General features: G+C 65.3%; 52 protein-coding genes (2 of these 52 running past the window's edge). 31 read left to right on the forward strand and 21 right to left on the reverse strand.

What is annotated here, in order from left to right; genetic code table 11:
* The 4 genes in view from crtA to bchO are tightly spaced (at most 3 nt apart) and all read left to right on the forward strand, a layout consistent with a single transcriptional unit that may run on beyond the window.
* Positions 1-25, forward strand: partial view of a spheroidene monooxygenase gene (gene crtA / locus Q7J44_RS18160; protein ID WP_304882333.1) — the end only. It extends 749 nt beyond the left edge of the window; only the last 25 of its 774 coding nucleotides appear in the window; its start codon lies beyond the left edge, outside the window; the stop codon is at positions 23-25.
* Positions 25-1,095: a magnesium chelatase ATPase subunit I gene (gene bchI, locus Q7J44_RS18165; protein ID WP_304882335.1), complete on the forward strand. Its 1,071-nt coding sequence runs from the start codon at positions 25-27 to the stop codon at positions 1,093-1,095. Before crtA ends, bchI begins: the two co-directional genes overlap by 1 nt.
* 3 nt (positions 1,096-1,098) lie before the next feature.
* A complete protein-coding gene (locus Q7J44_RS18170; RefSeq protein ID WP_304882336.1) occupies positions 1,099-2,775 on the forward strand; it encodes a magnesium chelatase subunit D in 1,677 nt (558 codons plus the stop codon).
* A gap of 1 nt (position 2,776) precedes the next feature.
* Positions 2,777-3,640: an alpha/beta fold hydrolase BchO gene (bchO, locus tag Q7J44_RS18175; RefSeq protein WP_304882338.1), complete on the forward strand. Its 864-nt coding sequence runs from the start codon at positions 2,777-2,779 to the stop codon at positions 3,638-3,640.
* 100 nt (positions 3,641-3,740) lie between these two features.
* Here the strand turns inward: bchO and idi are convergent, their stop codons facing one another.
* The 6 genes from idi to Q7J44_RS18205 all read right to left on the reverse strand — a co-directional run bounded on the left by idi (position 3,741) and on the right by Q7J44_RS18205 (position 10,130).
* A complete protein-coding gene (gene idi / locus Q7J44_RS18180) occupies positions 3,741-4,289 on the reverse strand; it encodes an isopentenyl-diphosphate Delta-isomerase (protein WP_304882340.1) in 549 nt (182 codons plus the stop codon).
* Positions 4,286-5,479: a geranylgeranyl diphosphate reductase gene (locus tag Q7J44_RS18185; protein ID WP_304882341.1), complete on the reverse strand. Its 1,194-nt coding sequence runs from the start codon at positions 5,477-5,479 to the stop codon at positions 4,286-4,288. The genes idi and Q7J44_RS18185 overlap by 4 nt, the downstream gene beginning before the upstream one ends.
* A gap of 2 nt (positions 5,480-5,481) precedes the next feature.
* Positions 5,482-6,777: a BCD family MFS transporter gene (locus Q7J44_RS18190; RefSeq protein WP_304882343.1), complete on the reverse strand. Its 1,296-nt coding sequence runs from the start codon at positions 6,775-6,777 to the stop codon at positions 5,482-5,484.
* A complete protein-coding gene (chlG, locus tag Q7J44_RS18195; RefSeq protein ID WP_304882345.1) occupies positions 6,774-7,682 on the reverse strand; it encodes a chlorophyll synthase ChlG in 909 nt (302 codons plus the stop codon). Before chlG ends, Q7J44_RS18190 begins: the two co-directional genes overlap by 4 nt.
* Before the next feature lie 202 nt (positions 7,683-7,884).
* Entirely contained in the window at positions 7,885-9,273 is a 1,389-nt protein-coding gene (gene ppsR, locus Q7J44_RS18200) for a transcriptional regulator PpsR (RefSeq protein ID WP_304882346.1), read from the reverse strand.
* Between the two features lie 68 nt (positions 9,274-9,341).
* On the reverse strand, positions 9,342-10,130 hold the full coding sequence (locus Q7J44_RS18205) for a cobalamin-dependent protein (protein WP_304882348.1): 789 nt from the start codon (positions 10,128-10,130) through the stop codon (positions 9,342-9,344).
* A 328-nt stretch (positions 10,131-10,458) separates the two neighbouring features.
* Here Q7J44_RS18205 and bchF point away from each other — a divergent pair, with 328 nt between their 5' ends.
* From bchF to Q7J44_RS18280, 15 genes are all read left to right on the forward strand, one after another.
* Positions 10,459-10,962, forward strand: coding sequence for a 2-vinyl bacteriochlorophyllide hydratase (gene bchF / locus Q7J44_RS18210; protein WP_304882350.1), 504 nt, complete (start codon positions 10,459-10,461; stop codon positions 10,960-10,962).
* The gene (locus Q7J44_RS18215; RefSeq protein WP_304882352.1) at positions 10,959-12,293 is read left to right on the forward strand and encodes a ferredoxin:protochlorophyllide reductase (ATP-dependent) subunit N; all 1,335 of its coding nucleotides are present in this window, start codon (positions 10,959-10,961) and stop codon (positions 12,291-12,293) included. The genes bchF and Q7J44_RS18215 overlap by 4 nt, the downstream gene beginning before the upstream one ends.
* Positions 12,290-13,861, forward strand: a complete 1,572-nt coding sequence (gene bchB, locus Q7J44_RS18220) for a ferredoxin:protochlorophyllide reductase (ATP-dependent) subunit B (RefSeq protein ID WP_304882354.1) — start codon at positions 12,290-12,292, stop codon at positions 13,859-13,861. The genes Q7J44_RS18215 and bchB overlap by 4 nt, the downstream gene beginning before the upstream one ends.
* 19 nt (positions 13,862-13,880) lie before the next feature.
* Positions 13,881-17,447: a magnesium chelatase subunit H gene (locus Q7J44_RS18225; RefSeq protein WP_304882356.1), complete on the forward strand. Its 3,567-nt coding sequence runs from the start codon at positions 13,881-13,883 to the stop codon at positions 17,445-17,447.
* Positions 17,448-17,592: 145 nt separating this feature from the next.
* Complete coding sequence (gene bchL / locus Q7J44_RS18230; RefSeq protein WP_304882358.1) at positions 17,593-18,495, forward strand: ferredoxin:protochlorophyllide reductase (ATP-dependent) iron-sulfur ATP-binding protein; 903 nt, start codon at positions 17,593-17,595, stop codon at positions 18,493-18,495.
* Positions 18,496-18,497: 2 nt separating this feature from the next.
* The gene (bchM, locus tag Q7J44_RS18235) at positions 18,498-19,166 is read left to right on the forward strand and encodes a magnesium protoporphyrin IX methyltransferase (protein ID WP_304882360.1); all 669 of its coding nucleotides are present in this window, start codon (positions 18,498-18,500) and stop codon (positions 19,164-19,166) included.
* Positions 19,163-20,602, forward strand: a complete 1,440-nt coding sequence (locus Q7J44_RS18240; RefSeq protein WP_304882361.1) for a PucC family protein — start codon at positions 19,163-19,165, stop codon at positions 20,600-20,602. Before bchM ends, Q7J44_RS18240 begins: the two co-directional genes overlap by 4 nt.
* A gap of 19 nt (positions 20,603-20,621) precedes the next feature.
* Complete coding sequence (puhA, locus tag Q7J44_RS18245) at positions 20,622-21,389, forward strand: photosynthetic reaction center subunit H (protein WP_304882363.1); 768 nt, start codon at positions 20,622-20,624, stop codon at positions 21,387-21,389.
* Between the two features lie 66 nt (positions 21,390-21,455).
* Positions 21,456-22,094: a photosynthetic complex putative assembly protein PuhB gene (gene puhB / locus Q7J44_RS18250; RefSeq protein WP_304882365.1), complete on the forward strand. Its 639-nt coding sequence runs from the start codon at positions 21,456-21,458 to the stop codon at positions 22,092-22,094.
* Between the two features lie 10 nt (positions 22,095-22,104).
* Positions 22,105-22,572, forward strand: a complete 468-nt coding sequence (puhC, locus tag Q7J44_RS18255) for a photosynthetic complex assembly protein PuhC (RefSeq protein WP_304882366.1) — start codon at positions 22,105-22,107, stop codon at positions 22,570-22,572.
* A 13-nt stretch (positions 22,573-22,585) separates the two neighbouring features.
* Complete coding sequence (locus tag Q7J44_RS18260; protein ID WP_304882369.1) at positions 22,586-22,882, forward strand: hypothetical protein; 297 nt, start codon at positions 22,586-22,588, stop codon at positions 22,880-22,882.
* A complete protein-coding gene (acsF, locus tag Q7J44_RS18265) occupies positions 22,879-23,991 on the forward strand; it encodes a magnesium-protoporphyrin IX monomethyl ester (oxidative) cyclase (RefSeq protein WP_370693037.1) in 1,113 nt (370 codons plus the stop codon). Before Q7J44_RS18260 ends, acsF begins: the two co-directional genes overlap by 4 nt.
* Before the next feature lie 99 nt (positions 23,992-24,090).
* Complete coding sequence (puhE, locus tag Q7J44_RS18270; protein ID WP_304882371.1) at positions 24,091-24,939, forward strand: putative photosynthetic complex assembly protein PuhE; 849 nt, start codon at positions 24,091-24,093, stop codon at positions 24,937-24,939.
* Positions 24,929-26,140, forward strand: a complete 1,212-nt coding sequence (hemA, locus tag Q7J44_RS18275) for a 5-aminolevulinate synthase (RefSeq protein ID WP_304882373.1) — start codon at positions 24,929-24,931, stop codon at positions 26,138-26,140. Before puhE ends, hemA begins: the two co-directional genes overlap by 11 nt.
* A gap of 144 nt (positions 26,141-26,284) precedes the next feature.
* Complete coding sequence (locus Q7J44_RS18280) at positions 26,285-26,770, forward strand: cytochrome c family protein (protein WP_304882375.1); 486 nt, start codon at positions 26,285-26,287, stop codon at positions 26,768-26,770.
* Positions 26,771-26,893: 123 nt separating this feature from the next.
* Here Q7J44_RS18280 and Q7J44_RS18285 read toward each other — a convergent pair whose 3' ends face one another.
* Positions 26,894-28,102 carry a PLP-dependent aminotransferase family protein gene (locus Q7J44_RS18285; RefSeq protein ID WP_304882377.1) on the reverse strand — a complete coding sequence of 403 codons (1,209 nt, stop codon included), beginning with the start codon at positions 28,100-28,102 and terminating at the stop codon, positions 26,894-26,896.
* Positions 28,103-28,297: 195 nt separating this feature from the next.
* Here Q7J44_RS18285 and Q7J44_RS18290 point away from each other — a divergent pair, with 195 nt between their 5' ends.
* The 4 genes from Q7J44_RS18290 to Q7J44_RS18305 all read left to right on the forward strand — a co-directional run bounded on the left by Q7J44_RS18290 (position 28,298) and on the right by Q7J44_RS18305 (position 31,729).
* Positions 28,298-28,699, forward strand: coding sequence for a cytochrome c family protein (locus Q7J44_RS18290; protein ID WP_304882378.1), 402 nt, complete (start codon positions 28,298-28,300; stop codon positions 28,697-28,699).
* A 172-nt stretch (positions 28,700-28,871) separates the two neighbouring features.
* Entirely contained in the window at positions 28,872-30,542 is a 1,671-nt protein-coding gene (gene ctaD, locus Q7J44_RS18295; RefSeq protein WP_304882379.1) for a cytochrome c oxidase subunit I, read from the forward strand.
* Positions 30,543-30,818: 276 nt separating this feature from the next.
* Complete coding sequence (locus tag Q7J44_RS18300) at positions 30,819-31,145, forward strand: hypothetical protein (protein ID WP_304882381.1); 327 nt, start codon at positions 30,819-30,821, stop codon at positions 31,143-31,145.
* A 74-nt stretch (positions 31,146-31,219) separates the two neighbouring features.
* Positions 31,220-31,729, forward strand: a complete 510-nt coding sequence (locus Q7J44_RS18305) for a DUF2244 domain-containing protein (RefSeq protein WP_304882383.1) — start codon at positions 31,220-31,222, stop codon at positions 31,727-31,729.
* 58 nt (positions 31,730-31,787) lie between these two features.
* On the opposite strand, the gene Q7J44_RS18310 is transcribed toward Q7J44_RS18305, so the two are convergent.
* Positions 31,788-32,246 carry a GatB/YqeY domain-containing protein gene (locus Q7J44_RS18310; RefSeq protein ID WP_304882573.1) on the reverse strand — a complete coding sequence of 153 codons (459 nt, stop codon included), beginning with the start codon at positions 32,244-32,246 and terminating at the stop codon, positions 31,788-31,790.
* A gap of 192 nt (positions 32,247-32,438) precedes the next feature.
* On the opposite strand from Q7J44_RS18310, the gene carA reads away from it, so the two are divergent.
* A complete protein-coding gene (gene carA / locus Q7J44_RS18315) occupies positions 32,439-33,593 on the forward strand; it encodes a glutamine-hydrolyzing carbamoyl-phosphate synthase small subunit (protein ID WP_304882385.1) in 1,155 nt (384 codons plus the stop codon).
* A 129-nt stretch (positions 33,594-33,722) separates the two neighbouring features.
* Positions 33,723-35,591, forward strand: coding sequence for a glycosyltransferase (locus Q7J44_RS18320; RefSeq protein WP_304882387.1), 1,869 nt, complete (start codon positions 33,723-33,725; stop codon positions 35,589-35,591).
* A gap of 89 nt (positions 35,592-35,680) precedes the next feature.
* Here Q7J44_RS18320 and Q7J44_RS18325 read toward each other — a convergent pair whose 3' ends face one another.
* Positions 35,681-36,319, reverse strand: a complete 639-nt coding sequence (locus Q7J44_RS18325) for a GntR family transcriptional regulator (RefSeq protein ID WP_304882575.1) — start codon at positions 36,317-36,319, stop codon at positions 35,681-35,683.
* Between the two features lie 190 nt (positions 36,320-36,509).
* Between Q7J44_RS18325 and Q7J44_RS18330 the strand changes: the two genes are divergently transcribed.
* The 3 genes from Q7J44_RS18330 (at position 36,510) to Q7J44_RS18340 (ending at position 38,909) form a co-directional block, all read left to right on the forward strand.
* Positions 36,510-37,160 (forward strand): pyrimidine 5'-nucleotidase, encoded by a 651-nt coding sequence (locus Q7J44_RS18330; RefSeq protein ID WP_304882389.1) that lies wholly within the window; start codon positions 36,510-36,512, stop codon positions 37,158-37,160.
* A gap of 174 nt (positions 37,161-37,334) precedes the next feature.
* Positions 37,335-37,604: a hypothetical protein gene (locus Q7J44_RS18335; RefSeq protein ID WP_304882391.1), complete on the forward strand. Its 270-nt coding sequence runs from the start codon at positions 37,335-37,337 to the stop codon at positions 37,602-37,604.
* A 105-nt stretch (positions 37,605-37,709) separates the two neighbouring features.
* A complete protein-coding gene (locus Q7J44_RS18340; RefSeq protein WP_304882393.1) occupies positions 37,710-38,909 on the forward strand; it encodes a UbiH/UbiF family hydroxylase in 1,200 nt (399 codons plus the stop codon).
* A 75-nt stretch (positions 38,910-38,984) separates the two neighbouring features.
* Here the strand turns inward: Q7J44_RS18340 and Q7J44_RS18345 are convergent, their stop codons facing one another.
* The 3 genes from Q7J44_RS18345 to Q7J44_RS18355 all read right to left on the reverse strand — a co-directional run bounded on the left by Q7J44_RS18345 (position 38,985) and on the right by Q7J44_RS18355 (position 41,182).
* Positions 38,985-40,109 (reverse strand): aminotransferase class V-fold PLP-dependent enzyme, encoded by a 1,125-nt coding sequence (locus Q7J44_RS18345; protein ID WP_304882395.1) that lies wholly within the window; start codon positions 40,107-40,109, stop codon positions 38,985-38,987.
* 159 nt (positions 40,110-40,268) lie between these two features.
* Positions 40,269-40,727, reverse strand: a complete 459-nt coding sequence (locus tag Q7J44_RS18350) for an Lrp/AsnC family transcriptional regulator (RefSeq protein WP_304882397.1) — start codon at positions 40,725-40,727, stop codon at positions 40,269-40,271.
* Entirely contained in the window at positions 40,724-41,182 is a 459-nt protein-coding gene (locus tag Q7J44_RS18355) for an Lrp/AsnC family transcriptional regulator (protein WP_304882399.1), read from the reverse strand. The genes Q7J44_RS18350 and Q7J44_RS18355 overlap by 4 nt, the downstream gene beginning before the upstream one ends.
* Before the next feature lie 124 nt (positions 41,183-41,306).
* Between Q7J44_RS18355 and ilvC the strand changes: the two genes are divergently transcribed.
* Positions 41,307-42,329, forward strand: coding sequence for a ketol-acid reductoisomerase (gene ilvC / locus Q7J44_RS18360; RefSeq protein WP_304882401.1), 1,023 nt, complete (start codon positions 41,307-41,309; stop codon positions 42,327-42,329).
* Positions 42,330-42,438: 109 nt separating this feature from the next.
* Here the strand turns inward: ilvC and Q7J44_RS18365 are convergent, their stop codons facing one another.
* Positions 42,439-42,693, reverse strand: a complete 255-nt coding sequence (locus Q7J44_RS18365; RefSeq protein WP_304882403.1) for a hypothetical protein — start codon at positions 42,691-42,693, stop codon at positions 42,439-42,441.
* Positions 42,694-42,884: 191 nt separating this feature from the next.
* Here Q7J44_RS18365 and Q7J44_RS18370 point away from each other — a divergent pair, with 191 nt between their 5' ends.
* On the forward strand, positions 42,885-43,781 hold the full coding sequence (locus Q7J44_RS18370; protein WP_304882405.1) for a DMT family transporter: 897 nt from the start codon (positions 42,885-42,887) through the stop codon (positions 43,779-43,781).
* Positions 43,782-43,857: 76 nt separating this feature from the next.
* Here the strand turns inward: Q7J44_RS18370 and glmM are convergent, their stop codons facing one another.
* From glmM to Q7J44_RS18410, 8 genes are all read right to left on the reverse strand, one after another.
* Complete coding sequence (gene glmM, locus Q7J44_RS18375) at positions 43,858-45,201, reverse strand: phosphoglucosamine mutase (RefSeq protein ID WP_304882407.1); 1,344 nt, start codon at positions 45,199-45,201, stop codon at positions 43,858-43,860.
* Positions 45,198-46,220 carry a dihydropteroate synthase gene (folP, locus tag Q7J44_RS18380; RefSeq protein ID WP_304882408.1) on the reverse strand — a complete coding sequence of 341 codons (1,023 nt, stop codon included), beginning with the start codon at positions 46,218-46,220 and terminating at the stop codon, positions 45,198-45,200. Before folP ends, glmM begins: the two co-directional genes overlap by 4 nt.
* A gap of 45 nt (positions 46,221-46,265) precedes the next feature.
* Complete coding sequence (locus tag Q7J44_RS18385) at positions 46,266-47,174, reverse strand: dihydroneopterin aldolase (protein ID WP_304882409.1); 909 nt, start codon at positions 47,172-47,174, stop codon at positions 46,266-46,268.
* Positions 47,175-47,278: 104 nt separating this feature from the next.
* Positions 47,279-47,992: a cell wall hydrolase gene (locus tag Q7J44_RS18390; protein ID WP_304882410.1), complete on the reverse strand. Its 714-nt coding sequence runs from the start codon at positions 47,990-47,992 to the stop codon at positions 47,279-47,281.
* 214 nt (positions 47,993-48,206) lie between these two features.
* Positions 48,207-50,729: a putative PEP-binding protein gene (locus Q7J44_RS18395; protein ID WP_370693039.1), complete on the reverse strand. Its 2,523-nt coding sequence runs from the start codon at positions 50,727-50,729 to the stop codon at positions 48,207-48,209.
* Between the two features lie 217 nt (positions 50,730-50,946).
* The gene (gene glyS / locus Q7J44_RS18400; protein WP_304882412.1) at positions 50,947-53,070 is read right to left on the reverse strand and encodes a glycine--tRNA ligase subunit beta; all 2,124 of its coding nucleotides are present in this window, start codon (positions 53,068-53,070) and stop codon (positions 50,947-50,949) included.
* A gap of 4 nt (positions 53,071-53,074) precedes the next feature.
* Positions 53,075-53,548, reverse strand: a complete 474-nt coding sequence (locus Q7J44_RS18405) for a DUF6446 family protein (protein WP_304882415.1) — start codon at positions 53,546-53,548, stop codon at positions 53,075-53,077.
* A complete protein-coding gene (locus tag Q7J44_RS18410; RefSeq protein WP_304882417.1) occupies positions 53,545-54,510 on the reverse strand; it encodes a glycine--tRNA ligase subunit alpha in 966 nt (321 codons plus the stop codon). The genes Q7J44_RS18405 and Q7J44_RS18410 overlap by 4 nt, the downstream gene beginning before the upstream one ends.
* A 200-nt stretch (positions 54,511-54,710) precedes the next feature.
* Here Q7J44_RS18410 and Q7J44_RS18415 point away from each other — a divergent pair, with 200 nt between their 5' ends.
* On the forward strand, positions 54,711-56,294 hold the 5' portion of the coding sequence (locus Q7J44_RS18415) for a serine protease (protein ID WP_304882419.1). Its footprint extends 183 nt past the window's final position; only the first 1,584 of its 1,767 coding nucleotides appear in the window; the start codon lies at positions 54,711-54,713; its stop codon lies beyond the right edge, outside the window.

Genomic DNA, 56,294 nt, shown 5'->3' on the forward strand with positions numbered 1-56,294 from the left:
TGGAACACAGAAGGACGCCGCCTGATGCCCGCTGATACCGCCCCCAAAGCGACCGACCCGAAAATCCACGCCCTGCCCAAACGCGCCCCCGCGCACCAGCCGTTCCCGTTCTCGGCCATCGTGGGCCAGGAGGCGATGAAGCAGGCGATGGTGCTGACCGCCATCGACCCCGCCATCGGCGGCGTGCTGGTGTTCGGCGACAGGGGCACCGGCAAATCCACCGCCGTGCGCGCGCTGGCCGCTTTGCTGCCCGAGATTGACGCGGTGGAGGGGTGCCCCGTCAATTCCGCCCGCTCCGACCAGTGCCCCGACTGGGCGCAGGTCACTGCCACGCACATCATCCGCAAGCCGACGCCGGTGGTCGATCTGCCGCTGGGGGTGACCGAAGACCGCGTGGTCGGCGCGCTGGACATCGAACGTGCGCTCACGCGCGGGGAAAAGGCGTTTGAACCGGGGCTTCTGGCCCGCGCCAACCGGGGGTATCTGTATATTGACGAGGTCAACCTGCTGGAGGACCATATCGTTGACCTGCTGCTCGACGTGGCGCAATCGGGCGAGAACGTGGTGGAACGCGAGGGCCTGTCGATCCGCCACGCCGCGCGCTTTGTGCTGGTCGGATCGGGCAACCCCGAGGAGGGCGAGCTGCGCCCGCAGCTTCTGGACCGCTTTGGCCTGTCGGTTGAGGTAACCAGCCCGCGCGACGTGGAAACGCGGGTCGAGGTGATCCTGCGCCGTGATGCCTATGAGACGGGGTATGACAGCTTCATGCCCGGTTGGCAGGCGGCAGACGCGGCCTTGCGCGACCGTATTCTGGCCGCCCGCGCGGCGCTGCCGGGGCTGACGACGCCGAACATTGTGCTGCATGACTGTGCGGCGCTGTGCATCGCGCTTGGCTCTGACGGGTTGCGCGGCGAGCTGACCCTGCTGCGCGCCGCCCGCGCGCAGGCGGCGTTTGATGGCGATGGCACCGTGACCCGGCACCACCTGAAGGCCGTGGCCGCCATGGCCCTGTCGCACCGCCTGCGCCGTGACCCGCTGGATGAGGCGGGGTCGGGCGCGCGGGTGGCGCGCATGGTGGCCGAGGTGCTGCCGTAAGTCATGGACTGGGACCGCATCAATCTTGCGCTGCAGCTGCTGGCCATTGATCCGCAAGGCATCAAGGGCCTGTGGCTGCGCGCGCGCAGCGGGGCGGTGCGCGACCGGGTGACCGCGGCTTTGGATGCCCTGCCCTTGCCGCTGGTGCGGCTGCACCCCGGCATTGCCGATGATGCGCTTTATGGCGGGCTGGACCTGTCGGCCACGCTGGCCACGGGGCGCCCGGTGACCGCGCGCGGCGTGCTCAGCCAGCCCGCAGCACTTGTGCTGACCATGGCCGAACGGGTGCCGCCGGGTCTGTCGGCGCGGCTGGCCCATGCGCTGGACACGCCCCGCCATTGCCTGATCGCGCTGGATGAGGCGGCAGAGGATGGTGAGGGCCTGCCCGCGAGCCTGAGTGACCGGCTGGGCCTGTTTCTGGATCTGGACGGCATCGCATGGTCCGATACTTCTGATGTTGTGATGGATACCAACACCTTGGAACGCGCCCGCGCCCTGCTGGCGCAAGTCACCCTGCCCCCCGATGCCGCAAGTGCCCTGACGCGCGCGGCGGCCGAACTCGGCATCGGCTCGCTGCGCGCGCCTTTGCTGGCACTGGCCGCCGCGCGGGCGCTGGCGGCCCTGTCGGGCCGCACTGGCGTGGAAGACGCCGATCTGCGGCAAGCGGCAGAGCTGGTCTATGGCCACCGTGCCCTGCCCCTGCCCGAGGCCGCGCCGCCGGACGAGGCCGAGCCACCGCCGCCCGACCCCGGCGATGACGCACCGACTGAGTCTGAAAGCGAAAGCCAGTCCATCCCCGAAGACATGCTGATTGAGGCCGCCCGCGCCGCCCTGCCCGCCGATCTGCTGGCGCAACTGACCGCAGGCCGCGCCGCGCGGGCTGCCAAAGGGGCCAGCGGCACCGGGGCGAAACGTGGCGGCAACCGGCGGGGACGCCCGCTGCCCTCGCGCCCCGGCAGGCTGGGGTCCGGCGCGCGGATCGATCTGGTGGCGACCTTACGCGCGGCGGCCCCCTGGCAACCGCTGCGCCGAAAGGCTGCACAGTCGGGAACCACCCAATCGGATGCCGTGCTGCTGGTGCGCACCTCCGACATCCGCATCAAACGCTTCGTCGAGACCTCAGACCGGGTGCTGATCTTTGCCGTCGATGCCTCCGGCTCGTCCGCCTTTGCCCGGCTGGCCGAGGCCAAGGGCGCGGTGGAACTGCTGCTGGCCGCCGCCTATGCCAGACGCGACCATGTGGCGCTGGTGGCGTTTCGCGGCACGACCGCCGAGGTGATTCTGCCCCCCACCCGCAGCCTTGTGCAGACCAAACGCCGCCTTGCCGGCCTGCCTGGGGGGGGCGGCACGCCGCTGGCGGCGGGCATGCGGCTGGCATTGGCCACCGCCACACAGGCCCGCGCGCATGGGCTGACCCCGACGATTGCCCTTCTGACCGACGGGCGCGGGAATATCGCGCTTGATGGCAGCGCCAACCGGGTGCAGGCCGAGGAAGACGCGGCCCGGCTGGCCCGTGCGATCCGCGCCACCGGCCTGCCCGCGATTGTGATTGATACCGCCAACCGCCCACAACCCGGCCTTGCCGCGATGGCACGACTGATGGATGCCCCCTACCTCGCCCTGCCCCGCGCCGATGCGCGGCGGCTGTCGGGCGTGCTTGCCGCCGCCTTGGGGGACTAGATTGGACAGCGCCCGCCTGCCCGCCGACTGGCCCTACCGCACAGCGGCCCGCCACATCCGTGTGACCCCGCATGACTGGTGGGTGATCGACACCGGGCCGCGTGAGGGGCCGGTCGTTCTGCTGCTGCATGGCGCTGGCGGGTCGGGCCACAGCTTCCGCGCGCTGATCCCATATCTCTCAGACCGTTACCGCGTGATCGTGCCTGACCTGCCCGGCCAAGGCTGCACCCGCGCGGGCGGGATGCGGCGTCTGGGGCTGGATGCGATGGCCGAAGACCTGACCCGGCTGTGCCTGAGCGCAGGCTTTGCCCCGCAGGCAGTGATCGGCCATTCGGCGGGGGCGGCGATTGCGCTGCGCATGGCCGATGTGACCCCGATCAAGGCCATTGCCGGCATCAACGCCGCCCTTGGCACCTTTGACGGTGCCGCAGGGGTGATGTTCCCGCTGATGGCCCGCGCGCTGGCTGCCACACCCTTTGTCGGGGCGGCGGTGGCAAAGCTCTGGGGCAATCCGGCCAGCGTGGCTAGGCTGCTGACCGGCACCGGATCGCCGCTGGATGCGGCCGGTCAGGCGCAATACGTGACTCTGGTGCGCGATGCGGCCCATGTCGGCGGCACATTGGGGATGATGGCGCAATGGCGGCTGGACGGGCTGATGGCGCGGCTGCCGTCATTGCAGGAGCCAGTGCTGCTGATCGCATCCGACCGCGACAACGCGGTGCCGCCAAAGGTCTCACGCGACGCGGTGCAGCACATGCCGAATGCGGCATATGCAGAGATCAAGGGCTTTGGCCATCTGGTGCATGAAGAGGCGGCGGACCGGGTGGCAGAGGCGCTGTTGCCCTGGCTGGAAGGGCGGCTCTGATCCGGCATCGGGCGGAGGGGGGCACTGCCCCCCGCGCGTGCCGCGCCCCCCCGGAGTATTTGGGAAAGCTGCAAATAAAGGGGTTACAGTGGCGGTGCGGTCAGCGGCCAACGCCGACAGTGGCCCCAAAGATCCGCGCCATATGCTCGGTCATGTAGATCCTGAGCCAGGGCGTGAACTGTGCCGGGGCGCGCAGCACCTGCGCCGACAGGTCATAGAGATCGACCCAGCGGGTTTCCATCACCTCATCGGGGTTGGGCGTGACCACCAGATCCGGCCCGGCCTCGGCCACGAAAATATCCACCAGCTCGTGTTCGGTCAGGCCACTGCCCACATCGGCACGGTATTCCACCCGGTCGGCAAAGGCCGGACACACCCCGGTGATGCCGAGCTCTTCGCGCAAGCGGCGCACGGCGCAGGTGGCGGGGTCTTCCTCCCAGCGGGGATGCGTGCAGCAGGTGTTCGCCCACAGCCCCGGCGTATGGTATTTCGACAGCGCGCGGCGCTGGATCAGCACGCGACCGGCGTCGATCACGAACACCGACACCGCCTTGTGCCGCAGCCCGCGCTGATGCACCGCCAGCTTGCCCACGGGGGCAAGCGTGCCGTCGACCCAAGCCGGGATCAGCTCTTCCGTGCTTTCGTTCATGACCACTTCGGCGATACCAACCCCAACAGATGCGCCATGTTCTTGATCCCGATCTTGATGTGGGCCATGGGCCGTGCCTTCACCAGAGATTTGTTCATATAGGCCTCAAACGTCAGCTTTTGAACATCAATGTCATGGCACAGGCTGACAAACCGCTCACGCCGGTCGTCGCTGCGGTAATAGGCATCCTGCATGGACCGCAACACCCGGAACACCGTGCCATGTTCACGCATGAACATCTTGCGCGCCAGCCGCAGGTCTTTCGCGCGCCCCGACAACAGTGCCGCCTGCGCCGCCGTGGCGGCCACGCGGCCCCCGGCCATGGCGTAGAAAATCCCCTCACCCGAGGACGGTGCCACCACCCCCGCCGCATCGCCCGCCAGCACCACGTCGCGCCCATTGTCCCAACGGTCCAGCGGTCTGAGCGGAATCGGCGCGCCCTCTTTGCGGATGGTCTCGCAGCCCGTCAGCCCCGCCATCGCCCGCAAGGCCGCTGTGGCAACCTTTAGATCGACGCCGTCGACTTCTGTGCCCATGCCTACGCTTGCATGCTTGCCATGCGGAAAGACCCAGCCGTAGAAATCGGGGCTGATCTTGCCGTCATAGATCACATCGCAGCGTTTCGGGTCATAATCGGCATTGGCGGCAAAGCCGCCTTCGGGGGCCTTGATGATCTCGTGGTACGCAATGACATAAGGGATCTTGTCGCCCCCCGGCACCTCGGCTCGCGCCACGGCAGAGCGGGCACCATCGGCCCCGATCACCAGCTTGGTGCGGCTGCGCTTTTCCGCCCCCGACGCTTTGTCGCGCCAGATCACATGGGTGCCTGCGGTATCCCGCTCGATGCGCAGAAAGGTGCCGGTCAGCCGGTCGGCCCCGTTCATTGCGGCGCGGTCGCGCAGGAATTCGTCGAACGCCTCGCGGTCGACCATGCCGACATAACCGCCCTCGATATGAATATCGACCGCGCGGCCCGTGGGGCTGATCATGCGGGCGGTCTGGATCTTGGCCACCAGCATCGCATCGGGAATGTCGAAATCGCGGATCGCGCGGGGTGGGATCGCGCCACCGCAGGGCTTGATCCGCCCCGCCCGGTCCAGCATCGCCACCCGGTAGCCGGCGCGGGCCAGATCCTCGGCGGCGGTCGCCCCCGATGGTCCGCCGCCCACGACAAAAACATCATACTGCATGGTCATTCTCCCGGAATGGCAATGGCTTGAGGGCGCGGATCACGCCCCCCGCGTGCGCCGTCGATCACCCGCAGGGCGATCAGCGCGGCAACAAGAAACAAAACGGCCTCGGCCAGAAACACGAGGCCAAAGGCGGTGTTGGCGGGCAGCCACAGCCGGAACAGATCCACACTGGCAGCCCCCAGCAACCCACCGAACCCGGCCGCCACCGCCTGCGCCGCCCCCCACAACCCCATGCGGGTGCCTTCGCGTGCGCCGCGCCCCTGCCCGGCCAGCGCCATCATCGACCCGATGGCGGCGACCGCGAACATGCCGTTGAAAAAACCAAGCGTGATGACTGCGGGCACCAGCAGGCCAAGGCCCAACTGCCCCAGCCCGGCAATCACACACAGCGCCATGGCCGAACCGACACAGCCCGCCACAACCCACTGTCGCAGAGTGCCGATGCGCAACCCGGTGGCGGCAATGCCCACCGCCAGCATACCCAGAAACACTCCGCCATTCTGCGCGCCAGAAAGCTGCGTGCTCTGGCCGACATCAAAGCCGAAGACCATGCCAGCATAGGGTTCAAGGATCAGTTCCTGCATGAAATACGCGCTCATCGACAGGAACACGAACAGCGTGAAGGCGCGCGACTGTGGTTCGGCCCAGATCTGCGCCAGACCTTGCCGGAACGGGGCCGGATCGGCCTCACGCTCGGCAATCACCCGGCGTTCAATGCCCCAGACGGCAAGGAGGGTCAGGCCCACCGCGCCCAGCGTCACAATCCCCACAATCTCCAGCAGCAGCAGCGGGGTATAGGGGTTCAGGAAATGCCCCACCGTGCCGGCGGTTACTGCGATGCCGAAGATCATCATAAGCCAGGTGATCGTCGCTGCCGCTGCCCTGCGCCGGGGTTCGGTCGCCGTGGCCAGCAGCGCCAGAAGCGAGGTGCCGGAGGCCCCCACCCCGACGCCGATCAGCGCATAGGCCAGACCCGAAAGCACCAGCCCCGCAACCGGCTGGGCCGGAATGATCACGACCCCAAAGGCCGCCAGAAAGGCCCCCGCCGACAGCGCCGCCATGCCCAGAATGATGAACATCGTCCGGTTGCCGCGTGTGTCGGACCGGAAGCCCCAGTTGGGCCGGGTGATCTGGATGCCGTAATGCAAAGCTACCAGCAGCCCCGGCACCAGCGCGGGCAAGGCCAGTTCGACCACCATCAGCCGGTTCAGCGTGCTGGTGGTCAGCACCACCACCGCGCCAAGGCACATCTGCACAAGGCCGAGGCGGATGATCTGAAGCCAGCTGAGCTTCATCCCGCACCCCCCAGATTGCGCAGGGCAAAAGCCGCGATCATCATGCCCGAGACGTAGAACACGATCCCGGTGCCGTTATACCATGGCGCGTATGTCTTCGGGTCGCGGAACAGCCGCCGCATCGCGAGGATCTGTGCCAGCAAAAGCACGATCACCGCCATCGCATGATACGGCGCGCCCCAGATGAACAGAAGCGCGATCACCACGGCCTGCGCCATGGCCATCGTGGTGCAGGCGATCCGCGCCGCCACCTCTGGCCCCAGCACCACCGGCAAGGATCGCACGCCGTGCTGGCGGTCGCCTTCCAGCGCCTTGAAATCGTTCAGCGTCATGATGCCATGGGCACCCAGCGCATAGAGCAGGGCGATGATCACCACCTCAAACCGTGGTGCCGCCGCCAGCAACACCGCTGCCCCGGTAAACCATGGCAGCCCCTCATAGGACAGGCCCACCAGCCCCGGCCCCCACCAGCCCGAGCGTTTCAGCCGCACGGGTTCTGCCGAATAGGCCCAGGCCGCAATCACGCCGACCACCGTGGCCCCGAACCCCCAAGGGCCCAGCAGCCAGCCGATGGCAAGGCTCAGCACCGTCATCGCCAGCGCAATATACAGCCCCCAGCGCCCCGGTATCCGGCCCGAGGGGATCGGGCGCCCGGGTTCGTTCACCGCATCGACATGGCGGTCGCACCAGTCATTCGCCGCCTGCGACATGCCGCAGACCACCGGCCCGGCCAGCACCATGCCAAGGATGACAATTCCCCAGTTTCCCGACAGCGCCACGCCAGACGACACCGCACCGCACAGATAGGCCCAGACCGGCGGGAACCAGGTAATGGGCTTGATCAGCTCCAGCATGGCGCGGGGCTGCGGGGTGGTACGGGGATGGGGCGCGATACTGACAGTCATCTGTCAACTACACATTACAATTAAGAGTCGGGCAAGGGGTTGGATGGCAAATAGTGTAAATTAATACTGACAGATTCTGCGGTAGGGGCGACAATCAGCGGTCATGCGGCGCATGGGCTGCCAGCCCCGGGGGCGCTTCGCCCCCCGGACCCCCCGAGAGTATTTTTATCAAGATGAATGGGGAGCGGCAGCGCTTGTGCGGTCAGTCGCCGTCCTTGTTGATCAGCCCGTATTTGCGCAGCTTCACATAGAGCGATTGCCGCGACAGGCTGAGCATATCCGCCGCCGCAACGCGGTTGTTGCGGGTGAGTTCCAGCGCGGTTTCAATGCACATCTTCTCGATCACATCGGTGGTTTCGGCCACAATCTCCTTGAGCGTGGACGACCCCACCAGCTCCATCACATTGCGCATCCCCTCTTCATTTGGCACGCCCGAGGGGCGGCGCAGAGAGTCGGCACGGCTGACATCGCGCACCACCAGCGCAAGCACCGGGGTCGGGCGGTCGTTCAGCCAGCTGGCCGAGACCTCTACCGCTGTCTGCCCGGAAAAGTCGGTGGTCAGCCGGGTCGCATACAGGCGCAGCTGGCCGGTGCGTTTGACATTGTCCATCAGGACCCGCAGATCAACTGCGCCGCGCACCAGATAATCAGCCAGCGACCGGCCCCGCACCGAGGCGGTATTGGCGCTGTCGGTCAGATTCAGAAACGCCTCATTGGCGGAAACGATCACGCCTTCGGCGTCGGTGAAGACAATGCCATCGACACCGTCCTGATACAGCCGCACAAGATGGTCGGTCAGGTCATCGCCCTGCGGTGCGACCGAATCGGCCAGGTCGATCTGGCACATCAGCAAACGCTCACCCGCAGCGCGGAACATGGTGGGCGTCACCAGCACCCGCTTTTGCGAGCGGCGCGCCGACAGCTCGATCGGGCCAGAGCTTTCCGCGACGGCCAGATTGGCCATGCTTTCCAGGAACTCGCCGCGCCTGCGGCCTTCGAATTCCTGCGCGATGGCCGCGCCGATCATCTCGGCCCGGCTGCCGCCCAGCAGGCCTGCCGCTGCCGGGTTCAGATCGGTGATCCGCCCGGTCGACATCGACACGATGACAATCGGGTCACGCCCGACCTCCATCAGCACGCGGTAGCGGGTGTCCGCCTCGCGCTGCGCCTCATAGTCGCGTTCCAGCGCCAGTTGCGCCGAAATCAGCTGCTGCTGCACTTCGGCAATCGGGCGCAGATCGCGGCCGACCATCAGCACCGAATCATCCGACCCGATGCGGTGCAGGCTGTAGCGCACGGGAAATTCCCAGGCGGTCCGGTCGGCATGGTTCAGCTCGATCACCGGGGCCACGCGGCGGTTGCCCAGATCGGCCAGCCGCGCCTCCAGCTTGCGCCAGCTTTCGCCGGCCAGAATGCTTTGCAGGCTGGCCCCTTCCCAGTCGGCGACCCGCGCCTGAATGCCATGCGCAGGGTTGACCAGAACCGAGACCACCCTATGTGTGGGCGAGACAAGCAAGGCAAGGTCACCGGCAGAGGCTATGATCTCGCCCAACAGCTCAGGCGAAATCAGCGGCAGCTTTCCACTGTTCAAAAGGTGCCGTCCATCCGTTGTCACCAGACTATCCGTTCTTTTGCTGCGCCCGACGAAGCCGGGCCGCTTTACGTTATCACGGTCATTGCAGGTCGTCGACAGGTCAGACCCAGCACGTCTACCGCTTTTGACAGATCGTTCGTCACGATATCCACCTGTGAGACAACCGCAAAGTCTTCGCTCTGTTCCAGAATCGCCCCCCCCAAGGCGATGCGCAACCCGTTCGATGTTTCCTGCCTGAGCGTTTTCACCAAGCCGGAGCAGATTTCAAGCATTTCATGGCAGGCCACGGAAATCATTGCCCCGTCAAACCGCCGCTCGGCCAGAATTGCCGCAAGTTCCGCCGCAGTCGGCGCAAACCGCAGGCAGACTGAAATTCCCTTGCGCCGCAGCCAGCCCGCCACCACCAGCGCGCCCAGCGTATGCTGCTCGTTCCCCGGCACGATCAGCAGGACCGTGGCCGCGCCGGTGGCCCCGGTGGCATCTGCCGACCAGCCCTTGCCGACATCGCGCAGCAGCGCCTGCAGCCGCGCCGACCCGATGCTGACCTGCGAAAAGGTGGACCGATCATCCTCCCACTCCCGCCCCAGCCGGCGCGCCAGTTCGGGAATGTAGTGATCGGCCAGCTGTTCATTGCTGATCCGCAGCCGCCTGAAATCTGGCCGCAGCCGGTCCAGCGCGCGCGGGTCGGGCGACCGGGCCGCCGCCAGCATCGCCGCCAGCACCGGCTCTTTCAACGCGGCGCGGGGGGTACCGTCACCCGCCGCCACCCGTGCCATCACATCCGCCGCAAATTGCGAAAAACCCAGCCCGCTCACCCCGCGCAACCCATCCACTGAAAAATTGCCATCCTGCATGCCGGACTCCGAGACCATTTTGCCGGTCGCGCGTCAACAGCAGAACTGCAAATACAGTCCGGGCCGGGAGGCGGCGGTGGACGGACTCTCCCAAAAGGCAGGTGAGTTGTCAAATCAAATTGACACTTTTCAGGTGCAGATTTTCGGGAGAGTCCCCGCCCACCCCCGATTAATCGCGTTATTACAGAATGATACCCTGAAAAACTGTCATCTTCCGCTTTCGGACCCGCCTGACAGGCCGTGCATCAATTGTGTAAGTTTATGTTGACACATTCTTCCCCAAGTCTAACCTGTAAGCAGCACAAGACCAAGGGAGGGGCCGCGGCACATGCAGTCAAAGCCAGCACAGACACCGCGCAAGCGACTCTACACCCCGGCAGAGCGGGCGCGCCGCGATGCGACGAAATGGACGCTGGTGCAGGGCATCCTTGCGCCGCTCCAGTTCCTCGCCTTCGGCCTGTCGCTGGTGCTGGTGCTGCGCTTTGTCTGGACCGGCGACGGCTATACCGCTGCAACCGTGTCGATCCTGATCAAGACCGCGTTTCTTTATGTGATCATGGTTACGGGGGCTGTCTGGGAAAAGGTGGTGTTTGGCCAGTATCTGTTTGCCCCGGCGTTCTTTTGGGAAGATGTGATCAGCTTTGTCGTCATCGCCCTGCACACATTTTATCTCTACGGGTTGATCACCGGCGCGCTGGACCCTGCCGCGCAAATGACCGTGGCCCTTGCCGCATATGCGGCCTACGTGCTCAACGCCGGGCAATTCCTGTGGAAACTGCGGATGGCGCGGCGTGATGCCGAATCCACCCCGATGACAGGGGTGGCGGCATGAGCTTTGATTCCCCCGTTCAGGCCCCGAACCGCGGCTGCCGCGACACCCCCGTCCTCAAGGAACGCGGCCAGCGTGAGGTGTTCTGCGGGCTGACCGGAATCATCTGGCTGCACCGCAAGATGCAGGATGCGTTCTTTCTGGTGGTCGGATCGCGCACCTGCGCGCATCTGCTGCAATCGGCGGCTGGCGTGATGATCTTTGCCGAACCGCGCTTCGGCACCGCGATTCTGGAGGAAAAAGACCTCGCCGGTCTGGCAGATGCCAATACAGAACTTGACCGTGAGGTCGCCCGCCTGCTGACCCGCCGCCCCGACATCAAGCAACTATTCCTGGTCGGCTCCTGCCCGTCAGAGGTGATCAAGCTGGATCTGGCCCGCGCCGCCGAACGGCTCTCGGGCCTGCACGCGCCGCATGTGCGGGTCTACAATTACTCCGGCTCCGGGATCGAGACGACCTTTACCCAAGGCGAGGATGCCTGCCTCGCCGCAATGGTGCCGACACTTGCCGCCACCAATGCGCGCGAGCTGCTGGTGGTCGGGGCGCTGCCCGATGTGGTCGAAGACCAGTGCCTGTCCCTGCTGGCGCAGCTGGGCATCGGCCCGGTGCGGATGCTGCCTGCGCGGCGCGCCACCGATCTGCCCGCCGTCGGGCCTGAAACCGTGTTTGCGCTGGTGCAGCCCTTCCTCGGCGATACCCATGCCGCGCTGATCCGGCGCGGGGCCACCCACCTGCCCGCCGCCTTCCCCTTTGGCGAAGAGGGCACCACGCTCTGGCTCTGGGCCATCGCCCGGGAATTCGGCGTGCCGCGCGCGCATTTCGACGCGGTCACCGCCGCCCCCCGCGCCCGTGCGGCCAAGGCCATCGCCGCCCATGCCGAAACGCTGAACGGCAAATCGGTGTTCTTCTTTCCCGACAGCCAGCTCGAAATCCCCCTCGCGCGCTTTCTCGCCCGCGAATGCGGCATGACCCCGCTGGAGATTGGCACCCCCTTCCTGCACGCCGCCATCACCGGCCCCGACCTTGACCTGCTGCCCGAAGGCCCGGTCATCTCGGAAGGTCAGGATGTGGACCGTCAACTCGACCGCCAGCACGCCGCAGCACCTGACCTCACCGTCTGCGGCTTGGGCCTCGCCAATCCGCTGGAGGCGAAGGGCCACACCACCAAATGGGCGATCGAGCTGGTCTTTACCCCGGTGCATTTCTACGAACAGGCTGGCGACCTCGCCGCCCTGTTCAGCCGCCCCCTGCGCCGCAAGGCCATGCTCTCTCCTCCCCTCATCTGTTCACAAATATCCCGGGGTCCGGGGCAGAGCCCCGGGGGCCAGCCATGAAGCTCACCCTCTGGACATATGAAGGCCCACCGCACGTCGGTGCGATGCGTGTGGCCACCGGGATGACCGGGCTGCATTACGTGCTGCATGCCCCGCAGGGCGACACTTACGCTGACCTTTTATTCACCATGATCGAACGGCGCAATCACCGCCCGCCAGTCACCTACACCACGTTTCAGGCCCGCGATCTGGGGGCCGATACCGCCAACCTGTTCAAGGATGCCGCGCGCGACGCTTATGCCCGCTTCAAGCCACAGGCGATGATCGTGGGGGCGTCGTGCACCGCCGAGTTGATCCAGGACGATCCGGGCGGTCTGGCGGGGGCGCTCGACCTGCCCTGCCCGGTCATTCCGCTGGATCTGCCCAGCTATCAGCGCAAGGAAAACTTCGGCGCGGATGAGACGTTTCATCAGCTGTGCCGCGCGCTGGCACGCCCGATGCCGCGCACGCAAACCATCACCTGCAACATCCTCGGGGCAACCGCGCTTGGCTTTCGCCACCGTGATGATGTGGCTGAAGTCACCAAGCTCTTGGGCCTGATGGGCATCACCGTCAATGTCGCGGCCCCGCTGGGATCGACCCCCGCCGACATCGCCCGCATGGGTCAGGCGCATTTCAACGTGCTGCTGTATCCCGAAACCGGCGAAGGGGCCGCCCGCTGGCTGGAACGCACCTGCGACCAGCCCTATACCAAGGTGGTCCCCTTGGGCGTCGGGGCCACCCGCGATTTCCTGCATGAAGTGGCAGCCCTCACCGGCCTGTCGCCACAGGTTGACGAATCCGCCCTGCGCCTGCCGTGGTGGTCGGCAAGCGTGGACAGCACGTATCTCACCGGCAAGCGCGTGTTCATCTTCGGCGATGCCACCCATGTCATCGCCGCCGCCCGCATCGCCGCCACCGAGATCGGGTTCGAGGTGGTCGGCATGGGCTGCTACAACCGCGAATTCGCGCGCCCCATGCGCGCCGCCGCCAAGGCCTATGGGCTGGAGGCTTTGATCACCGATGATTATCTGGAGGTCGAGGACGCCATCGCCGCCGCCGCCCCCGAGCTGATCCTCGGCACCCAGCAGGAACGCCATATCGGCAAACGCCTCGGTATTCCCTGCGCCGTAATCTCCAGCCCGGTGCATGTGCAGGACTTCCCCGCGCGCTACTCGCCCCAGATGGGGTTTGAGGGCGCGAATGTGATCTTTGATACCTGGATACACCCGCTGGTGATGGGGCTGGAAGAACACCTGCTGACCATGTTCCGCGAGGATTTCGAGTTCCACTCCGATGCCGGCCCAAGCCACCACGGGGCCAAGGCCGATCTGCGTGACGGGTCTGAACCGGAGGTCTTCGCTGAGCCCGCAGGTGCCTCCGGCGGGAGTATTTTGGTCAAGATGAATGCGGGAGGTGAGGCAGGTGCCCCGGTCTGGCTGGCTGCGGCCGAGCGCGAGCTGAAGAAGATCCCGTTCTTTGTGCGCGGCAAGGCCCGGCGCAACACCGAGGCTTACGCGGCTGAGCAGGGCGTGGCCGAGATTTCCGTTGAAACCCTGTATGAGGCAAAGGCCCATTATGCGCGATGACCGCTACACATCGCCGGTTATGACTGCGCCCACGGGCGACGGGGTTTACCGTTTCGTGATCGTCACGCTGGATGCCCATGCGGCAGGCCCGGCAGCACGCATCGCGCCACGGCTGGCACATGACTTTCCGGGGATCGAGGTTTCGGTTCATGCCGCCGCCGAATGGGCGGAAAATCCGGCCGCACTGGCGGCGGCCAAGGCGGCGGTGAACAGCGCGAATTTCGTCGTGGCGAACCTTTTGTTCATCGAAGAGCATATCACCGCCATCCTGCCCGAGCTGCAGGCCGCACGCGCGCGGTGCGATGCCTTTGTCGGGGTGATTGCCGACCCTGCGGTCGTAAAGCTGACCAAGATGGGCGATCTGGACATGAGCGTCGAGGCATCCGGCCCGATGGCGTTGCTGAAGAAATTGCGCGGGACCAAGGCACCTTCTGCCGGGTCGGGCGAAAAGCAGATGGCGATGCTGCGGCGGTTGCCGAAGATCCTGAAGTACTTCCCCGGCAAGGCGCAGGATCTGCGCGCCTGGTTCCTGTCGATGCAATACTGGCTGGGCGGGTCGGATGACAACCTTGAGGCGATGGTGCGCTTTCTGGTCAGCCGCTATTCCGGCAAGCGGGACTGGGCGCGGATCAAGGCCGCGGCCCCGATCGATTATGCCGATGTGGGGCTGTATCACCCCAGCCTTGCCACCCGCATCACCACCGATGCAAGCGTGATGCCCCGCCCCGAAGGCGCTGTGGCCACCGTCGGCATGCTGATGCTGCGCAGCTATATCCTTGCAGGCGATACCGCGCATTATGATGCGGTGATCGCGGCGTTTGAGGCCAAGGGCATCGCCGTGCTGCCCGCCTTTGCCGGCGGGCTTGATGGCCGCCCGGCGATGGAGGCGTTTTTCAGGGGTGCAGCGGGCGCAAAGATCGATGCGCTGGTCTCGCTTACCGGGTTCAGCCTTGTCGGCGGTCCGGCCTATAACGACAGCCCGGCGGCGGTTGCAGCGTTGCAGGCGCTGGATGTTCCTTATATCGCCGCGCACCCGCTGGAATTCCAGACGCTTGGCCAATGGGGTGCCAGCGGTGGCGGGCTTGGCCCGGTGGAAACCACCATGCTGATCGCCCTGCCCGAGATTGATGGCGCCACCAACCCGACCGTGTTTGCCGGGCGCCATGATGCGGCTGGCTGCACCGGCTGCGCGCAGAACTGCCAGCCGCAAAGCGCCGAGGCGCTGACCACCCGCGCCATGGCCCCTTGTTTTGAGCGCATCACCGCATTGGCCGACAAGGTGGCGCGTCTGGCCCATTTGCGCCGGTCGGATGTGGCGAACCGCAAGGTCGCCATTGTGCTGTATGGCTTTCCACCCAATGCCGGGGCCGCGGGCACCGCCGCCTATCTGTCGGTGTTCGAATCACTGCACAACATGCTGCACGCGATGCAGGCCGCGGGGTACCGTGTCGACCCGCCCGCATCCGTGGATGATCTGCGCGAGGCTGTGCTGGGCGGTTCGGCCCGGATGTATGGCCAGCCCGCCAATGTGGCGGCCATCGTTCCGGCCGCCGAAGTGGTCGCCAAAACCCGCTGGCTGCGCGATGTCGAATCCGCCTGGGGGCCCGCGCCGGGCCGCATCCAGACCGACGGGTGCGGTGTGTTCGTGCTGGGGCGCGAGATGGGGAATGTCTTCGTGGGCCTGCAGCCGGTGTTCGGCTATGAGGGCGACCCGATGCGGCTGCTGTTCGAGAAGGGCTTTGCGCCCACCCATGCCTTCACCACCTTTTACCGCTGGATGCGCGAAGATTTCCGCGCCGATGTGCTGCTGCATTTCGGCATGCATGGCGCGCTGGAGTTCATGCCGGGCAAACAGGCGGGCATGTCGGAAACCTGCTGGCCCGACCGGCTGATCGGCAACCTGCCCAATATCTACCTGTATGCCGCCAACAACCCGTCCGAGGCGACACTTGCCAAGCGTCGGTCCAACGCGATCACCGTCACCCATCTGACGCCACCTTTGGCGCAATCGGGGCTGTATAAGGGGCTGGCCGATGTGAAGGACACGCTGACCCGCCTGCGTGCCCTGCCACAGGATGCAGCGGAGCGGTCCGAACTGACCGATCTTTTGCGGGTGCAGGCAGCCGCTGTCGATCTGGACGCCAGCGACATTGATACGCTGTGGATCAAGCTGCTGGAAACCGAAGGCGCGCTGATCACCGATGGCTTCCACGTGCTGGGCCGGAAGATGAGCGATGCGAACCGCGCCGCCATGCTCGACCTGATGCCGGCCACTGCCGACAAGGTGGAAGCCGAGCGCCTGCTGTGCGAGGAGCACGAGATCCCCGCCCTGCTGCGCGCGCTGTCTGGCCGCTTCATCAGCCCGGTGCCGGGGGGTGACTTGATCCGCGCGCCCGAGATCCTGCCCACGGGCCGCAACATCCATGCCTTCGACCCGTTCCGCATGCCGACCGCCTTCGCCATGCAGGATGGGGCGGCACAGGCCGAACGGCTGCTGGCCGCCGCCGACCGCCTGCCACGCACTGTGGCGCTGGTGCTTTGGGGGTCTGACAACATCAAGTCCGATGGCGGGCCGATTGCGCAGGCGCTGGCCCTGATGGGCGCGCGGCCGCGCTTTGACCATTATGGCCGGCTGTGCGGGGCCGACCTGATCCCGCTGGCCGAGCTGGGCCGCCCGCGCATCGATGTGGTCATGACGCTGTCGGGCATCTTCCGCGACCTGCTGCCGTTGCAGACCCGGATGCTGGCCGAAGCGGCGTGGAAGGCCGCCACCGCCGATGAACCGGTATCGCAGAACTTTGTCCGCGCCCATGCGCTGACCTATGCAGCCGAGATGGGCGTCGAGATGGACGTGGCGGCGCTGCGGGTGTTTTCGAACGCCGAGGGTGCCTACGGGTCGAACGTCAACGTACTGGTCGGATCGTCGGCTTTCGGGGCCGAGGACGAGCTGGCCGATGCCTACGAGTCGCGCAAATCCTTTGCCTATGGCCGCTCTGGCAAGCCGGTGCAGAACGGCGCGCTGCTGCAAAAGGCGCTGAAAGATGTGGATCTGGCCTACCAGAACCTGGAATCGGTCGAGCTGGGCGTCACCACGGTGGACCATTACTTCGACACGCTGGGCGGCATTGCCCGCGCGGTGAAGCGCGCCCGTGGCGGACAGGAAACCCCGGTGTTCATCGGCGACCAGACCCGTGGCGCGGGTACGGTGCGCACGCTCAAAGACCAGATCGCGCTGGAAACCCGCGCGCGCAGCCTGAACCCAAAGTTCTACGAGGGATTGCTCAAGCACGGCGCCGAAGGCGTGCGCCAGATTGAGGCGCAGGTGTCCAACACCTTCGGCTGGTCGGCCACCACCGGGCACGTTGACCCTTGGGTCTATCAGCGCCTGTCGGAAACCTTTGTTCTGGACGAGGTGATGCGCAAGCGGCTGGCGGGGCTGAACCCCGAAGCCAGCAACAAGATGGCGCAGCGCCTGCTGGAAGCGTCGGACCGCAATTACTGGCAACCCGATGCCGAAACGCTGGCCGCCCTGCAGCGCGCAGCGGACGAGATGGAAGACCGGCTGGAAGGGATCGCGGCAGAATGACACCGCTGTTTCCAGACTTCGCCTTCGGACCGGGGCTCTGCCCCCAGCTCATTGGTTTCTCGAACCAATGGCAAAACCAACGAGCTACCCGGGATATTTATGAACAGATGATAGGGGCGCGCCCGCCTCTGGAAAGGAGGGCACAATGAGCCCGCGTGATGAGATACCAAACCTGAGAGGCCTTGACGGCGACGGGTCGGTGCAGGTGCATCAGGACAGCGATGTGAAGATCGAGGGGGCCAAGGTGTTCTCGGTCTATGGCAAGGGCGGGATCGGCAAATCGACCACCAGCTCGAACCTGTCGGCCGCGTTTTCCATGATGGGCAAGCGGGTGCTGCAGATCGGCTGCGACCCCAAGCATGACAGCACCTTTACCCTGACCGGCCGGCTGCAATCGACGGTGATCGACATTCTGAAGGAGGTGGATTTCCACGCCGAAGAATTGCGGCCCGAAGATTACGTCGCCATCGGGTTCAACGGCGTGAAATGTGTGGAGGCGGGCGGGCCGCCCGCTGGCACCGGCTGCGGCGGCTATGTCGTGGGGCAGACGGTGAAGCTTCTGAAGCAGCATCACCTGCTGGAAGACACCGATGTGGTGATCTTCGACGTGCTGGGCGATGTGGTGTGTGGTGGGTTTGCAGCGCCTTTGCAGCATGCCGACCGTGCGGTGATCATCACCGCCAATGACTTCGACAGCATCTATGCAATGAACCGCATCATCGCCGCCGTGCAAGCAAAATCCAGCAATTACAAGGTGCAGCTGGCCGGTTGCGTCGCGAACCGCTCACGCGAGACCGATGAGGTCGACCGCTACTGCGCCCGCGTGGGCTTCAACCGCTTGGCGCATATGCCTGACATCGACGCCATCCGCCGGTCGCGCCTGAAGAAAAAGACCCTGTTCGAGATGGATGATGCCGAAGACGTGGTGATGGCGCGGGCCGAGTACATGCGGCTGGCCGATACGCTGTGGCGGTCGGTGCAGGGCAAGGGATCAACCCCCGACCCGCTGCCTGACCGCGAGATTTTTGAATTGCTGGGATTCGATTGAGAATGACCGACTATTCCACCACCCGTGCCAGGGTCGAACACTATTTCGACCGCAGCGCCACCAAAGTGTGGGAGCGCCTGTGCTCTGACGCGCCGGTCAGCCGGATCCGGCAGACCGTGCGGGCGGGCCGTGATGCGATGCGCGCGACCATGCTGGCGCAGTTGCCCGCCGATCTGACGGGTGCGCGCATTCTGGACGCGGGCTGCGGCACCGGGCTGATGACGGCAGAGCTGGCGGCGCGCGGGGCGCAGGTGGTGGCGGTGGATATCTCGCCGCAGCTGATCGCCATTGCGCGCGACCGGCTGGAGCCGCGCTTTGCCGGGCAAGTGACGTTTGCAGCGGGGGATATGACGGATGAGGCGCATGGGCGCTTTGACCATGTGATCGCGATGGACAGCCTGATCTATTATTCCGGCCCCGATATCGCCCAGATCCTGCACCGGCTGGCGCAGCGCACGCGGGGCGCGATCGTGTTCACCGTGGCCCCGCGCACGCCGTTCCTGATGACCTTCTTTACGCTCGGCAAGCTGTTCCCGCGCGCCGACCGCTCGCCCACGATGATCCCGCATGCGTTTGATACGCTTGCGCAATCCACCGGGCCGGGGCTGGCGCGTGTGGGGCGGATCAGCCGCGGCTTCTACATCTCGGACTGTCTGGAGTACCGGCCATGATCCTGCGCAAGAAGGACATCGCGAAACTTGGGTCCGGCTGGATGCCCTTTGCCGATGCGGCCTCCGAAGGCCTGCCGATGGGGCAACTGCTGCGGCTGAGCCTGTTCCAGATCTCGGTCGGCATGGCGACGGTGCTGCTGCTGGGCACGCTGAACCGGGTGATGATTGTCGAGCTGTCGATCCCCGCCATGCTGGTCGCGCTGATGATCGCCATTCCGGTGCTGGTCGCCCCGTTCCGGGCGTTCCTGGGTCACCGCAGCGACACCCACCGATCGGCCATCGGCTGGAAGCGGGTGCCTTACCTGTGGTTCGGCAGCCTGTGGCAGATGGGTGGTCTGGCGGTGATGCCATTCGCGCTGATCGTGCTGTCGGGCGACCAGTACCTTGGCCCGCCTTGGGCCGGAGAGGTGCTGGCGGCACTCGCGTTTCTGATGACCGGCGTCGGCATGCACATGACCCAGACCGCCGGTCTGGCCCTTGCCGCCGACCGCGCGAGCGATGAGACGCGACCGCGCGTGGTGGCGCTTTTGTACATCATGTTCCTTGTCGGCATGGGGGTGTCGGCGGTGATCGTCGGCTACCTGCTGCGCGACTATGATCCGATCACGCTGGTGCGGGTGGTGCAGGGCTGTGGGGCTGCCACGCTGGTCCTGAACATCATCGCCCTGTGGAAACAGGAAAAGGTCAGCCCGATGACCAAGGCCGAGCGCGAAGAACCCCGTCCGCAGTTCCGCGACGCATGGCGAGATCTGATGGCGGGCGGCACCGCCGGTCGGCTGCTGGCGGTGGTGATGCTGGGCACATTGGCGTTCCAGATGCAGGATGTGCTGCTGGAACCCTACGGCGGCGAGATCCTTGGCCTGTCGGTCGGGGCCACCACGCTCTTGACCGCCGCTTGGGCGGCAGGCGCGCTGATCGGGTTCGTGATCGCGGCCCGCTGGCTGACGCGCGGGCTGGACCCGTACCGGATGGCCGCGCGCGGCATTCTGGCCGGGGTGGCCGCGTTTTCCTGCATCATCTTTGCGGCCCCGCTGGACAGCACCCTGATCTTCTACACCGGCGCCTTCGGCATCGGCTTTGGCGGCGGGTTGTTCGGCATTTCTACCCTCACCGCCGCCATGACCATGCCCGCCCGCGGGCTGGCGGGCGCGGGCATCGCCCTTGGCGCATGGGGGGCGGCGCAGGCCACGGCAGCGGGCCTTGCGATCCTGATCGGCGGCACCTTGCGTGATGTGGTCAGCCATCTGGCCACCAGCGGCAGACTGGGCGCGCTCACCGACCCCAGCATCGGCTATTCCGCCGTCTACCACCTTGAAATCGGACTGCTTTTTGCGACCCTTGTCGTGCTTGGGCCTTTGGTCAAGCTCGGCATCCTGACCTCACCGAAACCGGATGCCGATGCGGGCAAGCTTGCCCTCGCCGACTTCCCCACCTGACAACGCGGAGGACCATTCCATGGTTGGCGTCACCTTCTTTGGCAATTTCGATCTGGCAAGCCTGTCGATCTGGCTGTTCTGGGGCTTTTTCGCCCTGCTGATCTATTACCTGCAAACCGAAAACATGCGCGAAGGCTATCCGCTGGAAACCGAAGATGGTCTGCCCGCACCCAATCAGGGGCCGTTCCCGGTGCCCAAGCCGAAAACCTTCCTGCTGCCCAACGGCAAAGGCAGCGTGACCATGCCCTCGGCGGAAAACGAGATCGCGCACCGCCGCACCGATCTGGCCCTCGCGCGCACCGCCGTGTCGGAAGGCTTCCCCCATGCCCCCACCGGCAACCCGATGCTGGATGGCGTCGGCCCCGCCTCCTGGACCCCGCGCCGGGACGAGCCGGAACTGGATGGCCATGGCCATGCCAAGATCGTGCCGATGGCGCAGGCCAAGGGCTTTGCCGTCAGCGCCGGGCGCGACCCGCGCGGTCTGCCGGTGCAGGCCGCCGATCTGGAGGTTGTGGGCCGGGTCAGCGACCTGTGGGTCGATGCGCCCGAACAGATGGTCCGCTATCTGGAGGTGGAGCTCAACTCCGGCGAACGCCGCCTTATCCCGATGACTCTGGCCCGGATCTGGGCCGACCGGGTGCGCGTGCGCGCCATCACCTCGGACCATTTCGCAGACATCCCGGCAACCAAATCGCTGACCACGGTGACGAAATTGGAGGAGGACAAGATCTCGGCCTATGTCGCCTCGGGCTGGCTTTACGCCACGAACCGCAAGCACGGGTTCTGATCAAAAAGGGGGGCGGCGCGCGCCCGCGCCGCCCCGTCTTAACCCAGCAGATACGGAGGGTTCGAGATGTCGGACCACAATAAGGACTTTGATTTCGAGATAATGCCCGGCGTGCCCGCCGGTCTGCCAAAGGGTGAAGATATCCTGTGGCAGGGCAAGGCGGATGCCATGGCGCTTGCCCGCGAAGCCTACAAGATCAACTGGATCGCAGGCTACATGCTGATCGTCGTGCTCTGGCGCGCGGGCGGGGCCTATGCCGATGGTGGCACAGCCCTGATGCTGGCGACCGGCCTGCCCTATCTGGTGCTGGCAATCGCAGCTTACGGCGTGATCTACCTGCTGGCATGGGCGCAGGCGCGGGCGTCAATCTACACCATCACCACAGCCCGCGTGATCATGCGGATCGGGGCGGCGCTGCCGGTCACCTATACCATCCCCTTTGTCCGCATCGCCACCGCCCGGCTGGACCTGAAACCCGGCGGCACCGGCACCATCGCGATTGAAATCACCGATGGCGCGCGGCTGTCCTATGCGGTGCTGTGGCCGCACCTGCGCCCCGGCTTTGCCAAGGTCACGCAGCCCGCGTTCCGCTGTATTCCGGGTGCGCAGAATGTGGCCCGGCTCTTGGCCGATGCCGCACAGGCCAAGCTCAACGAACCCGTTGTCACCATGGCCCCTACGGGTGCCGTGATGGCCGCCGAATAAGGGGGCGCAGATGGCACAATTCCGTACCCTCGCCGACCGCCCCTCGCCCGAGCGGGAAATGATCCCGCGCGTGCTTTTGTGGGCGATGTTCGCGCTTGCCATGGTCACGTTGACCATCGTCAGCCTGTCGGTCCTGACCAACCACCCGCGCGTGGGTGTTCCGCCAGCCGCTACCGTCGTGCAAGAGCGGTGGCTGGTTCTTGAAGGCAAGTCAGCACAGGCGGTTGTGGTCCGCGATGCTGACGGCACCCTGCTGTTGGATCTGCCGCATGGCGGGTTCATCACCGTGATCCAGTCGGCCATGGCGCGCGCGCGTCTGGTTGCCAAGGTTCAGGGCAATCCGCCGATGCGGGTTGTGCGCTATGACAACGGCCGCCTTGTGGCCGAAGACCCGGCCACGGGGTGGAGCGCAGAGCTCTATGCCTTTGGCGGCGACAACAAAGCCGCGTTCGAACGGCTGCTTGATCAGACACAATAAGGGAACCCGAAAAATGGCATTCTTCAGCAAAACAAAGGAGCAGGTGCCCTGCACCGTCGAGGTCAGTCACCGCTTTGAGGCCCTGCACGCCCATGTCAAATTCAACAACGGCGCCGTGGTCCATCCGGGCGACGAGGTGCTGGTGCATGGCGCGCCGGTGCTGGCCGCTTATGGCGAGCTGATCATCGAGGACCGCATCGCCACCATCACCCGCGCCACATGGCTTGAGCGCCAATGGGTCAAGCTGACCGGCGATCTGGACTTCATGGAGTTGTGCGAGTTTTCCTTCAGCGAGGAGTTGACGGTATGAAAGACGCAAGCATTGAGGCCCGCCACGACTCCACGCACGGCGAATTGCACGCCGAACTGGCCGGCACCTTCGACACCACCGCGATGGCGACCGACGCCACGCTGCTGAACCCGCGCTTCTACACCACCGATTTCGACGAGATGGACCGGATTGATGTCACCCCGGTCCGCGCGGAATGGGATGTGCTGATCGCGCAGATGAAGTCAGACCCGAACAAGGGCCATTTCAAGAAAAACGCCGACTGGGATCACGTCGACTGGGCCGGGATGGAGCCGCATCTGCGTGCCGAATTCATCGACTTTCTGGTCAGTTCCTGCACGGCGGAATTTTCCGGATGTGTGCTCTACAAGGAAATGAAGCGCCGTGGCAACAACCCCGATATCTGCGAGCTGTTCAACTACATGGCCCGCGATGAGGCGCGGCACGCCGGTTTCATCAACGACGCCCTGCGTGAGGCAGGCGTTGCGGTAAACCTCGGCTTTCTGACCAAGGCCAAGAAATACACCTACTTCCGGCCAAAGTTCATCTACTACGCCACATACCTCAGCGAAAAGATCGGCTACGCCCGCTACATCACCATTTTCCGGCATCTGGAGGCGCATCCCGAACAGCGCTTCCACCCGATTTTCAAATGGTTCAAGGAATGGTGCAACGATGAATTCAGCCATGGCGAGGCGTTTGCCCTGCTGATGCGCACCGACCCGAAGCTGACGACAACATGGCAGAACAAGCTGTGGATCAGGTTCTTCCTGACGGCCGTGTATTCCACCATGTGGGTCCGCGACCATGCCCGCAAGGATTTCCATGCGGCTTTGGGGGTGGACATCGACTGGTATGATCAAGAGGTGTTCCGCAAGACCAGCGCCATCGCGCGGCAGGTGTTCCCGGTAGAGCTGGACATCGACCATCCGCGCTGGATTCCGGGCCTGCGCCGCATGAATGCGGCCATGCTGGACATGGAAACCGGGCGCAAACAGGGGGGCCTCAAGGGACGCCTCACCAATGCCTGGGGCACCGCGCGCGCGCTTGCGGCCTTTGTCTCGCTCTACACGATCCCGGTCATCAAGACGACCCCGCCCGCATCGGTGCGGCTGGAGCCGGCGTATTGACCGACACCCATCATATCGCCGCGACAGCGGTGATTGCGGCGGCAGGATGGGCGCGTCCCGCCGCCGCGCGTGGCCCCTCTGGACACAGGGGGGCCACGAATGACTGACCCATGGACCATCACTAACCCATGGATTGCCGCGCTGTCAGCAATTTTTCTGTGGTGGTTTTCCACCGGCATCATCCTGTGGCGCGTGCGCCGGGCCGACAATGCGGGCCATGACGCGCATCTGTGGTCGGTGCTGCTGGGCCTGCCGCTGCTGCTGGGCGGGATCGTCGGGCTGAACGCCACGCTGGCCGATACGTCGGCGCTTGGGGCTTACCTTGCCTTTCTGTCGGCGCTCGCCGTCTGGGCCTGGGTGGAACTGGCCTTTCTGTCGGGCATCATCGCCGGGCCGAACACCGAAGCCTGCCCGCCCGACACCCCCCTGCAAAACCGCTTCTTCCGCGCCATCGGCACCATCCTGTGGCACGAGCTGCTGCTGATCGCCCTGCTGGCCGCGATTGTCATCCTGACCCAGGACGCCGCCAATATCTTTGGGCTGTGGACCTTTGCAATCCTGTTCTTTGCCCGCATTTCCGCCAAGCTGAACCTGTTCTTCGGCGTGCCGCGCATCCATACCGAATTCCTGCCCCGCCCGCTGGCGCATCTGGCCAGCCATTTCCGCCGCGCCCCGATGAACTGGGTGTTCCCGCTGTCCATCACCGCGCTCAGCTACGCGTCCTATTGCTTTCTGGAACGCGCCTACAGCGCAACGGGCACCGGCGCGCTGATCGGCTTTACCCTTCTGTCTGCCCTGACCCTGCTCGCCCTGCTGGAGCATTGGTTCATGGTCATCCCGCTTCCCGACCAGAAGCTCTGGCGCTGGATGCTGCCAGAGCGCAAATCGCAACCGCAGGCGATGCAGACCCTGCACCCGACGTTGAAAGAGAAGACCCATGGACTTTGACGCCCTCTTCACCAGCCATCTGGATATCCTGAAAGCGGAAGGCAATTACCGCGTCTTTGCCGATCTGGAGCGCCGCTGCGGCAATTTCCCCCGCGCCGACAACCACAAGGACGGCGCGTTGCGCGATGTGACCGTGTGGTGTTCCAATGATTATCTGGGTATGGGCCAGAACCCCAAGGTGGTGAACGCGATGGTCGAGGCGGTGCGCGCCTGTGGCACGGGTGCCGGCGGCACCCGCAACATCGGCGGCACCAACCACCACCATATCCTGCTGGAATCCGAACTGGCCGATCTGCATGGCAAGGACGCGGCATTGCTGTTCACCTCGGGCTATGTGTCGAACTGGGCGGCACTTGGCACCCTTGGCGCGCGCATTCCGGGGGCGGTGATCCTGTCGGATGAAAAGAACCATGCGTCGATGATCGAAGGCATCCGCCATTCCCGCGCCGACAAGGTGCTGTGGCGGCACAACGACTGGCGCGATCTGGACCGCAAGCTGCATGCGGTCGGCGACCGGCCCAAGATCGTGGCGTTTGAAAGCGTTTATTCCATGGATGGCGATGTCGCCCCGATCCGCGAGATTGTCGAGGTTTGCGAAGCCCATGGCGCGCTGTCCTACATCGACGAGGTGCACGCCGTCGGCATGTACGGCCCGCGCGGCGGCGGCGTGACCGAGCGCGACGGGCTGGCGCACCGCATCGACCTGATCGAGGGCACGCTGGGCAAGGCCTTTGGCTGCGTCGGCGGCTATATCACCGGATCGGCCCCGCTGGTGGATTTCATCCGCAGCTTTTCATCGGGCTTCATCTTCACCACCGCCCTGCCCCCGGCCGTTGCCGCCGCCGCGACCGCGTCGATCAAGCACCTCAAGGGCTCCGCCGCCGAACGCGATGCGCAGGCCGACCGCGTCTCCCATCTGCGCGCCCGGCTGGACCGGGCCGGCATTCCACATCTGGCCAATGACAGCCACATCATCCCGGTGATGATCGGCGATCCGGTCAAGTGCAAGATGATCAGCGATATCCTGATGAACGACTGGGGCATCTATGTGCAGCCGATCAACTACCCCACCGTGCCCAAGGGCACCGAACGGCTGCGCATCACCCCCGGCCCGCTGCATTCCGACGCCGATATCGACCATCTGGTCACCGCGCTGGCCTCACTGTGGCGGCAATGCGCGCTGGCCCATGCGGTGGCCTGAAACGCGATGCCCCAAACGCCGTGCCCCCGCCTGAGGTTTCATCCGCCCGCAAAAAGATACTCAGCCTTCGCACGCGTGCGTGACTTGCCTTTTACCCAACGGGATGCATGTCTTTCCCATAGAATTCACTTCGGAGGAACCCTGATGAAATTCGCGATATCTGCCCTGACTTTTGCCTCGCTCGCCTTTGCTGCGCCCGCCATGGCCCAGGATGCGACCGGGGATGCCGCAGCCGGTGAACGTGTGTTCAACAAATGCCAGACCTGCCACGTCATCGCCGATGCCGAAGGCACCGTGCTTGGCGGCCGCAATGCCAAGACCGGCCCGAACCTGTATGGCCTGCCGGGCCGCGCTGCCGGCAGCCAGGCCGATTTCAACGGCTACGGCCCCGATCTGGTCGCCCTTGGCACATCCGGATTCACCTGGGACGAAGCCTCGTTCGTGGAATACGTGGCCGACCCGGCCAAATTCCTCAAGACCCGGCTGGACAACAACGGCGCCCGCTCGAAGATGAGCTTCAAGCTGACCAACGCCAAGGAAAAGGCCGATGTCTGGGCCTACATCGCCTCGCTGTCGCCAGCGATGGAACCTGAGGCGGAAGGCGAAGCCGCACCGGCTGCCACCAACTGATCTGCCCTGACTGGCACAGCAAAATGACTGGCACATCAAAATGACCAGTACAGCAAAGGCCCCGGAGCGATCCGGGGCTTTTTGTTTGCGTCCTGCCCGTGCCCGCCAAAGCGCGGCACAAACCTACCCCGCCGCGATCAACCGGCCCAGCCGGCGGATGCCTTCGTCAATCGCCGCCTCGTCCGCGCGCGAAAAGCTCAGGCGGATGGTATTGCCGCCCGACCCGTCGGCAAAGAACGCCCGCCCCGGCACAAAGGCCACGCGTTCGGTTTCCAGCGACCGCGCCAGCAGATCGGCCCCGTCCATGCCTTCGGGCAGGGTGATCCAGACGAACATCCCGCCTTCAGGCTTGGTCCACAGCACCCCCGCAGGCATCTCGCGCGCAAGGGCCGCCAGCATATGGTCGCGCCGCGCGCGGTACACAGCGCGCAGGCCCGCCACATGGGCATCGAAGGACGCCGCCGCCACATCGGCAATCGCCATCTGGTTCAGCGTACTGGAGTGCAGATCCGCCGCCTGCTTCATCAAGACCAGTCGCCCGATCACGGGGCTGGCGGCACAGACCCAACCTACCCGCAGGCCCGGCGCGAGGGTTTTGGAAAACGACCCGCAATAGATCGTCCGGCAGTCCTCGATGCTGCCCTTGCGCGCGATTTCCAGCGCCAGAATAGGCGGCACAGGATCGCCGTCAAAGCGCAGCGCCTGATAGGCGGCATCCTCCACCACCGCCGCCCCCAGCGCTTCGGCCAGATCGAGCACCCGTTCGCGGTCGGCCCGCGCAATCGTCTCGCCGGTGGGGTTGGCGAAATCGACCGACAGATAGGCGAACTTCACCCGCCCCCCGGCTTCTGCCGCCGCGACCTCATATTCCGCAGCACCGCGGTTGTCACGCGGGTCCAGCCGGTCATAGACCGGCTCATAGGCGTTGAACGCCCCCAAAGCCCCCATATAGGTCGGCCAGTTCACCAGCACGGTATCTTTCGGCCCGATCATCAGCTTGCCCAGATAATCCAGCGCCTGCTGCGAGCCTGAGGTGATCAGGATGTTGTCCACCCCACAGGGAATCCCAAGGCCCGCCATATGATCCGCCAGCCACTGGCGCAGCGGCAGATAGCCTTCACTGACCGAGTATTGCAGCGCAGAGTCTGCTTTTCCGGGGGCAAGCGCTGCCGTCAAGGCAGCCTGAAACGCCGCGACAGGAAACAGCGCCGGGTCGGGAATACCGCCCGCGAATGAAATGATGTCGGGCTGATCCAGCAGCTTCAGCAGCTCGCGGATTTCCGATGCCTTCATCCGCCCCATGCGCGGTGCCAGTACCTGTTCCCATTGCATTGCCGATCCCTCCCTGCCCGACACATCCCGGCCAAAATTTGAGCCGGTTCCGCGCTGCACCCTGCCGCGCGGCAACAGGCAAGTCAACGTTGCTGACCAATACCTGCGACACTCGTACCGCTTGCTCCGTCGCAGAACTCAGGTCATGCGTGACCGCATACGCCACGGTCCTGCTGACCCCGCAAAGGAGCCACCATGAAATCCCTGCTCACCGCCGCTTTCGTTCTCTGCGCCGCCCCGGTCTTTGCCGGTGATGCTGCCGTGGGGGAAAAGGAATTCAACAAATGCAAATCCTGCCACGGCCTCACCGCCGCTGACGGCACCGTGGTCGTCAAGGGGGGCAAGACCGGGCCGGACCTGTTCGGCATTGTCGGCAAGCAGGTCGCATCGGACGACAGCTTCAAATACGGCGACGGCATTCTCGCCGTCGGGGCCACCGGCATGGTCTGGGACGAGGCATCGCTTGCCGCCTATATGACCGATCCTGCCGTCTGGCTGAAAGACCAGACCGGCGATGCGGCGGCAAAGTCGAAAATGACCTTCAAGCTGCGCGCCAAGGCCGAGGATGTGGCGGCCTATCTGGCCACCATGCAGTAACCTGCCCGCCGCAGCCCCCCTGCCACCGCCGCGTGGGTGGGGGGCTGCGACATTACAACTTGATCCAGATCAATTTCCCCCGTTGCCGCGACCGGCCCTGAAAGCTATGACAGAGGGTGAATGTCCGACTCCGCAGCCGGACTCACGCACATATCAAATACGGGAGACGCCAATGGCGGACGCAGCCATCCATGGCCACGACCATGATCAGCGCGGGTTCTTCACCCGCTGGTTCATGTCGACCAACCACAAAGACATCGGGATCCTCTATCTGTTCACCGGCGGTATCGTCGGCCTGATCTCGGTCATCTTCACCGTCTACATGCGGATGGAGCTGATGGAGCCGGGGGTGCAGTACATGTGCGCCGAAGGCGCGCGGCTGGTTGCCACCACCACCGACCAGTGCACGCCCAACGGCCACCTTTGGAATGTGCTGATCACGGCGCATGGCATCCTGATGATGTTCTTTGTGGTGATTCCGGCCCTGTTCGGCGGCTTTGGCAACTATTTCATGCCGCTGCAGATCGGCGCGCCGGATATGGCGTTCCCGCGTCTGAACAACCTCAGCTACTGGCTGTTCGTCGCCGGCACCGCGCTGGCTGTGGCTTCGGTCCTGACGCCGGGTGGCAATGGTCAGCTTGGGTCGGGCGTGGGCTGGGTGCTTTACCCGCCGCTGTCCACCAATGAGGGCGGCTATTCGATGGACCTTGCGATCTTCGCGGTCCACCTGTCGGGGGCCTCGTCCATTCTGGGCGCGATCAACATCATCACCACATTCCTGAACATGCGCGCACCGGGCATGACCATGCACAAGGTGCCGCTGTTCGCCTGGTCGATCTTTATCACCGCCTGGCTGATCCTGCTGGCGCTGCCGGTTCTGGCCGGTGCCATCACCATGCTGCTGACCGACCGCAACTTCGGCACCACCTTCTTCCAGCCTGAAGGCGGCGGCGACCCGATCCTGTATCAGCACATCCTGTGGTTTTTCGGCCACCCGGAAGTGTATATCATCGTGCTGCCGGCCTTCGGCATCATCTCTCAGGTGATCTCGACCTTCTCGCGCAAACCGATCTTCGGCTATCTGCCGATGGTCTATGCGATGGTGGCCATCGGGGTGCTGGGCTTTGTCGTCTGGGCGCACCACATGTACACCGTCGGCATGTCGCTGACCCAGCAGTCCTACTTCATGCTGGCCACCATGGTCATTGCGGTGCCCACCGGCATCAAGATCTTTTCCTGGATCGCCACGATGTGGGGCGGCTCTATCGAGTTCAAGACGCCGATGCTCTGGGCCTTCGGCTTCCTGTTCCTGTTCACCGTCGGCGGCGTGACCGGCATCGTGCTGTCGCAGGCCGGCGTCGACCGCGCCTATCACGACACCTATTATGTCGTAGCCCACTTCCACTATGTGATGTCGCTGGGTGCCGTGTTCGGCATTTTCGCGGGCATCTACTTCTGGTTCGGCAAGATGTCGGGCCGGGAATATCCTGAATGGGCTGGCAAGCTGCACTTCTGGGCGATGTTCATCGGTGCCAACCTGACCTTCTTCCCCCAGCACTTCCTGGGCCGTCAGGGCATGCCCCGCCGCTACATCGACTACCCCGAGGCGTTTGCCTACTGGAACTACGTCTCGTCGATCGGGGCCTTCCTGTCCTTTGCCTCCTTCGTGTTCTTCATCGGCATGATCTTCTGGGCAATGAAGTTCGGCAAGCGGATCACCCAGAACAACTACTGGAACGAATACGCCGACACGCTGGAATGGACCCTGACCTCGCCGCCGCCGGAACACACGTTCGAGCAGCTGCCCAAGCGCGAAGACTGGGACAAAGCCCACGGGCATTGAGCAAACCAGACTGAACTCAAGGTCTTGCAGCACTGCAACCAAAGTCAGGCCCCGGGAAACCCCGGGGCCTGATCTGTTTGCAGACCGGGCCACTGCCCGGCGTTCGACAAAGGAACGTGCGGCCCTGCCCGTCCCGCAAGCATCTTTCCCCGACGTGACAGAGCCAAACGCCCCTGCGGTGCCCGGCCCGGCCAGGCCCCGCCCGGCCTGGCGCTCACGCAACCCTGAACGCGGCTGCCTTTGACCTTGCCGCTGATTGCGGCGATACTACGTGCCATGTTTTATCGCACCTCCCTGCCCAACCTGTCGCCGCACCTTGCCGTTCCCGTGGCCCTTCTCCTTGCCGCCTGCATGCCGGTCGCCGCCCCACCGCCGACCGGGCCGCCGGACCCGGCGCGGCTGCACAGCTTTACCGTCGACCGTGCCTTTACCCTGACCGACCCGCGCGAGCTGGACTTCCGTGACCAGATCGCGGCACAGGCGCGGGTCTTCTGCGGCTTTGGCGATTACAGCCTGTATTCCGCGCGCCCGGTCGGACATGAGGTGGTGGCCGAAGATTTCATCTACCGTCAGCATGATGTGCAGATCACCTGCGACAGCTGAGCGTCGGGCCGGGGCTGGACAAGACCTCCGCCCGCCCTAAACTTCGGGGCAGACCATAAGGACCACCGCCCGCCATGCCCTATCAATGGCTTCCCCCCGAACCCGCCACCGATCTGTCCCACACTGACACCAGCCACCTGCGGCTCTGGCCCCACAGGTCGCTGCCGCGCGAAGGGTTTGTCTGGTTCATCGGCGGCACCTCGGCGCTGATCGCGCTGCCGCTGCTGACGGTGCTGGGCTCGCCGGTACTGTGGGGGCTGTTGCCGTTTCTGGTGCTGGCGGTGGCGGGCATCTGGTTTGCCCTGCAGCGCAGCTACCGCGACGCCGAAATTGTCGAAGACCTGACCCTGACCGAAGGGTTGGTCACCCTGACCCGCCAGGGACCGCGCAAACGCCATGCCGAGTGGCAGGCCAACCCGCATTGGGTGCGGGTGGAACTGCATGAAACCGGCGGCCCGGTGCCGCATTACCTGACCCTGCACGGCGGCCCGCGCCCGGTGGAAATCGGCAGCTTTCTGTCAGAAGAAGAACGAGTCAGCCTGTCCGCCGAATTGCGCGCCGCCTTCGCCGGTCACAAGGGCTGACACAAGGGCTGAGCCTCCCACCCGATCGCTTTCGGGTGGAGGGGCTGGCAAAGGCCGCCTACGACAGCCGCGCCTTGACCATCGGACCCACCGCGCCAAAATCCATCTGGCCGGTGTATCTGCCCTTCAGCACCGCCATGACCTTGCCCATGTCGCGGATGCTGGCGGCCCCGGCCTCAGTCACGGCGGCAACGATGGCGGCCTCGACTTCGGCGGCACTCAGCTGGCGGGGCAGGAATTCCTCGATCACCCTGACCTCGGCCAGTTCCTTTTCGGCCAGCTCCAGCCGGCCGCCCTCTTCATAGGCGCGGGCCGATTCCTGGCGTTGCTTCACCATCTTGCCAAGGATGGCCAGAATATCACCCTCGCCCACCTCAACCTCGCCGCCTTCACCGCGCACGGCGATTTCGCGGTCTTTGATGGCGGCGTTGATCAGCCGCAGCGTCGACAGCCGGTCTGCCTCCTTTGCCTTCATCGCTTCTTTCAGGGAAATCTGCAGACGGTCTCGCAAAGACATCGACACGGACATAAGGTTTGCCTTCCTTCAGGGATCGGTGGCGCGCACAATACAGGGGAATGCGGCCAAGGACAACCGGCCACGCTTTTGCCAAGCCGTTGTAATCGCGCGATATTCCTTTTGTGACAAAGCCTTGACCCCGCCCGGCTTCCCCCGTAGGTTCCGCCCAATTTACCGATAGGAGTCGCCGCCATGCCTGCTCAGCAGAAAGCTACCGCCTGCCTTGCTCTGGCCGATGGCACGGTGTTCTACGGCAACGGCTTCGGCGCGGTCGGCGAGACGGTGGCCGAACTGGTGTTCAACACCGCGATGACCGGCTATCAGGAAATCATGACCGACCCCAGCTATGCTGGTCAGGTTGTCACTTTTACCTTCCCCCATATCGGCAATACCGGCGTGACGGATGAAGACGACGAAACCGCCGATCCGGTCGCCGCCGGGATGGTGGTGAAATGGGATGTGACCGAGCCGTCGAACTGGCGTGCGACCGGAGAGCTGACCGACTGGCTGCTGCGCAAGGGCCGCATCGGCATCGGCGGCATCGACACCCGCCGCCTGACCCGCGCCATCCGCCAGCAAGGCGCCCCGCATGTGGCGCTCGCCCATGACCCCGAGGGCAATTTTGACATTGAGGCACTGGTGGCAAAGGCCCGGGCATGGAAAGGGCTTGTCGGCCTCGATCTGGCGAAAGACGTGTCCTGCGTACAGTCCTACCGCTGGGATGAACAACGCTGGGCCTGGCCCGAAGGGTACACGAAGCGGGAAGGCGACGGCCTGCGCGTGGTCGCCATCGACTATGGCGCAAAGCGTAACATTCTGCGCTGCCTTGCAAGTGCCGGCTGCGATGTCACCGTCCTGCCCGCCTCTGCCACCGCCGAAGACGTGCTGGCCCTGAACCCCGAAGGCGTGTTCCTGTCCAACGGTCCCGGCGATCCGGAGGCCACCGGCACCTATGCGGTGCCGATGATTCAGGGCGTGCTGGCGCAGGACGTTCCGGTGTTCGGCATCTGTCTTGGGCACCAGATGCTGGCCCTCGCCCTTGGGGCAAAAACCGTCAAGATGAACCACGGCCATCACGGTGCCAACCACCCGGTCAAGGATCTGACCACCGGCAAGGTGGAAATCACATCGATGAACCACGGCTTCACGGTTGACAGCCAGACCCTGCCGCGCGGCGTAAGCGAGACCCATGTCTCGCTGTTTGACGGGTCGAACTGCGGTATCGCGCTGACCGGCAAGCCGGTGTTTTCGGTGCAATACCACCCCGAGGCCAGCCCCGGCCCGCAGGACAGCTATTACCTGTTCGAACGCTTCGCCCGCGAAATGCAGGCGCGCCGCACGGCGTAGCGCCCCGGGCAACAGGGCTGCGGGCGGCGCTGATCGCCCGCAATTCCGTGTTGGCTTAACCGTGGCGGCTTAACCCGGATTTAACCAAGTTCAGAGACCTTTGGATCAGGCATTCAAAGGTCCGCGCCATTGTCTCAACTGCTTTTGCCATCCGCTGTCGCCCCGGTCCCGGTGCCGGGTTTTGCGCCCCCGCGCAAGGCCGATACTTTGGGCGTCGCGCTGTTGCGCGACGGGCTGGTGCATGGCGACGCGCTGGTCACGGCACTGGCACAGCAGACCCGACTGCGCGGGCGGGTGACCGATATCGTGCTGTCGCGCGCCGCCCTGCCGCCTGACCAGATGTATGCAGCCCTTGCCGCGCATTGGGAAACCTCGGTGATCGACCCGGTGCAGGACCCGCCGGACCTGCATCTGATCGACCGTCTGGGCGCCGGGGCCTGCCTGCGAAAATCGATGCTGCCCTGGCGCAATGTCGGCGGCGCCACCGTCATCGCCACGGCAGAACCGGAAGATTTCGACAAGCACCTCGACCACCTGACCGCCCTGTTCGGCCCGGTGGCGATGGCGATCACCTCCCTCTCGGCCGTGCAACACACGGTGTTGGCCCTGCGCGGCGATCAGCTGGTGCAGGCGGCCGAAACCCGGGTCGCCGCTGCCGAAAGCTGCCGCACCCTTGGCGGCGCGCGCCTGCTGCTGCCGGTTCTGGCCTTGCTGGGGCTGGCGGTGGCGCTGTCGCTGGTCTGGCCGCTGGCAATGCTGTGGCTGCTGACGGGGTGGACCTTCCTGACCCTGCTGGCCTCGACCCTGCTCAAGGCCGGGGCCGGGCTGGCCTCTGGCCTGCGCCCGCCCCCCGCGCCGCCGCCCGCGCTGATCGCACGGCTGCCCACCGTCTCGGTCATCGTGGCGCTGTTCGGCGAAAGCGATATCGCCCCCCGTCTTGTGCGCCGTCTGGGCAAGCTCGACTATCCGCGCGAACGGCTTGATATCGTGCTGGTGACCGAAGCCGATGATCACATGACCCGCGCCGCCCTGGCCGAGGCTGATCTGCCGCCCTGGATGCGCATCGTGGTGGTGCCGGATGGCCAGATCAGAACCAAACCCCGCGCGCTGAACTTTGCGCTCGACCATTGTCGCGGGTCAATCATCGGGGTCTATGATGCCGAAGATGCGCCCGAACCCGACCAGATCCGCCGCATCGTCCAGCACTTTTACCAGCGCGGGCCAGAGGTTGCCTGCCTGCAAGGGGTGCTCGATTTCTACAACCCCACCACCAACTGGCTGTCGCGCTGCTTTACGCTCGAATATGCCACCTGGTTCCGCATCATCCTGCCGGGGCTGCAACGGCTTGGCCTGCCGATTCCGCTGGGCGGCACCACGCTGTTCTTCCGCCGCGCCGCACTGGAAAGCCTGGGCGGCTGGGACGCGCATAACGTGACCGAAGACGCCGATCTGGGCATCCGGCTCTGTCGCCACGGCTACCGCACCGAACTGATCCGCACCGTCACGGCGGAGGAGGCGAACTGCCGCCCCCTGCCCTGGGTCCGGCAACGGTCACGCTGGATCAAGGGCTATATGATGACATGGGCCACCCATATGCGCGACCCGGGCCTGTTGTGGCGCCAGCTGGGGCCGTGGAAATTCGCGGGCTTTCAGGTGCTGTTCCTGTGCACCCTGTCGCAATTCGTGCTGATCCCGGTGCTGTGGTCGTTCTGGCTGCCATGGCTCGGCCTGCCCCACCCGATTGCCGACGCGCTGCCGCCGATGGTCACCATCGGCCTGATCGGGCTGTTGTTGCTGACAGAGGTGGTGAACCTGACGCTGCACCTGACCGCGCTGCACCTGTCGGGCCACCGCTTCAGCCGCTGGTGGGTGCTGATGATGCACCTGTATTTCCCGCTGGGCGCACTGGCCTCGTACAAGGCCGCGTGGGAGGTGCTGCGCAAACCCTTCTTCTGGGACAAGACCGCGCATGGCCATTTCGACCCGCGCGATGGCTAGGGTTTTGTGGCCTGCCGCCGCAGGGGTGTCCCATGCGTTCCAATGCAACGGCGAAGCGGGGGCTGCACGCGCCCGCCGCGCGGCAGGGCCTATTCCTTCAGCCGCAATTCCCCGGCATCCACCCGCAGCCGCGTCTCGAACGCGCGGCTGATATGCACCCGCAGCGCCTCATAGGCCGCGTCGCCATCGCGCGCCTCGATTGCGGTGACGATCCGGTCATGTTCGCTCAGCGCCACTTCGCTGCGGCCCTCGGCCGCCAGCGAGGTATTGGCCATCAGCGCCATCGAGCGATGCACAAGGTCAAGCTGCTGCACCAGAAAACGGTTGTGGCTGGCCAGATGGATCTGCCGGTGAAACCGCTTGTTGGCCCGGCTCATCGCCCGCGCATCGGCGCTCAGCAGTCGGTGGTCATCATCGACCATGCCGCGCAGCACCCGGATTTCCTCATCCGTGGCGTGCCGCGCCGCCAGCCGTGCCGCAAGCCCCTCCAGCTCGCTGCGCACCGCATACAGTTCGGCCAGCTGATTGTGGTCCAGACTGGCCACGATCAGGCTGCGCCCGTCGCGCGTCAGCATCGCCTGCGTCTCCAGTCGCTGCAACGCCTCGCGCACCGGGGTCCGGCTGACCCCCAGCCGCTCGGCCAGCTCTGATTCCACCAGACGGTCGCCGGGTTTGTACAAACCCGCCTCGATCGCCTCCAGGATCAGCGTATAGGCATCCTTTTGCACCGCCACGTCCCTGTTACTCCTGTCCCCAAGGGGTTAAGCTACAGCTCTGCCCCGGGCTTTGGCAAGCAAGCATGGCGCGGCACCCTGCGCGGGCGGCAGGAGCGCGCGGCGCGGGAGTATTTCAGAAAGGTGCAACGCACAGGGAAGGACGAGACTTGAAGCCACAGGGGCAGCGGGCTAGAACCTGCCCATGGTCCGCAACAGCTTTTCCCATGTCGACACCTGGGTCTTTGACCTCGACAACACGCTTTACCCGCCGCAGATGCGGTTGTTCGACCAGATCGAGGTGCGGATGACCAATTGGGTGATGCGCGAACTGGGGGTGGACCAAAGCCGCGCCAACCATCTGCGCGGGCATTACTGGCAACTTTACGGCACCACGCTGGCCGGGCTGATGCGCGAACATGACATCGACCCGGTGGGGTATCTCTCCGATGTGCATGACATCGACTTTTCGGTGCTGCAGCCCGATGCGCAGCTGGCGGGCCGGATCGGCGCGCTGCCCGGCCGCCGCATCGTCTTTACTAACGGCGATGCGCCTTATGCCGGGAAGGTGCTGGCGGCGCGCGGGCTGTCGGGCCTGTTCGACGCGGTCTACGGCGTGGAGCATGCGGGCTATCTGCCCAAGCCCGAGGCAGGTGCCTTCCAGACCGTGTTCGCGCTGGACGGGCTGAACCCGAAGACCGCCGCGATGTTCGAGGATGACCCGCGCAATCTGGCCGTACCCCATGCCATGGGCCTGCGCACTGTCCACATCGCCCCCGCACCTGAACCCGCGCCGCACATCCACCATCACGCGGACGACCTGTCGACGTTTCTGGCCCTGCTGACGCAGGACTGACCTGCGGAGCGAGCCAAATGCTGCATTCCGATGCAGCAGAATGCTGCATTGGGGTGCAGCGGGAATGCTGCATCTTGGATGCAGCAGAATGCTGCATCCAAGATGCGTCATTTCGCGCGTGGCCTGCGGGGACCGTCGGGGCTATTCTGCCCGAAGGTTAGTAAAGGCTTCCGCATGACCCAGACCACCCCCTCTGCACAGCGCCTGCCGCTCGGTCAGCGCATCCTGTATGGCATTCCCCTGATCGGCCGCATCGCGCGTGAGGTGGCGCAGGACGTGAACAACGTCTTCTACCTGCTGGTCGTGGTGATCACGCTGGAAATTCTGGCCTTCCTGACCTGGGGTCCGGTGGTCTTTACCCTGACCGCCCTCATGCTCGTGCCGTTGATGTTCCTGTTCTTCATCACCATCAGCTGGCCCGGCCGGTCGCGCCCCAAAGGCTGAGCACGCGGCAACGGCCCGGCAACCTGCGCAAAGCCGCCACCGGGGCAGATTGCCGCTTCGACTTCCCCGCCGCAGGGTCTATCTTGGCCATGACAGGAGGGGCCCATGACCCGCACATCCACCGATATTCTGATCTCTGGCGGCGGTGTCGCCGGGCTGAGCGCTGCCGCTGCCTTTGGCACCGCCGGTTTCAACGTGATCTGCGTCGATCCCAGCCCCCCCGTCACCTCTGACACGGCAGAGGGGGCCGATCTGCGCAGCACGGCCTTTCTGCACCCGTCGATCCCGGTGTTGCAGGACGCCGGGCTCTGGGCGCGGCTGGAACCCCACGCCGCCGCCCTGCAGGTGATGCGGATCATCGACGCAGGCGGCGCGGTTGCCGAGCCCCGACTGACACGCGACTTCAACGCCGCCGAACTCTCAGACCTGCCGTTTGGCTGGAACCTGCCGAACTGGCTGTTGCGGCGTGAAATGGTGGCCCGGCTGGCCGAGCTGCCGAACGTCGATTTCCGCCCCGGCGTCGCCACATCGCGGCTGATGACGCGCGAGAGCGAGGCACTGGTTGCCCTGTCGGATGGCGCGCAGATCCGCGCCCGCATGGTGATCGGGGCTGACGGGCGCGACTCGCCCGTGCGTCAGGCGCTTGGCATCCCGGTCAGAACCCTGCGCTACGGGCAAAAGGCGCTGGCCTTTGCGGTGTCACATCCGGTGCCGCATGACAATGTCTCGACCGAGATCCACCGCTCTGGCGGGCCGTTCACGCTGGTGCCCTTGCCCGACCGCGAAAGCAAGCCGCGCTCGGCCGTGGTCTGGATGGATACCGGGCCCGCGGTTGCCCGGCTGCAAGCCTTGGCCGTCGCGGATTTTGAGGCTGAAATGAACGCCCGCTCCTGCCATATCCTCGGCCCGCTGACGCTGGACAGCCGGCTGACGGTCTGGCCGATCATCGCCCAGATCGCCAGCCGCATGGCGGGCGAACGCTGCGCCCTGATGGCCGAGGCCGCGCATGTGGTGCCGCCCATCGGCGCGCAGGGGCTGAACATGAGCCTTGCCGATCTGACCGTGCTGCTGGATCTGGCCCGCGCCGCGCCGGATGATATCGGATCAGCACGGATGCTCGACGCCTATCACCGCAAACGCCACTGGGAGGTGCAGGCCCGCGTCAGTGGCATCGACGCGCTCAACCGCGCCTCGATGATGGGGGCGCAGCCGCTGCGCGACCTGCGGGCAACCGCGCTGAACGCGCTGTATTCGGCGGCGCCCGTCAGGCGGGTGCTGATGAAAGCCGGGCTTGGCCTGCGCTGACCCGAATTTTCTGCGCAAATTCCGCGCGCGCCCGGTGCAACCCTGACTTTTCGCAGAAAAATCGCGCGATCAGCGCTACAGCACCGCCGCCACCGCCCGCTCCAGCCGCGCCACCGTGCCGGGCACATCTTTCAGCTTGTCCAGACCGAACAACCCGATGCGGAAGGTGCGGAACGCCTCACCCTCGCCCACCTGCAACGGCACCCCGGCGGCAATCTGCAACCCCTGCTCGCGGAACTTCGCGCCATTCTGAACCAAAGGGTCATCAGTATAGCTGACCACCACGCCGGGGGCCTGAAACCCCTCTGCCGCGACCGACCGCACACCCTTGTCCGCCAGCAAGCTGCGCACCGCGCGTCCCAACTCCCATTGCGCGGCCTTGGCGGCCTCAAACCCCATGTCGCGGGTTTCCACCATCGCATCGCGGAACCCCAAGATGGCATCGGTCGGCATGGTGGCATGATAGGCATGGCCACCGCCCTCATAAGCCGCCATCATCGCCCGCCATTTCTTCAGATCCACCGCGAAGCTGTTCGACGTGGTCTCGGCCAGCCGCGCCTCCGCCCGCTCCGACATCACCACCACCCCGGCGCAAGGTGAGGCCGACCAACCCTTCTGCGGGGCCGAGATCAGCACATCGACGCCGGTATCTTCCATATCCACCCAGATACAGCCCGACGCAATGCAATCGAGCACCATCAGCGCCCCCACCTCATGCGCGGCCTCGGCCACGGCGCGGATGTACTCATCGGGCAGGATGATGCCGGCGCTGGTCTCCACATGCGGCGCAAACACCGCCTCGGGCCGCGTCTCGCGGATCTTCGCGCAGACCTCCGCCACGGGCGGTGGCGCATAGGGCGCACGGGCATCATTGCCGGTCTGCCGCGCCATCACCACACTCACATCCTGCGCAAAGCCCCCGGCCTCAAAGATCTGGCTCCAGCGATACGAAAACCAGCCGTTGCGCACCACCAGCACAGACCCTTGCCCGAACTGCCGCGCCACCGCCTCCATCGCATAGGTGCCGCCCCCCGGCACCAGAGCGACAGCACTGCCCTTGTACACCTCGCGCAGCATCCCCGACACATCGCGCATCACGCCCTGAAACCGCGCCGACATGTGGTTCAGACTGCGGTCGGTGAACACGACCGAAAATTCCTCCAACCCGTCAGGGTCCACCGTTTCATGCAGTCCAGCCATGATCTCTCTCCTCTTTTGCCAGACCATAGCCCAAGCCCGCCGCAAAGAAACCCTCCCCATCATCTGTTCAAAAATATCCTCCGGGGTAGCCATTCGGTTTCGCCATCGGTTCAAAAAACCGATTGGCCGGGGGGTGGAAAACCCCCGGCGGCCTGCCCTCTACCCCAGCGGCCCCGGTCTGCGCTCTTCGGTCAAAAGCACATTGGCCTCAACGTTGCCCACCCCCGGCAAAGTCATGATCCGCCGCCGCAGCACGCGCTCGAAATCCGCGATATCGCGCGCCACCACCCGCAGGCGGTAGTCAAACAGCCCCAGCACATGCTGCACCACCTGCACCTCCGGGATCGCCGTCACCGCGCGCTCAAAATCCTCCAGCGGCACCCGCCCGCGCGTGGCCAGCTTCACCCCAAGAAACACCGTCACTCCGAACCCCAGCGCCGCGCGGTCCACCTCTACCCGCCGCCCGGCCAAAATCCCGGCCTCTTCCAGCCGTTTCACCCGCCGCCAGGCACCGGGCTGGCTCAGCCCAAGCATCCGCCCCAGCTCCCCCGCCCCCACCATGCCATCGCGTGACAAAATCCGCAGAATTCCCCTGTCCAGATCGTCCAGATCCATCATATCGGCAGCCCGTCCTGATCCTTGATGGTGGCAATCAGCATCAGCGCCTCCAGCTCGGCAATATGCGGCAGGGTCAGGATACGGCGGCGGTAAATCTCCTGGTATTGCACCATATCGCGCGCAATCACCGTCAACCGCACATCCACCCGGCCCAGAAAAGTCTCGATCGTCACCACCTCAGGCACCTCGCGCGCGGCGGCGATGAACTCGTCAAAGGCGCGGGGGTTGGTCTTGTCGAGCGTGAACCGCAATGACACCTCCACCCCATAGCCAAGCGCGCGCCAGTCAATCACGGCCGCCTCGGCCATGATCACCCCGCCGGCCCGCAACCGCTCCAGCCGCCGCCACAGCGTGGCCGGCGTCACCCCGGCGCGTTCCGCGAGTGTTGCGCGCTCCAGCGCCGGTTCGGCCAGATAGTGCCGCAGGATCCGCCGGTCCGCCTCATCCAGTTGCATGATAATTTCACCATATCAAAGATCGACGCATGAATTTTCTCAGAAAATTCGCTCTTCGTCAAACAATGCACGGCATCACGGCCAAAACCCCCTATTCTCGCCCCAGCAACCAAAGGAGACCGCCATGCGCGTGTATTATGACCGTGACTGCGACATCAACCTGATCAAGGACAAAAAGGTCGCCATCCTCGGCTACGGCAGCCAGGGCCACGCCCATGCGCTGAACCTGCGCGACTCGGGCGCGAAAAACCTCGTCGTGGCACTCCGCGAAGGCTCTCCTTCCACCAAAAAGGCCGAAGGCGAAGGCCTGAAGGTCATGGGCATCGCCGAAGCCGCGGCCTGGGCCGACCTGATCATGTTCACCATGCCCGATGAGCTGCAGGCCGAAACCTACAAAAAATACGTGCATGACAACATCCGCGAAGGCGCCGCCATTGCCTTCGCCCATGGCCTGAACATCCACTTCGGCCTGATCGAGCCAAAGCCCGGCGTCGACATCATCATGATGGCTCCCAAGGGCCCCGGCCACACCGTGCGCGGCGAATACACCAAAGGCGGCGGCGTGCCCTGCCTTGTGGCCGTCCACAATGACGCCACCGGCAAGGCGATGGAAATCGGCCTGTCCTATTGCTCCGGCATCGGCGGCGGGCGTTCGGGCATCATCGAGACCAACTTCCGTCAGGAATGCGAAACCGACCTGTTCGGCGAACAGGCCGTGCTGTGTGGCGGTCTGGTCGAGCTGATCCGCATGGGCTTTGAAACCCTTGTGGAAGCCGGATACGAGCCGGAAATGGCCTACTTTGAGTGCCTGCACGAGGTGAAGCTGATCGTCGATCTGATCTATGAAGGCGGCATCGCCAATATGGATTACTCGATCTCGAACACCGCCGAATATGGCCAGTATGTCTCGGGCCCGCGCATCCTGCCCTATGACGAAACCAAGGCCCGGATGAAAGCCGTGCTCTCCGACATCCAGTCCGGCAAATTCGTGCGCGATTTCATGCTGGAAAACGCTGTCGGCCAGCCCACGATCAAGGCCTCGCGCCGCTCGAATGACGAGCATCAGATCGAACTGGTCGGCAAGAAGCTGCGCGACATGATGCCATGGATCTCCAAGGGCAAAATGGTCGACAAGGCCCGTAACTAAGGGCGCAACCGGGGGTGCCTCAGAGCGCGCCCCCGACGCACAGCCAGACATCAGCACAGCAAAAAGCCGGGGTCATCCCCGGCTTTTTTAGACTCGTGGTGGCTCAGACTCAGTCGACGATCCGGCCTTTGTAAGAGTGTCCTCGCTGGGCGTCGATCTGAGCCGCGTGCATCGCCCGCGACTGTTCCCTCAGCGGTACCAGAAACCCCACGCCGCCATATTTGCCATCTTTGGCCAGCGTCGATTTGGGGGCATTCGGATCGTGGCGGCGCTCTTCGACGCGCGCCTTGCTGATCATGGCAAAGACCAGCACGGCCAGCATCGTGATCAGCGACAGAAACGGAATCAGGGCTCCGGCAATCATCGGACTTCCTTTCAGGATGGGCCGCCGCAGCGGCCATGCCGCGCGAAGGACTGTTGGGTGTGTTGGATTGACAACCCGCCAACCCCCGATTGGTTCCGTGCCCCCGGGTACAGCACTGGTGAAACACGCACTGGCGCAACGCGGTGCCGCCCGCTACACCGCGTTGCATGTCCATATCCTCGCCCCCCGCAATGCCCGCAACCCTGGCCGCCCCCACCCGCAATGACTGGCTGTCGATCTTCATGCTCGGTCTGATCTGGGGCGGGACGTTCATCGTTATCAGCCTTGCCCTACGCGGCTATGGGCCGGTCACGGTGGCCTGCGCGCGCACCACCTTCGGCGCGGTGGCGGTGCTGGCGCTGCTGCGGCTGACCGGGCGGCAGTTGCCGCGCAACCTGGGCGTCTGGCGCTCTGCGGTGCCGATCGGGGTGCTGTCCACCGCCCTGCCGTTCTTCCTGCTGTCCTGGGGCCAGCAATCGGTGCCCTCGGCCTTTGCCGGGTTGTCGATGGCCGCCGTGCCGCTGTTCGTGCTGCCGCTTGCGCACCGCTATTCGGACGAGCCGCTGACCCGTAGCCGCGCCATCGGCTTTGCGCTCGGTTTTGCCGGGGTACTGGTGCTGCTGGGGCCAGAGGCGTTCCGGGGCAACGGCACCACGCTGGCGCAGCTGGCCTGCCTCGGTGCCGCGCTGTCCTATGCTGTGTCTTCCATCCTCACCCGCCGTTGCCCGCCCGTTGATCCGATGGCGCTCGCCGCGGCCACGCTGATTGTGGGCGCGGTGGTGCTGATCCCGGCGATGCTGCTGGTTGAGGGCGTGCCGGGCTGGGCCGGCACCGTGCCGGGCTTTGCGATCATCTTCCTCGGGCTGGTGCCCACCGCCTTTGCCGCGCTGCTGCGGGTGACGGTGATCCGCAGCGCCGGGTCCGGCTTCATGACGCTGACCAATTATCAGGTGCCGTTGTGGTCGATGGGCTTTGGTGTGGTGTTCCTGTCAGAAACCCTGCCCGCCACCTTCTTCGCCGCCCTCGCCCTGATCCTGACCGGGCTGGCGATCAGCCAAAGCCGCAGTCTGACCCGGGGCAAAGGTTAAGAAATCCCTGACCCCAGACCATCAACCCCTTGATATCATTGGCACCACGCGGCTGTACCACAGGGGGAACCCCCTGTTACACCGCCGCCTCGACCGCCCCCACAATCTCATCCACCACCTGTACCAGCATGACCTCATCCTCACATTCCGCCATGACCCGGATCAGCGGTTCGGTGCCGGATTTGCGGATCAGAATGCGGCCCTTGCCCGCGATGCGAAGGGTATTCGCCTGAATCACCGCCTGAACCGAAGGCTGCTCCAGCGGGGTCTTGCCATCGGCAAAGCGCACGTTCTTCAGCATCTGCGGCACCGTCTCGAACTGGCGGATCAGCCCGCTGGCAGGCGCAGCCGTGCGCGCCATCTCGGCCAGAAACTGCAAGCCCGCGATCAGCCCGTCGCCGGTGGTGGCATAGTCGGTCATCACGATATGGCCCGACTGCTCGCCCCCCAGATTGAAGCCCCCGGCGCGCATCCGTTCCACCACATAGCGGTCGCCAACTGCCGTCCGCTCCAGCCCGATGCCGCGCGCGTCCAGAAACCGCTCCAGCCCGAGGTTTGACATCACCGTCGCCACCAGCGCCCCGCCGCGCAAGCGCCCGTCCGTTGCCCAGCGGGCCGCCATCATCGCCATGATCTGGTCGCCATCGGCCACGCGGCCCGTTTCATCCAGGATCATCACCCGGTCGGCGTCGCCATCAAGGCAGATCCCCACATCCGCCCCATGCGCCACCACCGCCTCGGCGGCGGTCTGGGTATAGGTGGACCCGCAGCGATCATTGATATTGGTGCCGTTCGGGCTGACGCCGACCGGCACCACCGTCGCCCCCAATTCCCACAGCACCTCTGGCGCGGCCTTGTAGGCGGCCCCGTTGGCGCAGTCGATCACCACTTTCAGCCCGTCCAGCCGCAGCCCGGCAGGAAAGGTGGTCTTGACGAATTCCTGATACCGCCCGCGCCCGTCTTCGATCCGCTTGGCGCGGCCGATGTTGGCCGCCTGCGCCAGCTGGATCTCGGCTTCCACAATCGCCTCGATCTCGGCCTCGGCCTCATCCGACAGCTTGAACCCGTCGGGGCCAAAGAACTTGATGCCATTGTCCTGATGCGGGTTGTGGCTGGCCGAAATCATCACCCCGACATCGGCGCGCATGGAACGGGTCAGAAACCCCACCGCAGGCGTCGGCACGGGTCCCAGCAGCAGCACATTCATGCCCGTACTGGTCAGCCCGGCGGTCAGCGCGTTTTCCAGCATATAGCCCGACAGCCGCGTATCCTTGCCGATCACCACCCGGTGCGCCGACCCGCCATCGCGGCGAAAATACCGCCCCGCCGCAGCCCCCAGTTTCAGAGCCATCTCGGCGGTCATCGGATAGGTGTTGGCGCGGCCGCGCACGCCATCGGTGCCAAACAGTTTGCGAGTCATGGGGTCATCCCTTCTTCTTGGTTTTGCGTGGCGGCCTGCCACAGCGTCAGCGCCGCCCGCGTCTCGGCCACGTCATGCACGCGGATCATCTGCACCCCCTGCGCCACGCCCGCCAGTGCCACGGCAATGCTGCCCGGCATCCGTCTGGCCGCGTCGTCCTCACCCGTCAGCGTTCCGATGAACCGCTTGCGGCTCGCCCCCAGCAGCACCGGCAGGCCAAGGCTGTGAAACAGGCTCAGCCGCGCCAACAGCGCAAGGTTGTGGGAAAGGGTCTTGCCAAAGCCGATGCCGGGGTCAATCGCGATGCGGTCGCGGGCAATGCCCGCCGCCTCGGCCATCGCCACACGGGCGGCCAGGGCATCGTAGACGTCGAGCAGCACATCTTCATAGGCGGGGGCATCCTGCATCCGGTCGGGCGTCAGGATGGAATGCATCAGGATCACCGGCACCCCGGCCTTTGCCACCAGTGCGGCCATCTCCGGATCAAACTGCAGCGCGGTCACATCGTTGACGATCCCCGCCCCGGCCTTCAGCGCGGCCTTTGCCACCGCCGCCTTGCGCGTGTCGACCGACACCGCCCGGTCAATCCCCGCCGCACGCAGAGCGGCGATCACCGGCACCGCCCGTGCGGTTTCCTCTGCCACCGAAACCTCAACCGCCCCCGGCCGGGTGCTCTCGCCGCCCACGTCCAGAATATCGGCCTGTGCCGCCATGGCGCGCGCCTGCATCATCGCGGCCTGCGGGTTCAGGAACTGCCCGCCATCGGAAAAGCTGTCCGGCGTCACGTTCAGAATGCCCATCAGCCGGGGCCGGTCCATGCTGAGCCCGGCAAAATCGGCGCGCGGGGCCATCAGCGGCGACAGCAAGCTGGGCGAGGCTTCCGATGCGGGCACCACCACCGGCGCGCGGCCACGCTCCAGAATTTCAAGGTGGGTAAAGCGGCACCAGCCGCCGGCCAGCACAATGGCGTCAGTGGGGCGGGCGGCATCATGCAGCGGGAGGGGGCGGATATATGTCATCCGCCCGGATTAGGCCCCATTGCGGCGCTTTGGCAAGCGGTGTGCTTAACCCTTTTCCACCGGAACGCGGCTTCCCGCCGGAAGTGCAACATTCCCGTGAACGATCAGCCCCTGCGCCGCCATCTCTTCGGCCAGCCACAGGGCCAGTGCCACGGCTTCTGCCGATTTCGGCCCGTCCACCGCGTCCAGCACCATTTTCGACGGGGCCCAGACCACGGATTGCCCGCGCTTGATCGCCCAGTCAATTTCGGTGCGGGTGGCCACCACCACACAGCGGGCATCCCGCGCGGCGAGGGTCCATGCGTTCTGCTCAATCGCCAGCAGGTCAATCCGGCGCTGTGTCGGGCGGTGCCCGGTTTGCGGGCGGGCCGCGTCGGGCAGACCCACGGTCAGGATCAGCGGCGCACCCCGCGCCAGCAGGCTGTCCAGCCGCGCGGTCAGGTCATCCCCGGCAATCGCCGCATTGTCCAGATGCACCACCAACGGATGCACCGCCGCCTCAAGCCCGTCCTGCCCGACCACGCGCAACGGCACCTCGGCACGTGACCGCACAATTTCGACCCCAAGTTTATACGGCCCGATATCCAGCTTTTCGATCCGCACAAAGGCGCGCATCGCCTGCGGTTCGGCAAGAATCCGCTCCGCCACCCGTTCAGCGAGGGTTTCAAGCAGGTTCAGACGCTCTGCCGCCAATTCATGCGCGATGGCCCAGGTGATCCGGTCATAGGACAGGATGCGGTCGACATCATCATTCAGCGGGGCGGTCACCGGGGCCACTTCGACCACCACATTGAACATCACGCGCTGTTTGTGGCCGCGTTCCTGCTGAAACGCGCCGATATCCACCTCGACCACATGGTCGCGCAGGGAAATCCGGTCGCGCGGGTCGGCACTGGCCGAGGCCTGGCTGCGCTCTTCCGGGTGGGCAAAGGCGAGGCGGATGTCGCTGGTCATCTGGCCCCCCATCGGCCCACAAGGGATCGGGGGCAGGTTACACCCTGCCCCCGCATCCGATAGCCCTAGGACGACACGGGGCGCAAGCCCTGCGACATCTGAAATCAGGCGCCGGGCTGGCGATAGAACAGATGCGCGCCGATTGCTGCCGTGCGCGGAAAGCGGTGCGCCCAACGCGGGTTTACCGCCCGGGTGTGGAAATGGGTCGCCCCGGCGGTCAGCCCGCGCGGCGCGCCGTTCAGCATGATCGCCGCAATCCGGCCCGCCTTGTCAGCAGCCTGCCGGTCGCGCATCACATCGCTGTTGCCATCGCAGACATAGCTGAACTGGCACCCGCCGCCACCGCCTTGCCGGACAACGCCGCAGACCGAATTGGGGTATTCGCGGCTGTCGACCCGGTTCAGGATAACCTCGGCCACCGCAAACTGGCCCTTCAGGCTTTCGCCGCGTGCCTCAAAGTACAGGGCGTTCTGCAGGCATTGCCATTGCTGGTCGCCCTTGGGAACGGGCTGGGTGGCAAGAAATGTCTCTTCATAGCGGATCAGCACCGGCTGGGCGGGCTCATCGGTATGGGCAGGCTTGGCCGCCTTTTCCGTCTTTTCGGGCTTTGCAATTCTGGGGCCGGTCGCAAGGGCGGCCATCCGGTCCTGCCCCACCGCCCCGACCGTCGCATGTTCTGCCCCCATAAGGGATGCCATCTGCTCTGCCATGCCCAGTTCAGGGCTGTTGGACTGGCTCACCGTCACCTCGGCGAAGGCCGCTCCACCCGTGGCACAGACTGCCACCGCAGCCGAGGCCATGATTTGTCGCAAGCGCATTGTCTCGTGTTCCGTTCTGTTGCCTTTGGTCTGCACAACCCCGCAAAAGGCGTAAGGTCGCGCAACAGCCGCTGCTCATACTGCAGGGTCTGGGGCCGAGTCCACCGAAGTGGCAAAAGTGCAACTGTTTCCGGGCCGTGATCGGCGGATTCTTGCGCAAAAGTTAAGAAACAATGTGAAGAACGCCGCGCATACACATGATATTGCGGTGTTTTTAGCTTTGACTACAAGGGTCCGTCAGCGCCAGATGCGCCGCTGCCAGCCGCGCAAGCGGCACGCGGTATGGCGAACAGGACACGTAATCAAACCCCGCTTTGCGGCAAAAGGCGATTGATTCGGGGTTGCCGCCATGCTCGCCACAGATCGAGACCGTCAGATCCGGGCGGGTCTTGCGCCCGCGCTCTGCCCCGATCAGCAGCAGTTCCCCCACCCCGTCCACATCCAGAATATGGAACGGATCTTCGGGAAACACGCCCTGCTGCACATAGGTGTTCATGAACCGCCCGGCATCATCGCGCGACAAGCCATAGGTCATCTGGGTCAGGTCATTGGTGCCGAACGACAAAAATGCCGCATGCTGGGCGATTTCACCGGCGCGCAGGGCGGCGCGCGGGGTTTCCACCATCACCCCCAGCTTGTAGTCGAAATCCATCCCCGCCTTGACCCGCACCGCCGCCGCAACAGCATCGACGCGGGTTTTCACCAGTTCGACCTCACGCCGCGCGCTCACCAGCGGGATCATGATTTCCGGCACCACCGCAGCGCCACGCCGGGCCACCTCGACCGTGGCCTCAAAGATCGCCTGCGCCTGCATGTCATAGATCTCCGGCAGCACCACCCCCAGCCGCACGCCGCGCATGCCCAGCATCGGGTTGAACTCGGTCAGCGCCTCGGCGCGGCGGGTGACTTCCGACAACGGCTTGTCCAGCGCCTCGGCCAACTCGCGCAAGCCTTCGCGGCTGTGGGGCAGGAATTCGTGCAAGGGCGGGTCGAACAACCGGATACAGACCGGCAAACCCGCCATTATTTCAAAGAGTTGCACAAAGTCCGCCCGCTGCATCGGCAAAAGTCGCGCCAAAGACGCGGCCCGGTCCTGCGAGGTGTCGGCAAAGATCATCTCGCGCATCGCGACCAGACGGTCTTCTTCAAAGAACATATGCTCGGTCCGGCACAGCCCGATGCCTTGCGCGGCAAACTGGCGGGCGGTGGCGGCATCGGCGGGGGTGTCGGCATTGGCGCGCACGCCGATATCGCGGAACTCATCCGCCCAGCCCAGCAAGGTCTGAAAATGGCTGTCCAGCGCCGGGGCCAGCATATCGACCGCCCCCGCCAGCACCTGCCCGGTGGTGCCATCGACCGTGATCACATCGCCTTCGCCAAAGCTGCGGCCTTCGGCGTGGATGCGTTTGTTCTTGCCGTCCAGCCGCAGATCGGCGCCCACCACACAGGGCAGGCCCAGACCGCGCGCGATCACCGCCGCATGGCTGGTCACGCCGCCGCGTTCGGTCAGCACCCCGGCCGAGGAATGCATACCGCGAATGTCCTCAGGCGCGGTTTCGCGCCGCACCAGAATGCACGGCTCGCCCCGCGCCTCACTGGCCTGCGCGGCTGCCGAGGAAAACACGATCCGCCCCACCGCCGCCCCCGGGCTGGCGGCAATGCCGCGTGCGATCACATCGCGCAGCCCGCGCGGATCGACCTGCGGGTGCAGAAGTTCGGACAGCGCGCGCGGCTCTACCCGCAGCACCGCGTCTTCGCGCGCGATCACCCCGTCGGTCGCCAGGGCCACCGCGATGCGCAGCCCCGCCCGGGCCGAGCGTTGCACCTTTATCGCGTCGAGCACGGCCAGACGGCCATCTTCAATGGTGAATTCAATCTGCATCTCTTCGCGCAGCCGCGCGCGGCAGGCCGCACCATGGCGGATCAGATCGGCCACCAATTCGGGGGCAATCTCTTCCAGCGAGGGCCCGCGCGCATCGCGGGTCAGGAACATCGCCTGCGAGGCCTGCAGCGCATCGCGGCCCTGCCCCTGGCCCAGATAGCGCCCGGTGATCTGCGGCTCCCCCGTCACCGGGTCGACGAACTGCACCACGCCGGAACCGGAAATCCCCTGCCCCAGCCCCTGCGCCATCGCCTGCACCACCAGCCCCAACGGCGCATCCACCGGCGCGCCCTTGGCCTGCCGCAACAGGCGGGCGGTGGTGCCCTCCCACGCGCGGGCCATGCTGCGCAACACTTCCGACAGCTGCCGCGCCGGGTCTTGCGGAAATTCCTCATCCATTTCCGTCTGATACACCTGCAACGCCGCCGTCACCGCCTCGGGCGAGGGCGCAGTGGCGGCGAACATGTCGGGATCCAGCCGGGCGACGTGGGTGGCATAGGATTGCACAAAGCGCAGATAGATCGCATCCGCCGCCTGCTGCCCGTGCCGAGCCGCCAGCGCCTTGTGCCGTTCGGCATTCAGCCCGATGTTCAGCACCGTGGCAGGCCCGCCCCAATCGGGGTTTTCAGGGCTTGGCCGGACCGAGATCAGGGGCGCCGGGCCGAAATGCGCCATGATCGCCGCACAATCCACCGGCGTGCCCGCCGCGATACCGCGCACCGTAAGGGCAGGCAGCGCCACGGTCAGCGGCACCGGCAGATCCAGCCGCACCAGCCGCTGCAGGCATTTCGCCCGCCAGCCATGCGCCACCCGGTCGATCCGCGCCGAAGGGGTCACCTCGGTAAAGGCGACCATCGGGTCAAGGCTGGGGATGGTAAGTTTCTGCACCGCGGCAATCCTTCTGCTCGTGCCGACACTACACCGATTCTCGGGTCTGGCAAGGATTGGGGTCGGCAGGATCGGGGACTGGCACAAGGCCGGTTGCGCGCGGGACTGATGGGGTAAGGGGGGCTTTCCGCCCCCCTCGTCGTTTCGCGCCTCACCCCCCGAGGATATTTAGGAACAGATGATGTCAGCCGTCGAGTTTGGTCAGGTCGGCGACCGACAGGCAGATCGTGCGGATGCGGTGCAACAGGTTCAGCCGGTTGCGGCGGAGGATCGGGTTGTCGGCATTGATCTGGGTGGCGGTGAAGAAGGCGTCAATCGGGCCGCGCAGCTTGGCCATGGCCTGCATGGCGGTGGTGAAGTCTTCAGCGGCCATCGCGGGGGCGATGGTGGCTTCCGCTGCATCAAGGGCGGCGAACAGCGCGCGTTCCGCATCGGTTTCGGCGAATTTCGGATCGGCCCCGAAGGAGTATTCCACCCCATCCGCCTTTTCCGCCTGCGTCAGAATGTTGCTGGCGCGTTTATAGCCCTGCACGAGGTTCTGGCCGTCTTCGGTTTGCAGCGTGGCCTGCAAGGCCGTGGCGCGCTTGACCAGCAAGGTCAGGTCGTCATTGCCGGGCATGGCGAGGCAGGCGTCGATGACATCGTGGCGGATGCCCTGGTCTTTGAGGAAGACTTTGAGGCGGTCGTGGAGGAAGGTGAGGAGAGCTTTTGTGGTTTGAACTTTGTAGTCGTCGGCACTTTCAAACTCAAAACCGCTCCAAACAATAGCTGTGTGGTCATCCAAATAATTTTGAAAGTCAGTGAGAACCGTTCCAAGCGTTAGTCTTGTCGCACTGCCCAACACCAACCTCAACACCCCCAACGCCGCCCTGCGCAGCGCAAACGGGTCTTTCGATCCCGTGGGCTTTTCATCAATCGCCCAGAACCCGGTCAGCGTGTCGATCTTGTCGGCCAGTGCCACCGCGACGGACACCGGGTCGGTCGGCACTGCATCCGATGGCCCCAGCGGGGAATAGTGGTCGCGGGCGGCGTTGGCCACCGCGTCGGGCTCGCCCATCTCGCGGGCGTAGTACATGCCCATCAGCCCCTGCAATTCCGGGAACTCGCCGACCATGGCCGAGCGCAGGTCGAGCTTGGCCAGCCGTGCCGCGCGTTCCGCCAGATCGGGGTCAGCCCCGACCATCGGCGCAATCTCGCGTGACAGCGCCGCGATGCGCGCGATGCGGTCGGACTGGCTGCCCAGTTTGTTGTGGAAGGTGACGGCTTTCAGCCCCTCCTCCCACTCGCCCATGCCCGCGCGTGCCACGCGCAAGTCATTCTCCCAGAAGAATTTCGCATCCGACAGCCGGGCCGCCAGAACCTTCTGGTTGCCTTTCAGGATCGTCTCGCCATGATCTGCCGTGACGGTATTGGCGACGGTGACAAAGCCCTCGATCCGCCCCGTCTTCGGGTTGCGGACGGAGAAGAACTTCTGGTGTTCCTTCATCGAGGTCTGCAAAACCTCCGCTGGCAGGCCGAGGAAATCATCGGCAATGCGGCCCATCAGCGGCACCGGCCATTCGACAAGGCCCGCCACTTCCGCCAGCAGGCCCGCGTCTTCGACCAGTTCCATCCCGGCGGCGAAGGCCAGTGTCTGCGCCTCAGCCCGGATCGCGTCTTCGCGCTCGGCTGAATCCAGAATGACATGCGCGCGCTTGAGCTTTGCCGCGTAATCCTCGAAATTGTTTACCGAAAATGCGCCCGGCGACAGGAAGCGGTGGCCACGGGTGGTGTTGCCCGCGACAATGCCATCGACGCTCACCGGCACCACTTCGGCCCCGCCTTCATCGGTCAACAGGCACAGGATGGCGTGCAGCGGGCGCACCCAGCGCAGGGTGCCATTGCCCCAGCGCATCGATTTGGGCCATGGGAAGGTGCGGATCGTGGTTTCCAGCACTTCGGCGATGATGTCCGGGGCCATGCGGCCCGGGCGGGTGATCACTGCAAAATAGACCTCGCCCTTCTTGTCGGCGCGTTTTTCCAGCTGGTCCAGCGTCAGCCCGGTAGAGCGCAGGAAGCCTTCGACCGCAGCGGCGGGCGCCGACACACTGGGCCCCTTGCGCTCTTCGCGCACGGCGCGGGACTCAGCGCTCAGCCCCTCTACCGCAAGGGTCAGGCGGCGCGGCGTGGAAAAGGCGGCTGCGTGGGCATAGGTCAGCCCGGCCCCGACCAGACCATCGGTCACCAGCTTTTTCAGGTCATCGCGGGCGCGGGCCTGCATGCGGGCCGGGATTTCCTCGGAAAACAATTCGATCAGCAGATCAGACATCGGATCAATCCTCGGCAGCGGGGTTCAGCTGATGCCAGGCAAAGGCCCGGCCATCGGGGAAGACGGCGACCACGCGGTCTATATCAGCGGCGACGTTGGATTGCGACAGAAAGGCAAGCGCTTCGCCCCGTTCCAGCGCGGTGCCGATTTCCACAGCATCAAAGCAATCAAACCAGCCGGGGGCGACCAGCGGCACCGCCCCGTCATAGGCGATATAGGTTTCGGACAGCATGGCCTGCGTCATCGGCGTGGTGAAACAGGCGCGGAACCGCAGCGGGCTGCTCTCCGCGTCGATGCCGGTGACACCTTCGGCGAGGATCGGTTCCGGCTGGCCGGATTCGATGGTGGTGAGCAGAATCTCCTGCCCCGGGGTGAAGCTGACCGGCTCGTAAAACGCGTAGATCTGCAGATACCAGATCGCCACCCCTGCCAAAGCTGCTGAAATCACGATCGCCCCCGCTGCTATCTTGCCGTTCATGCCGACACCACGGCGTCTGCGCCGGCGTCCGTGAGGCGGAAGGCATCGGCGCAGGCCTTGGCCAGCGCCCGCACCCGGCCAATATAGGCCTGCCGTTCGGTGACAGAGATCACCCCGCGCGCGTCGAGCAGGTTGAACAGATGGCTGGCCTTGATGCACTGGTCGTAGGCCGGATGCGCCATGATGATGCGCTTGCCGGTCTTCGGGTCCTCGGGCGGAAAGGCCAGCAGGCGGGCGCATTCGGCCTCGGCATCCTCAAAATGGCGCAGAAGCTGCGCGGTGTCGGCCGCGTCGAAGTTGTGGCGCGAGTATTCTTCCTCGGTCTGGCGGAAGATATCGCCATAGGTCAGCGGGATGGGCGCGGATGGATCATTGAACGGCATGGTCATCACATGATCAATGCCCAGCACATACATCGCCAGACGCTCCAGCCCGTAGGTCAGCTCTCCGCTCACCGGGCGGCAGTCATGGCCGCCGACCTGCTGGAAATAGGTGAACTGGCTGACCTCCATCCCGTCGCACCAGACCTCCCACCCCAGACCCCAGGCGCCGAGCGTGGGCGATTCCCAGTCATCCTCGACAAAGCGGATGTCGTGCAGCGCGGGGTCAAGGCCGATGGCGCGCAACGACCCCAGATACAGGTCCTGCAAGTCCGGCGGAGAGGGTTTGATGATCACCTGATATTGATAGTAATGCTGCAGGCGGTTCGGGTTTTCGCCATAGCGCCCGTCGGTCGGGCGGCGCGACGGCTGCACATAGGCGGCAGCCCATGGCGTTGTGCCCAGAGACCGCAGCGTGGTGGCCGGGTGAAAGGTGCCTGCCCCCACCTCCATGTCGTAAGGTTGCAGGATCGCGCAGCCTTTGGCCGCCCAATAGGCCTGAAGGCGCAGGATAATCTCCTGAAACGACCGAGGCGTGGTGATTGCGTCGTGATCCGTACCCGAAAGCGGCGTGTCTGACATGATGGTGACCCCCGGTGGCACGTAAAAGCCTTGAAATGCACGGCTGTCATAGGCAAGAGGCGGGACAGGGTCAATGCGCCGCCGCGCGCCTTTCGGGGCATGGGGTGATTTGCGCCGGACGGCCGGGGCATCTGCCCCGGCAAAGCACAGGCCGCGCCGCCAGTCGGGTGGATCGCGGGAACCGAAGGGAACGGAACGGAATGCTGCGCGCGACACTTGGGATCTGGATGATGGCCGCAACGCTTTGGGCCGGGATGGCCGCCGCGCAACAGCAATCCTGGGTGCAGGTCGAAGCCCAGCCGACGCTGGCCGAAGCGCAGGAGCGGGCAAGCGCCTATGCGGCCGCGTTCCCCGATGTGGTCGGCTATCTGCTGGGGTCGCGCTGGTACGGTATCGCCCTTGGCCCCTACGCCCCCGAAGAGGCCGCCCAGCGGCTGGCCGACCTGCGGCGCGAAAACCTGATCCCGGCGGACAGCTATCTGACCGACGGCACCAATTTCCGCGACCAGTTCTGGCCGGTCGGCGGCGCGCAGGCCGCACCGCTGGCCACGCCGCTGGCCCCCGATCTGCCGGTCGAGGTGGCCCCGCTGCCGGAGCTGAGCGTCGAGGCAGCCCCCGAAGCCCCCGCCCCACCCGCCGACGAAACCTTGGCCGAAGCCCGCAGGTCCGAAGCGGCGCTGAGCCTTGAAGACCGGCAGGAGCTGCAACGCGCCCTGCAATGGGATGGCTATTACACCGCCGCCATCGACGGCGCTTTCGGCCCCGGCACCCGCAATTCGATGGCCGACTATCAGACCGCAATGGGGCTGGAGCCGACCGGCGTGCTGACCACGATTCAGCGCGATATGCTGGTGGCCAACTGGCGGGCCGATCTGGCGGAATACGGGTTCGAGACCGTGTCCGAAACCGAGTCCGGCATCGAGATCACCCTGCCGCTGGCTCTGGTCCAGTTCGACCATTACGAGCCGCCCTTCGTGCATTACGCGCCCAAAGCGCCGGGCGGGATGCAGGTGATCCTGATCTCGCAACCCGGCGACACCGCCGCGCTGTATGGTCTGTATGATGTGCTGCAGACCCTGACCATCATTCCGCAGGACGGCGCGCGCAGCCGGTCCGAGCGGTCGTTCGAGATCAACGGCACCTCAGCCACCACCCGCAGCTATGCCTTTGCCGAAACCCGCGCCGGGCTGGTCAAAGGCTATCTTCTGGTCTGGTCGCCCGATCAGCAGGATCAGGCCGCCCGTGTGCTGGCGCAGATGCAATCCAGCTTCCGCGCGTTGGGCAACCGCGCGCTGGACCCCGGCATGGTGGCGATGACCGACGCCGCCCGCCGTGGTCTGCTGGCCGGGCTGGATGTGCGGCGGCCCAAACTCTCCGCTTCGGGTTTTTACGTCGATGCCACCGGCCGGGTGCTGACCACGGCGGCCACCGTGGCAAACTGTGGCCGCATCACGCTTGACGGGCTGACCGAGGCGCGCGTGGACTTTGCCGACACCACCACCGGCACCGCCCTGCTGACCCCCGCCACCCCACTTTCCCCGCCCGCCGTGGCCGGGTTCCAGACCACGCCCGACCGGGTGGGATCGCAGATCGCGGTCGCGGGCTACACCTATGGCGACAGCCTGCCCGCCCCGGTGATCACCTTTGGCCTGCTGGAAGAGTTGCAGGGCCTGAACGGTGAGGCCGGGGTGAAGCGTCTGGGCATCACCACCCTGCCCGGCGATGCCGGTGGCCCGGTGCTGGATGGCACCGGCGCGGTGCTGGGCATGCTGATGCCGCGGGAC

The organism is Pseudotabrizicola sp. (assembly GCF_030656345.1).
Classification (GTDB): Bacteria; Pseudomonadota; Alphaproteobacteria; order Rhodobacterales; family Rhodobacteraceae; genus Pseudotabrizicola.

Excerpts from the sequence above, each read along its gene's own strand:
- bchI (WP_304882335.1), top strand. The coding sequence starts at position 25 with ATGCCCGCTGATACCGCCCCCAAAGCGACCGACCCGAAAATCCACGCC.
- Q7J44_RS18170 (WP_304882336.1), top strand. The coding sequence starts at position 1,099 with ATGGACTGGGACCGCATCAATCTTGCGCTGCAGCTGCTGGCCATTGAT.
- idi (WP_304882340.1), bottom strand. The coding sequence starts at position 4,289 with ATGAACGAAAGCACGGAAGAGCTGATCCCGGCTTGGGTCGACGGCACG.
- Q7J44_RS18185 (WP_304882341.1), bottom strand. The coding sequence starts at position 5,479 with ATGCAGTATGATGTTTTTGTCGTGGGCGGCGGACCATCGGGGGCGACC.
- Q7J44_RS18190 (WP_304882343.1), bottom strand. The coding sequence starts at position 6,777 with ATGAAGCTCAGCTGGCTTCAGATCATCCGCCTCGGCCTTGTGCAGATG.
- chlG (WP_304882345.1), bottom strand. The coding sequence starts at position 7,682 with ATGACTGTCAGTATCGCGCCCCATCCCCGTACCACCCCGCAGCCCCGC.
- Q7J44_RS18205 (WP_304882348.1), bottom strand. The coding sequence starts at position 10,130 with ATGCAGGATGGCAATTTTTCAGTGGATGGGTTGCGCGGGGTGAGCGGG.
- bchF (WP_304882350.1), top strand. The coding sequence starts at position 10,459 with ATGCAGTCAAAGCCAGCACAGACACCGCGCAAGCGACTCTACACCCCG.
- Q7J44_RS18215 (WP_304882352.1), top strand. The coding sequence starts at position 10,959 with ATGAGCTTTGATTCCCCCGTTCAGGCCCCGAACCGCGGCTGCCGCGAC.
- bchB (WP_304882354.1), top strand. The coding sequence starts at position 12,290 with ATGAAGCTCACCCTCTGGACATATGAAGGCCCACCGCACGTCGGTGCG.
- Q7J44_RS18225 (WP_304882356.1), top strand. The coding sequence starts at position 13,881 with ATGACTGCGCCCACGGGCGACGGGGTTTACCGTTTCGTGATCGTCACG.
- bchL (WP_304882358.1), top strand. The coding sequence starts at position 17,593 with ATGAGCCCGCGTGATGAGATACCAAACCTGAGAGGCCTTGACGGCGAC.
- bchM (WP_304882360.1), top strand. The coding sequence starts at position 18,498 with ATGACCGACTATTCCACCACCCGTGCCAGGGTCGAACACTATTTCGAC.
- Q7J44_RS18240 (WP_304882361.1), top strand. The coding sequence starts at position 19,163 with ATGATCCTGCGCAAGAAGGACATCGCGAAACTTGGGTCCGGCTGGATG.
- puhA (WP_304882363.1), top strand. The coding sequence starts at position 20,622 with ATGGTTGGCGTCACCTTCTTTGGCAATTTCGATCTGGCAAGCCTGTCG.
- puhB (WP_304882365.1), top strand. The coding sequence starts at position 21,456 with ATGTCGGACCACAATAAGGACTTTGATTTCGAGATAATGCCCGGCGTG.
- puhC (WP_304882366.1), top strand. The coding sequence starts at position 22,105 with ATGGCACAATTCCGTACCCTCGCCGACCGCCCCTCGCCCGAGCGGGAA.
- Q7J44_RS18260 (WP_304882369.1), top strand. The coding sequence starts at position 22,586 with ATGGCATTCTTCAGCAAAACAAAGGAGCAGGTGCCCTGCACCGTCGAG.
- acsF (WP_370693037.1), top strand. The coding sequence starts at position 22,879 with ATGAAAGACGCAAGCATTGAGGCCCGCCACGACTCCACGCACGGCGAA.
- puhE (WP_304882371.1), top strand. The coding sequence starts at position 24,091 with ATGACTGACCCATGGACCATCACTAACCCATGGATTGCCGCGCTGTCA.
- hemA (WP_304882373.1), top strand. The coding sequence starts at position 24,929 with ATGGACTTTGACGCCCTCTTCACCAGCCATCTGGATATCCTGAAAGCG.
- Q7J44_RS18280 (WP_304882375.1), top strand. The coding sequence starts at position 26,285 with ATGAAATTCGCGATATCTGCCCTGACTTTTGCCTCGCTCGCCTTTGCT.
- Q7J44_RS18285 (WP_304882377.1), bottom strand. The coding sequence starts at position 28,102 with ATGCAATGGGAACAGGTACTGGCACCGCGCATGGGGCGGATGAAGGCA.
- Q7J44_RS18290 (WP_304882378.1), top strand. The coding sequence starts at position 28,298 with ATGAAATCCCTGCTCACCGCCGCTTTCGTTCTCTGCGCCGCCCCGGTC.
- ctaD (WP_304882379.1), top strand. The coding sequence starts at position 28,872 with ATGGCGGACGCAGCCATCCATGGCCACGACCATGATCAGCGCGGGTTC.
- Q7J44_RS18300 (WP_304882381.1), top strand. The coding sequence starts at position 30,819 with ATGTTTTATCGCACCTCCCTGCCCAACCTGTCGCCGCACCTTGCCGTT.
- Q7J44_RS18305 (WP_304882383.1), top strand. The coding sequence starts at position 31,220 with ATGCCCTATCAATGGCTTCCCCCCGAACCCGCCACCGATCTGTCCCAC.
- Q7J44_RS18310 (WP_304882573.1), bottom strand. The coding sequence starts at position 32,246 with ATGTCTTTGCGAGACCGTCTGCAGATTTCCCTGAAAGAAGCGATGAAG.
- carA (WP_304882385.1), top strand. The coding sequence starts at position 32,439 with ATGCCTGCTCAGCAGAAAGCTACCGCCTGCCTTGCTCTGGCCGATGGC.
- Q7J44_RS18330 (WP_304882389.1), top strand. The coding sequence starts at position 36,510 with ATGGTCCGCAACAGCTTTTCCCATGTCGACACCTGGGTCTTTGACCTC.
- Q7J44_RS18335 (WP_304882391.1), top strand. The coding sequence starts at position 37,335 with ATGACCCAGACCACCCCCTCTGCACAGCGCCTGCCGCTCGGTCAGCGC.
- Q7J44_RS18340 (WP_304882393.1), top strand. The coding sequence starts at position 37,710 with ATGACCCGCACATCCACCGATATTCTGATCTCTGGCGGCGGTGTCGCC.
- Q7J44_RS18345 (WP_304882395.1), bottom strand. The coding sequence starts at position 40,109 with ATGGCTGGACTGCATGAAACGGTGGACCCTGACGGGTTGGAGGAATTT.
- Q7J44_RS18350 (WP_304882397.1), bottom strand. The coding sequence starts at position 40,727 with ATGATGGATCTGGACGATCTGGACAGGGGAATTCTGCGGATTTTGTCA.
- Q7J44_RS18355 (WP_304882399.1), bottom strand. The coding sequence starts at position 41,182 with ATGCAACTGGATGAGGCGGACCGGCGGATCCTGCGGCACTATCTGGCC.
- ilvC (WP_304882401.1), top strand. The coding sequence starts at position 41,307 with ATGCGCGTGTATTATGACCGTGACTGCGACATCAACCTGATCAAGGAC.
- Q7J44_RS18365 (WP_304882403.1), bottom strand. The coding sequence starts at position 42,693 with ATGATTGCCGGAGCCCTGATTCCGTTTCTGTCGCTGATCACGATGCTG.
- Q7J44_RS18370 (WP_304882405.1), top strand. The coding sequence starts at position 42,885 with ATGCCCGCAACCCTGGCCGCCCCCACCCGCAATGACTGGCTGTCGATC.
- glmM (WP_304882407.1), bottom strand. The coding sequence starts at position 45,201 with ATGACTCGCAAACTGTTTGGCACCGATGGCGTGCGCGGCCGCGCCAAC.
- folP (WP_304882408.1), bottom strand. The coding sequence starts at position 46,220 with ATGACATATATCCGCCCCCTCCCGCTGCATGATGCCGCCCGCCCCACT.
- Q7J44_RS18385 (WP_304882409.1), bottom strand. The coding sequence starts at position 47,174 with ATGACCAGCGACATCCGCCTCGCCTTTGCCCACCCGGAAGAGCGCAGC.
- Q7J44_RS18390 (WP_304882410.1), bottom strand. The coding sequence starts at position 47,992 with ATGCGCTTGCGACAAATCATGGCCTCGGCTGCGGTGGCAGTCTGTGCC.
- Q7J44_RS18395 (WP_370693039.1), bottom strand. The coding sequence starts at position 50,729 with ATGGTCGCCTTTACCGAGGTGACCCCTTCGGCGCGGATCGACCGGGTG.
- glyS (WP_304882412.1), bottom strand. The coding sequence starts at position 53,070 with ATGTCTGATCTGCTGATCGAATTGTTTTCCGAGGAAATCCCGGCCCGC.
- Q7J44_RS18405 (WP_304882415.1), bottom strand. The coding sequence starts at position 53,548 with ATGAACGGCAAGATAGCAGCGGGGGCGATCGTGATTTCAGCAGCTTTG.
- Q7J44_RS18410 (WP_304882417.1), bottom strand. The coding sequence starts at position 54,510 with ATGTCAGACACGCCGCTTTCGGGTACGGATCACGACGCAATCACCACG.